The 57671-nt window shown below is 66.0% G+C and carries 54 protein-coding genes (1 of these 54 cut by a window edge); 38 read left to right on the top strand and 16 right to left on the bottom strand.

What is annotated here, in order from left to right:
* Both ACFWO8_RS10910 and ACFWO8_RS10905 read left to right on the top strand, forming a co-directional pair.
* Window positions 1-842 carry the 3' portion of an ABC transporter ATP-binding protein gene (locus ACFWO8_RS10910; RefSeq protein ID WP_378947669.1) on the top strand. Its footprint begins 238 nt before the window's first position, so the window shows 842 of its 1080 coding nt (coding positions 239-1080); the start codon falls outside the window, past its left edge; its stop codon occupies window positions 840-842.
* A gap of 147 nt (window positions 843-989) precedes the next feature.
* The gene (locus ACFWO8_RS10905; RefSeq protein WP_378947664.1) at window positions 990-1637 is read left to right on the top strand and encodes an NADPH-dependent F420 reductase; all 648 of its coding nucleotides are present in this window, start codon (window positions 990-992) and stop codon (window positions 1635-1637) included.
* On the opposite strand, the gene ACFWO8_RS10900 is transcribed toward ACFWO8_RS10905, so the two are convergent.
* Complete coding sequence (locus ACFWO8_RS10900; RefSeq protein WP_378947659.1) at window positions 1634-2164, bottom strand: winged helix-turn-helix transcriptional regulator; 531 nt, start codon at window positions 2162-2164, stop codon at window positions 1634-1636. The genes ACFWO8_RS10905 and ACFWO8_RS10900 overlap by 4 nt on opposite strands.
* An 84-nt stretch (window positions 2165-2248) precedes the next feature.
* On the opposite strand from ACFWO8_RS10900, the gene ACFWO8_RS10895 reads away from it, so the two are divergent.
* Both ACFWO8_RS10895 and ACFWO8_RS10890 read left to right on the top strand, forming a co-directional pair.
* On the top strand, window positions 2249-3418 hold the full coding sequence (locus tag ACFWO8_RS10895; protein ID WP_378947656.1) for a thiolase family protein: 1170 nt from the start codon (window positions 2249-2251) through the stop codon (window positions 3416-3418).
* 141 nt (window positions 3419-3559) lie between these two features.
* On the top strand, window positions 3560-4534 hold the full coding sequence (locus ACFWO8_RS10890) for an o-succinylbenzoate synthase (RefSeq protein WP_378947653.1): 975 nt from the start codon (window positions 3560-3562) through the stop codon (window positions 4532-4534).
* A gap of 175 nt (window positions 4535-4709) precedes the next feature.
* On the opposite strand, the gene ACFWO8_RS10885 is transcribed toward ACFWO8_RS10890, so the two are convergent.
* Window positions 4710-5237 (bottom strand): TIGR04338 family metallohydrolase, encoded by a 528-nt coding sequence (locus ACFWO8_RS10885; protein ID WP_378947650.1) that lies wholly within the window; start codon window positions 5235-5237, stop codon window positions 4710-4712.
* 129 nt (window positions 5238-5366) lie between these two features.
* Window positions 5367-6167 (bottom strand): DUF2786 domain-containing protein, encoded by an 801-nt coding sequence (locus ACFWO8_RS10880; RefSeq protein WP_378948221.1) that lies wholly within the window; start codon window positions 6165-6167, stop codon window positions 5367-5369.
* 272 nt (window positions 6168-6439) lie between these two features.
* On the opposite strand from ACFWO8_RS10880, the gene ACFWO8_RS10875 reads away from it, so the two are divergent.
* The 6 genes from ACFWO8_RS10875 (at window position 6440) to ACFWO8_RS10850 (ending at window position 13125) form a co-directional block, all read left to right on the top strand.
* Window positions 6440-7717, top strand: a complete 1278-nt coding sequence (locus ACFWO8_RS10875; protein WP_378947645.1) for an ABC transporter substrate-binding protein — start codon at window positions 6440-6442, stop codon at window positions 7715-7717.
* A gap of 45 nt (window positions 7718-7762) precedes the next feature.
* Window positions 7763-8740 (top strand): carbohydrate ABC transporter permease, encoded by a 978-nt coding sequence (locus ACFWO8_RS10870; RefSeq protein WP_378947642.1) that lies wholly within the window; start codon window positions 7763-7765, stop codon window positions 8738-8740.
* An 11-nt stretch (window positions 8741-8751) separates the two neighbouring features.
* Window positions 8752-9639 carry a carbohydrate ABC transporter permease gene (locus tag ACFWO8_RS10865; protein WP_378947637.1) on the top strand — a complete coding sequence of 296 codons (888 nt, stop codon included), beginning with the start codon at window positions 8752-8754 and terminating at the stop codon, window positions 9637-9639.
* A 97-nt stretch (window positions 9640-9736) separates the two neighbouring features.
* Window positions 9737-12061 (top strand): transglycosylase domain-containing protein, encoded by a 2325-nt coding sequence (locus ACFWO8_RS10860; protein WP_378947634.1) that lies wholly within the window; start codon window positions 9737-9739, stop codon window positions 12059-12061.
* Window positions 12062-12238: 177 nt separating this feature from the next.
* The gene (locus ACFWO8_RS10855; protein ID WP_378947631.1) at window positions 12239-12694 is read left to right on the top strand and encodes a GyrI-like domain-containing protein; all 456 of its coding nucleotides are present in this window, start codon (window positions 12239-12241) and stop codon (window positions 12692-12694) included.
* Complete coding sequence (locus tag ACFWO8_RS10850) at window positions 12694-13125, top strand: GyrI-like domain-containing protein (RefSeq protein WP_378947628.1); 432 nt, start codon at window positions 12694-12696, stop codon at window positions 13123-13125. The genes ACFWO8_RS10855 and ACFWO8_RS10850 overlap by 1 nt, the downstream gene beginning before the upstream one ends.
* Before the next feature lie 339 nt (window positions 13126-13464).
* Here the strand turns inward: ACFWO8_RS10850 and ACFWO8_RS10845 are convergent, their stop codons facing one another.
* The gene (locus ACFWO8_RS10845; protein ID WP_378947625.1) at window positions 13465-14574 is read right to left on the bottom strand and encodes an inositol-3-phosphate synthase; all 1110 of its coding nucleotides are present in this window, start codon (window positions 14572-14574) and stop codon (window positions 13465-13467) included.
* Window positions 14567-15124 (bottom strand): PadR family transcriptional regulator, encoded by a 558-nt coding sequence (locus tag ACFWO8_RS10840; protein WP_364410910.1) that lies wholly within the window; start codon window positions 15122-15124, stop codon window positions 14567-14569. The genes ACFWO8_RS10845 and ACFWO8_RS10840 overlap by 8 nt, the downstream gene beginning before the upstream one ends.
* A gap of 280 nt (window positions 15125-15404) precedes the next feature.
* Between ACFWO8_RS10840 and ACFWO8_RS10835 the strand changes: the two genes are divergently transcribed.
* From ACFWO8_RS10835 to ACFWO8_RS10825, 3 genes are all read left to right on the top strand, one after another.
* Window positions 15405-15821 carry a DUF5318 domain-containing protein gene (locus ACFWO8_RS10835; protein ID WP_378709354.1) on the top strand — a complete coding sequence of 139 codons (417 nt, stop codon included), beginning with the start codon at window positions 15405-15407 and terminating at the stop codon, window positions 15819-15821.
* A 930-nt stretch (window positions 15822-16751) separates the two neighbouring features.
* On the top strand, window positions 16752-18929 hold the full coding sequence (locus ACFWO8_RS10830) for a transglycosylase domain-containing protein (protein ID WP_378948211.1): 2178 nt from the start codon (window positions 16752-16754) through the stop codon (window positions 18927-18929).
* Between the two features lie 21 nt (window positions 18930-18950).
* Entirely contained in the window at window positions 18951-20690 is a 1740-nt protein-coding gene (locus ACFWO8_RS10825) for a glycosyltransferase family 87 protein (RefSeq protein ID WP_378947622.1), read from the top strand.
* 16 nt (window positions 20691-20706) lie between these two features.
* Here ACFWO8_RS10825 and ACFWO8_RS10820 read toward each other — a convergent pair whose 3' ends face one another.
* Together ACFWO8_RS10820 and ACFWO8_RS10815 are read right to left on the bottom strand one after the other, a co-directional pair.
* Window positions 20707-22260, bottom strand: coding sequence for a TerD family protein (locus ACFWO8_RS10820; RefSeq protein ID WP_378947619.1), 1554 nt, complete (start codon window positions 22258-22260; stop codon window positions 20707-20709).
* A gap of 54 nt (window positions 22261-22314) precedes the next feature.
* Window positions 22315-23682 carry a TerD family protein gene (locus ACFWO8_RS10815; RefSeq protein WP_378947616.1) on the bottom strand — a complete coding sequence of 456 codons (1368 nt, stop codon included), beginning with the start codon at window positions 23680-23682 and terminating at the stop codon, window positions 22315-22317.
* 203 nt (window positions 23683-23885) lie between these two features.
* Here ACFWO8_RS10815 and ACFWO8_RS10810 point away from each other — a divergent pair, with 203 nt between their 5' ends.
* Genes ACFWO8_RS10810 through ACFWO8_RS10800 form a run of 3 tightly spaced genes read left to right on the top strand, consistent with a single transcriptional unit; the run spans window position 23886 to window position 25992 of the window.
* Window positions 23886-24509 carry an AIM24 family protein gene (locus ACFWO8_RS10810; RefSeq protein ID WP_378947611.1) on the top strand — a complete coding sequence of 208 codons (624 nt, stop codon included), beginning with the start codon at window positions 23886-23888 and terminating at the stop codon, window positions 24507-24509.
* Window positions 24510-24518: 9 nt separating this feature from the next.
* Window positions 24519-25223 (top strand): AIM24 family protein, encoded by a 705-nt coding sequence (locus ACFWO8_RS10805; RefSeq protein ID WP_378947606.1) that lies wholly within the window; start codon window positions 24519-24521, stop codon window positions 25221-25223.
* 4 nt (window positions 25224-25227) lie between these two features.
* On the top strand, window positions 25228-25992 hold the full coding sequence (locus tag ACFWO8_RS10800; RefSeq protein WP_378947603.1) for an AIM24 family protein: 765 nt from the start codon (window positions 25228-25230) through the stop codon (window positions 25990-25992).
* A 45-nt stretch (window positions 25993-26037) separates the two neighbouring features.
* Here the strand turns inward: ACFWO8_RS10800 and ACFWO8_RS10795 are convergent, their stop codons facing one another.
* From ACFWO8_RS10795 to ACFWO8_RS10780, 4 genes are read right to left on the bottom strand one after another with little or no spacing between them, the layout of a single operon-like run.
* Window positions 26038-26835 carry an HAD family hydrolase gene (locus tag ACFWO8_RS10795; protein WP_378948208.1) on the bottom strand — a complete coding sequence of 266 codons (798 nt, stop codon included), beginning with the start codon at window positions 26833-26835 and terminating at the stop codon, window positions 26038-26040.
* A gap of 38 nt (window positions 26836-26873) precedes the next feature.
* Entirely contained in the window at window positions 26874-29354 is a 2481-nt protein-coding gene (locus ACFWO8_RS10790; protein WP_378947600.1) for a phosphoribosyltransferase, read from the bottom strand.
* On the bottom strand, window positions 29351-30562 hold the full coding sequence (locus tag ACFWO8_RS10785) for an HpcH/HpaI aldolase/citrate lyase family protein (RefSeq protein ID WP_378947597.1): 1212 nt from the start codon (window positions 30560-30562) through the stop codon (window positions 29351-29353). The genes ACFWO8_RS10790 and ACFWO8_RS10785 overlap by 4 nt, the downstream gene beginning before the upstream one ends.
* A 33-nt stretch (window positions 30563-30595) precedes the next feature.
* Window positions 30596-31714 carry a hypothetical protein gene (locus ACFWO8_RS10780; RefSeq protein WP_378947594.1) on the bottom strand — a complete coding sequence of 373 codons (1119 nt, stop codon included), beginning with the start codon at window positions 31712-31714 and terminating at the stop codon, window positions 30596-30598.
* 288 nt (window positions 31715-32002) lie between these two features.
* On the opposite strand from ACFWO8_RS10780, the gene ACFWO8_RS10775 reads away from it, so the two are divergent.
* Complete coding sequence (locus tag ACFWO8_RS10775) at window positions 32003-32578, top strand: TerD family protein (protein WP_378947591.1); 576 nt, start codon at window positions 32003-32005, stop codon at window positions 32576-32578.
* A gap of 69 nt (window positions 32579-32647) precedes the next feature.
* Entirely contained in the window at window positions 32648-33757 is a 1110-nt protein-coding gene (locus ACFWO8_RS10770) for a DUF475 domain-containing protein (RefSeq protein WP_378947588.1), read from the top strand.
* A 60-nt stretch (window positions 33758-33817) separates the two neighbouring features.
* Here the strand turns inward: ACFWO8_RS10770 and ACFWO8_RS10765 are convergent, their stop codons facing one another.
* Complete coding sequence (locus tag ACFWO8_RS10765) at window positions 33818-35194, bottom strand: hypothetical protein (protein ID WP_378947585.1); 1377 nt, start codon at window positions 35192-35194, stop codon at window positions 33818-33820.
* Between the two features lie 170 nt (window positions 35195-35364).
* On the opposite strand from ACFWO8_RS10765, the gene rpsF reads away from it, so the two are divergent.
* The 5 genes from rpsF (at window position 35365) to ACFWO8_RS10740 (ending at window position 40862) form a co-directional block, all read left to right on the top strand.
* Window positions 35365-35652, top strand: a complete 288-nt coding sequence (gene rpsF, locus ACFWO8_RS10760) for a 30S ribosomal protein S6 (protein WP_056823926.1) — start codon at window positions 35365-35367, stop codon at window positions 35650-35652.
* Window positions 35653-35739: 87 nt separating this feature from the next.
* Window positions 35740-36312: a single-stranded DNA-binding protein gene (locus tag ACFWO8_RS10755; protein WP_378904447.1), complete on the top strand. Its 573-nt coding sequence runs from the start codon at window positions 35740-35742 to the stop codon at window positions 36310-36312.
* A 32-nt stretch (window positions 36313-36344) separates the two neighbouring features.
* On the top strand, window positions 36345-36596 hold the full coding sequence (rpsR, locus tag ACFWO8_RS10750; protein WP_056823934.1) for a 30S ribosomal protein S18: 252 nt from the start codon (window positions 36345-36347) through the stop codon (window positions 36594-36596).
* Window positions 36597-36613: 17 nt separating this feature from the next.
* Window positions 36614-37066, top strand: coding sequence for a 50S ribosomal protein L9 (gene rplI, locus ACFWO8_RS10745; protein WP_378947581.1), 453 nt, complete (start codon window positions 36614-36616; stop codon window positions 37064-37066).
* Between the two features lie 700 nt (window positions 37067-37766).
* Window positions 37767-40862: a replicative DNA helicase gene (locus tag ACFWO8_RS10740; RefSeq protein WP_378947578.1), complete on the top strand. Its 3096-nt coding sequence runs from the start codon at window positions 37767-37769 to the stop codon at window positions 40860-40862.
* Between the two features lie 123 nt (window positions 40863-40985).
* Here ACFWO8_RS10740 and ACFWO8_RS10735 read toward each other — a convergent pair whose 3' ends face one another.
* Entirely contained in the window at window positions 40986-41417 is a 432-nt protein-coding gene (locus ACFWO8_RS10735; RefSeq protein WP_378947573.1) for a hemerythrin domain-containing protein, read from the bottom strand.
* A 304-nt stretch (window positions 41418-41721) separates the two neighbouring features.
* Here ACFWO8_RS10735 and ACFWO8_RS10730 point away from each other — a divergent pair, with 304 nt between their 5' ends.
* Window positions 41722-42651, top strand: coding sequence for a phosphatase PAP2 family protein (locus ACFWO8_RS10730; protein WP_378947568.1), 930 nt, complete (start codon window positions 41722-41724; stop codon window positions 42649-42651).
* On the opposite strand, the gene ACFWO8_RS10725 is transcribed toward ACFWO8_RS10730, so the two are convergent.
* Window positions 42640-43089, bottom strand: coding sequence for an SgcJ/EcaC family oxidoreductase (locus tag ACFWO8_RS10725; RefSeq protein ID WP_378947563.1), 450 nt, complete (start codon window positions 43087-43089; stop codon window positions 42640-42642). The genes ACFWO8_RS10730 and ACFWO8_RS10725 overlap by 12 nt on opposite strands.
* A gap of 331 nt (window positions 43090-43420) precedes the next feature.
* Between ACFWO8_RS10725 and ACFWO8_RS10720 the strand changes: the two genes are divergently transcribed.
* The 5 genes from ACFWO8_RS10720 (at window position 43421) to ACFWO8_RS10700 (ending at window position 48129) form a co-directional block, all read left to right on the top strand.
* The gene (locus ACFWO8_RS10720; protein WP_378947558.1) at window positions 43421-44902 is read left to right on the top strand and encodes a flavin-containing monooxygenase; all 1482 of its coding nucleotides are present in this window, start codon (window positions 43421-43423) and stop codon (window positions 44900-44902) included.
* Between the two features lie 30 nt (window positions 44903-44932).
* Window positions 44933-46075, top strand: a complete 1143-nt coding sequence (locus tag ACFWO8_RS10715; protein WP_378947555.1) for a lipase family protein — start codon at window positions 44933-44935, stop codon at window positions 46073-46075.
* A 110-nt stretch (window positions 46076-46185) separates the two neighbouring features.
* Window positions 46186-46929, top strand: coding sequence for a TetR/AcrR family transcriptional regulator (locus tag ACFWO8_RS10710; protein ID WP_378947552.1), 744 nt, complete (start codon window positions 46186-46188; stop codon window positions 46927-46929).
* Window positions 46930-46957: 28 nt separating this feature from the next.
* Window positions 46958-47491, top strand: coding sequence for a hypothetical protein (locus ACFWO8_RS10705; protein ID WP_378947548.1), 534 nt, complete (start codon window positions 46958-46960; stop codon window positions 47489-47491).
* On the top strand, window positions 47488-48129 hold the full coding sequence (locus ACFWO8_RS10700; protein ID WP_378947545.1) for a hypothetical protein: 642 nt from the start codon (window positions 47488-47490) through the stop codon (window positions 48127-48129). The genes ACFWO8_RS10705 and ACFWO8_RS10700 overlap by 4 nt, the downstream gene beginning before the upstream one ends.
* 40 nt (window positions 48130-48169) lie before the next feature.
* Here ACFWO8_RS10700 and ACFWO8_RS10695 read toward each other — a convergent pair whose 3' ends face one another.
* Entirely contained in the window at window positions 48170-48598 is a 429-nt protein-coding gene (locus ACFWO8_RS10695; RefSeq protein ID WP_378947542.1) for a hypothetical protein, read from the bottom strand.
* Between the two features lie 67 nt (window positions 48599-48665).
* Between ACFWO8_RS10695 and ACFWO8_RS10690 the strand changes: the two genes are divergently transcribed.
* From ACFWO8_RS10690 to ACFWO8_RS10660, 7 genes are all read left to right on the top strand, one after another.
* Window positions 48666-48977 (top strand): WXG100 family type VII secretion target, encoded by a 312-nt coding sequence (locus ACFWO8_RS10690; RefSeq protein WP_378947539.1) that lies wholly within the window; start codon window positions 48666-48668, stop codon window positions 48975-48977.
* A complete protein-coding gene (locus tag ACFWO8_RS10685) occupies window positions 48974-49261 on the top strand; it encodes a WXG100 family type VII secretion target (RefSeq protein WP_378947536.1) in 288 nt (95 codons plus the stop codon). Before ACFWO8_RS10690 ends, ACFWO8_RS10685 begins: the two co-directional genes overlap by 4 nt.
* Before the next feature lie 15 nt (window positions 49262-49276).
* The gene (locus ACFWO8_RS10680; protein WP_378947533.1) at window positions 49277-50617 is read left to right on the top strand and encodes a putative toxin; all 1341 of its coding nucleotides are present in this window, start codon (window positions 49277-49279) and stop codon (window positions 50615-50617) included.
* Window positions 50614-51312: a HEAT repeat domain-containing protein gene (locus ACFWO8_RS10675; RefSeq protein ID WP_378947530.1), complete on the top strand. Its 699-nt coding sequence runs from the start codon at window positions 50614-50616 to the stop codon at window positions 51310-51312. Before ACFWO8_RS10680 ends, ACFWO8_RS10675 begins: the two co-directional genes overlap by 4 nt.
* Before the next feature lie 125 nt (window positions 51313-51437).
* Window positions 51438-51815: a hypothetical protein gene (locus ACFWO8_RS10670; protein ID WP_378948205.1), complete on the top strand. Its 378-nt coding sequence runs from the start codon at window positions 51438-51440 to the stop codon at window positions 51813-51815.
* Entirely contained in the window at window positions 51812-52954 is a 1143-nt protein-coding gene (locus ACFWO8_RS10665) for a cation:proton antiporter (RefSeq protein ID WP_378947527.1), read from the top strand. The genes ACFWO8_RS10670 and ACFWO8_RS10665 overlap by 4 nt, the downstream gene beginning before the upstream one ends.
* 118 nt (window positions 52955-53072) lie before the next feature.
* Window positions 53073-54776 carry a cutinase family protein gene (locus ACFWO8_RS10660; protein WP_378947522.1) on the top strand — a complete coding sequence of 568 codons (1704 nt, stop codon included), beginning with the start codon at window positions 53073-53075 and terminating at the stop codon, window positions 54774-54776.
* A gap of 82 nt (window positions 54777-54858) precedes the next feature.
* Here ACFWO8_RS10660 and ACFWO8_RS10655 read toward each other — a convergent pair whose 3' ends face one another.
* The gene (locus tag ACFWO8_RS10655; RefSeq protein ID WP_378947518.1) at window positions 54859-56037 is read right to left on the bottom strand and encodes an MFS transporter; all 1179 of its coding nucleotides are present in this window, start codon (window positions 56035-56037) and stop codon (window positions 54859-54861) included.
* A 106-nt stretch (window positions 56038-56143) separates the two neighbouring features.
* Between ACFWO8_RS10655 and ACFWO8_RS10650 the strand changes: the two genes are divergently transcribed.
* The gene (locus ACFWO8_RS10650; protein WP_378947513.1) at window positions 56144-56593 is read left to right on the top strand and encodes a MarR family winged helix-turn-helix transcriptional regulator; all 450 of its coding nucleotides are present in this window, start codon (window positions 56144-56146) and stop codon (window positions 56591-56593) included.
* Between the two features lie 67 nt (window positions 56594-56660).
* Window positions 56661-57542: a hypothetical protein gene (locus ACFWO8_RS10645; RefSeq protein ID WP_378947510.1), complete on the top strand. Its 882-nt coding sequence runs from the start codon at window positions 56661-56663 to the stop codon at window positions 57540-57542.
* Window positions 57543-57671 lie beyond the last annotated feature (129 nt).

Genomic DNA, 57671 nt, shown 5'->3' with positions numbered 1-57671 from the left:
CGATGGTGTTCCAGAACTACGCGCTCTACCCGCACATGTCGGTCGCGGAGAACATGGGTTTCGCGCTGAAGCTGGCCAAGGTGTCCAAGGCCGAGCGCGACGAGCGCGTGCTCGAGGCAGCCAAACTGCTCGACCTCGAGCAGTACCTCGATCGCAAGCCGAAGGCGCTGTCCGGCGGTCAGCGTCAGCGGGTGGCGATGGGACGCGCGATCGTGCGGCAGCCGCGGGTGTTCCTGATGGACGAGCCGCTGTCGAACCTCGACGCCAAGCTGCGCGTGCAGACCCGTACCCAGATCGCCCAGCTGCAGCGGCGGCTCGGCACCACCACGGTCTACGTCACCCACGACCAGGTCGAGGCGATGACGATGGGCGACCGCGTCGCGGTCCTCAAGGACGGCCTGCTCCAGCAGTGCGCCTCCCCGCGCGACCTCTACCGCGATCCGGCGAACATGTTCGTCGCCGGGTTCATGGGTTCGCCCGCGATGAATCTGTTCACGCTGCCCGTCAACGACGGAACCGTCACCATCGGTGGGTACCCGGTGCGGGTGCCGCGCGCGGTGGCCGACGCGGGCGAGGGCTCCGTGGTGCTCGGCATCCGCCCCGAACACCTCGAGGTCGGCGACGGCGGCCTCGAAATGGAGGTCGACGTGGTGGAGGAGCTCGGCTCCGACGCCTACGTCTACGGCCGCGCGGTCTCCGCGGGTGCCAGCGGCCAGACCGGGGAAACGATTGTGGCGCGCGTGGATTGGCGTAACCCGCCGTCCAAGGGCGAACGCCTCTGCCTGACGGCCGACCCCGAACACGTGTATTTCTTCAGTGTCGACGGCCAGCGCCTGCGCTGATTCGAATGACGCGGGCGGCTCGTCGATCGAGTCGCCCGCTAACGATTCCGCTGTACGCGTAGACACGCGGCTCGATACCTGGTCCGGCCCTATGCTGATGCACGGCCCGGTGATCGCCGGGCCGGTTCGCCGACATGAGGTAGTGACATGCGCATAGCAGTACTCGGCACCGGTCAGGTCGGCCGACGGCTGGCGAGCAAGCTGGTCGAGGTCGGGCACACCGTGACGATGGGATCGCGCACGGCCGACAATGCCGACGCCGCCGCGTGGGCAGCCGAAACCGGTGGGGCACACGGCACTTTCGCCGATGCGGCGGCTGCGGCGGAGCTGATCGTGAACGCCACGTCGGGCACGGTATCGGTGGCCGCGCTCACCGCGGCCGGGGCGGACAACCTCGCGGACAAGATCATCGTCGACGTTTCCAACGCACTCGACTTCTCACAGGGCTTTCCACCCACACTCGTTGTCCCCGAGGCGGGCAGCGTCGCCGAGGAAATCCAGCAGGCCTTCCCCGGCACCCGCGTGGTGAAGACGCTCAACACCACCAACAATCAGGTGATGGTGGACCCGACCCGAATCCCCGGCCAGCACAACATCTTTCTCAGCGGCGATGACGCCGACGCCAAGAAGCAGGTGGCACAGCTGCTGAACTCCTTCGGCTGGGCCGACGAACAACTGATCGACCTCGGCGCCCTGAACACCGCCCGCAGTACCGAACCGGTGGTGCTGTTGTGGGTCAGCCTGTTCCAGGCTCTCGGCACCGAAGATGTGACCATCGGCGTGTTCAGCGCCTAGCTGTCCAGCTTCTTCTTTCGGCGCTCGTCGCGGTCGCGGAGGTAGTCCTGGTTGACCCGGACGGCCAGGCGTTCGAGGGGGATCTCGGTGCCGTCGGGGGTGCGCAGGTCGGCGCGGACCGGGGCGCCGGTTTCGGCGTCTACCCGCAGCAGGGGTGGGGGGCCCGGCTGGAGGTAGGCGTCGCCCCATTGCCAGAGGGCCACTACCGCGGGGAGTAGGTCTCGGCCCATGTGGGTGAGGGCGTACTCGTGCCGGGTGCGTTTGCCTTCTTCCTGGTAGGGGCGTTTTTCCAGGAGGCCCGCGGCGGTGAGTTTGCGGAGTTGGGCCGCGGCGGCGGCGTCGGTGATGCCCACTCGGCTGGCGAAGCCGTCGAAGCGGCTGGTGCCGTAGTAGGCCTCGCGCAGGATGAGCATCGCGGAGCGGGTGCCGATGAGGTCCATGGCTCTGGCGATGGAGCAGCCTGCCGTGTCCCATCTACTGAGATCGGCCAGAGGTCCTTCCATCACGGCTGCCATGAGAGACATCATAGCCAATCTGACTTGAGTCGATGATAGTTAGGATCTAAGCTGGCTATTGTCAACTAGAGTCAGTGTTGTCGAAAGAGGACTTCCATGCGAGACGCGGTCATCGTCGAAGCGGCACGCACCCCGATCGGGCGGGGCAAGCCGAACGGCGCACTTCACGACGTTCATCCTGTTGATCTACTGGCGCACAGCCTGCGGGCGGTCGTCGAGCGCAGCGGGATCGATCCGGTGCTGATCGACGATGTGATCGGCGGCATCGTCACCCAGGTCGGGGAACAAGGGTCGAATATGACTCGGCGGGCCGCGCTGGCCGCCGGGTATCCGGAATCCGTGCCTGCCACGACGGTGGATCGGCAGTGCGGTAGCAGTCAGCAGGCGATTCACTTCGCGGCGCAAGGGGTTATCGCGGGGGCCTACGACATCGTGGTCGCCGCGGGCGTGGAATCGATGGGGCGAGTTCCCATGGGCGCCAACATGGTCGGGGCCACCGACTTGTCGGGCATCGGGTTCGCCGAGCGATATCCCGACGACCTCGTCCCGCAGGGGATCAGCGCCGAACTCATTGCCGCGAAGTGGGGTCTGACGCGGACCCAGCTCGACGAATTCGCGCTCGCGAGTCACGAAAAGGCCGCGCGGGCAACCAAGGACGGGCTCTTCGCGAACGAACTCGCGTCGATCAACGGGCTGAACACCGATGAGGGAATCAGGGTCGGCAGCACCATCGAGACCCTTGCGAAACTGAAGCCCGCCTACTACGACCCCACGATGGCGGCCCGCTTCCCCCAGATCGGCTGGGAGATCACCGCCGCCTCGGCCAGCCAGGTCAGCGACGGTAGCTCCGCGGTGCTGATCATGTCCGGCGAACGCGCCGAACAGCTCGGCCTGCGTCCGTTGGCCCGGCTGCATAGCTTCTCCGTCGCGGGCGACGACCCGCTGCTCATGCTCACCGCGGTCATCCCGGCTACCGAGAAGGTGCTGCGGCGGGCGGGGCTCGAGCTCGGTGATATCGACCTGTTCGAGATCAACGAGGCGTTCTCGCCGGTTGTGCTGGCGTGGGCGAAGGAGACCGGCGTGGATATGAGCCGGGTCAACGTCAACGGTGGGGCGATCGCCCTCGGGCATCCGCTGGGCGCCTCCGGAGCACGATTGATGACCACACTGGTACACGCGATGCAGCAGCGCGGAGCGCGCTACGGACTGCAAACCATGTGCGAAGCCGGCGGTCTCGCCAACGCCACCATCATCGAACGCTTATGAACCGGAACGGCGGCGCTCACCACGAGCGCCGCCGTTTCACCTCGGCTGTCAACACGCCGTCACCACCGAGAAGGTCTGCCGACCAGCGGTGCAGCCGACCGCGGAATCACGCACGCGCAGGCGAGTTCTACGATCGGTCGGGTGAGCGCCGACCTGTTTGTTTATGCGATTCCGTTGCGGACACGGTTTCGGGGGATCACTGTGCGCGAGGGGATGTTGATTCGAGGGGAATTGGGCTGGGGAGAGTTCTGCGCGTTTCCCGAGTATGACGATCGAGAAGCAGCCGGGTGGTTGGCTACCGCTGTCGAACAGGTGACAGTCGGCTGGCCGGCGCCGGTGCGTGATCGAATTCCGGTGAATTGCACTGTGCCCGCTGTTGATCCCGTGCGCGCGAGAAAGATTGTTCGGGACTCCGGTTGCGCGACAGCCAAAGTGAAAGTGGCCGACCACCCTGATTCGCTTGCCGAGGATCTGGCTCGAGTGGCGGCGGTGCGCGAGGCGATCGGGGACTCGGGAGCCATTCGAGTCGATGCGAACGCGGTGTGGGATGTGGAGACGGCCGTTCGCAATATCGGTGAACTCGACAGGGCCGCCGGGGGTTTGGAATATGTCGAGCAGCCGTGTTCGACGATCGAGGAATTGGCCGAGGTTCGGCGGCGGGTTTCGGTGCCGATCGCTGCCGACGAATCGATTCGGCGGGCGGAGGATCCGATGCGGGTAGCGGTGGCGGGGGCTGCTGATGTGGCGGTGCTGAAGTGCACGCCTTTGGGCGGGGTTCGGCGGTCGTTGGCGGTTGCCAGCGCGGCTGGGCTGCCGACCGTTGTCTCGTCGGCGCTCGAGACCAGCGTCGGACTGTCCGCACAACTGGCATTGGCAGGCGCGCTGCCCGACCTCGAATTCGCCTGCGGCCTGGGCACTCTCGCACTATTCGAGGGCGATCTGGTCGCGGAGTCGCTGCTACCGGTAAACGGATGGTTGCCCGTCCCCACCACACCACCCGAGCCCGATCCCGCATTGCTCGACAAGTACCGCCACCCCGATCCCGACCGAGTCGACTGGTGGCTGCGCCGCTACGAGCGAGTCACCGCACTACTCGAAACGGGTAAGCCCCTGTAAGTCCCTACCCAAAGGGGCCCGCCCCGATCTGGACTGACCGAAGGGTGCGACGAAGGAGTGCCCGTAGGGAGGGAAGATCGGGGCCTCAGGGGCCCCGCTCGAGCGCGCCAGCGCTCCAAAAATACAGCCATGTAAACCACCCCCGAACCACTAACCCCGGTGTGCCCCCACCTCCTCAGCCGAACCGAACACCACATCCGGCAAAGGTCGCACGGATGAGCAAAGCAGCCTCCGGACCGATCACACCGTCGACCAATTCGACATAGCGGGTGCAGAATTCGGGACCGTGGGGGGCCTCTTCTGAATCGGACGATAGGTGATGGGCGAGTTCGTGGAGAACCACGAGTTCGCGCAGGGCCCAAGCGGTGGAGCCGGTGTGTAGCGGAACGGCCAGGACGGCGGTTTCGGGCTCGTAGTGGGCTGCTGCGGCACCACCACGGGCGCGGACACGGACCGATACCGCGGCCCGTTCCCATTGCGCACGAACCCAATTCAGTGCCAACACTTTGTCGACATAGGTCTGCACCGAATCAACCGAGGCAAAGCGTCGCTCCACCGGCAGGGTCAGCTGGGAGCCGTAGACCTCCACCGTCCGATGCCCGAACTCGTCGGCCCGGTCGAACACCCCACGCACCAACTGCTCACCGTCATAGACCCTGGCGCGCTGACCGTCGCGCTGCCGACCCGACTCAGCCTCGGACACAAACTGTTCCGACCCGACTGGCCGATTCGGGCCGGAGCCGAATCGATATCGACCGCCTGCCCGCACCGCACGGCCCCTTTGCCGCTGTGCGCGACTGCCTGGTCGCTACCTGATCGCGGCGCGCGGCCATCATCTGCCGGTGAGCTTTCCGCGAGCGGCGGGGAGCTCGGGCGAGGTGCCCAAGCGTGCGGTGCGACCCGCCCGGTCGCCCGCTCGTCGAGCCGCGGCGGAATGACCCGTGGAGGTTTGGGGGCCTCGCCACGTTCCGCGCGCTTCGGAGGTAGCGGTGTAGAAGTCGGTGAGCGCGACCTCCTTGTCGCGCAGAGCCAGGGCGGTGCCGGTCGATTCGACGACGGATTCCTCGGCGACCACTTCGGCTTTCACCGCGGCGAGGCGAGCGCCGATTCGGGCGGCGAAGGCCATCTGGAAGTTCAGCCGCGCTGTCACCCCCGCCACCGGCACCTCGACTCGTCGGCGAACGGTACGGCCGAGCCGCTTCTCGGCGACAACTTTGACGACCGTGGCCTCGCGGTAGGCACCGGATTTGATGTAGTGGTCGGAGGCTCGGACCATCTGGATGAGCAGGCTCGCATACAGCGCTTCACAGGTATCGATGTCGGCGGCGAAGCCGTAGGCGTAGACCTGGGCGGAAGTGCGGGCGACATCGCAGCGAACATCGTTGGCACCCGCGATCGCGACGAACAGCTGGACATAGGTGCGCAGGCCTTTTCGGCCCGGTTCACCGATCGGGATGATCCGCTGCACCGGCACCGACCTGCGCTCACGTGAGGCCACATGCGAGCGCGCCACGGCGAGATCGATCGAGGATTTCGTCGCCAGCCGCTGGGCCGCGGCGAGGAAGGCCTCGGCCTCGTGCGCGTTGTCGGTCGACTCGGCCTTGCGCAGCAAACCACCGATGCGGGTGAGCATCCGATCGGGCATACCAGCGGTCGAAGGACTTGTCACAAGCATTGACCCTAAGCCACCCCGCCGACAGAAAAACTGTGTAAGTCTGTGCCCGTTCTCGGCCGCCTCGATCTGGACTGACCGAAGGGTGCGACGAAGGAGTGCCCGTAGGGAGGGAAGATCGAGGCCCACAGGGCCGAGAACACGCGGGCCCCGGCCCGCCGCGAATACTGTATGTTGCCTGTTGCACCGCACGGGTGTGCTGCTGCTCACGTCTTGACCCTGGAGTGTCTGCGATGGCCTTGAAGTTTGTCCCCAGAGCGACGATGGCTGCTGCCTCGATCGCGTTGCTCACCGCGACGTTCGCCAGTGGTTGCGCCAGTGACGACGGTGGCAACGCGCTCGACCAGAACCTGACGGGCCGCGGCCCGATCACCTACGTCGAAGGTAAGGACACCACCGAAACCGGTGTGGTCAAACAGCTCATCGACCGCTGGAACGCCGCGCACCCGAACGAGCAGGTGACGTTCAAGGAGCAGTCCGCCGACGGCACCCAGCAGCACGACGACCTCGCCGAGCACTTCCGTGCCAAGCAGGACGGCTACGACGTGGTCGCCCTCGACGTGCCGAACACCGCCGAGTTCGCGGCCAAGGGCTGGATCCAGCCGCTCGAGGACACTTTCGCGATCGACACCGCGCCCCTGCTCCCGCCGACCGTGGCCAGCGCCACCTACAACGGCAAGCTGTACGCGGCACCGAAGAACACCAACGGCGGCCTGCTGTACTACCGCAAGGACCTGGTGCCCAACCCGCCGAAGACCTGGACCGAGATGCTCGGTCAGTGCCAGGTGGCCCGCGACAACAACATCGGCTGCTACGCCGGTCAGCTCGCCCCCTACGAGGGCCTGACCGTGAACACCTCCGAGATCATCAACGCCTACGGCGGCAGCTTCGTCGGCGCCGACGGCAAGACCCCCACCGTGAACAGCCCGGAGTCGAAGGCGGGCCTGAAGGTCCTCGTCGACGCCTACAAGAACGGTGACATCCCCAAGGAAGCCATCACCTTCAAGGAAGGTGAGAGCGCCGCCGCGTTCGAGTCGGGCAAGCTGCTGTTCCTGCGTAACTGGCCCTACCTGTACGGCCAGGCCAACGCCGACGGCTCCGCGGTGAAGGACAAGTTCGGCGTCGCCCCGCTGCCGGGCAACACCGGCGTCGGCGCCTCGACCCTCGGCGGCTACAACGCCGCGATCAGCGCGTTCTCCAAGAACAAGGCCACCGCCGCCGACTTCGTGCGCTACCTGATCAGCGAAGAGGCGCAGCAGATCATCGCCTCGGGCTCGCTGCCCTCGGTGCGCTCCTCGCTCTACGACGACCCGGCCCTGATCGCGAAGATGCCGTACCTGCCCGCGCTGAAGGAGTCCATCGCCAGCGCGGTGCCGCGTCCGGTGACCCCGTTCTATCCCGCGGTGTCGAAGGCCATCCAGGACAACGCTTATGCTGCACTCACCGGTGCCAAGTCTGTCGACGATGCAGTCGCGGGCATGCAAAAGGGCATCGAGACCGCCGGTTCGTAGCGGTACGCGCAGCGGACCCGACCAGACCGTAGGAGAGTAGTAACGGTGTCGGATCCTTCGGGAGCCAAGCAGCGCGGGCTAGCGCTGGAACTGCGACAATCCGGCAAGGCGTGGCTGTTCGTCGCGCCTGTGCTCGTCGCGCTGGCCGTTGTCATCGGATATCCGGTGGTCGAGGCGATCTGGATGTCCTTCTCGAAGGACTCCGGCATCGACCCGGCCACCGGGATGTTCGTCGAGGGTGGCAGCGCCGGATTCAGCAACTACACGCACTGGCTGATGCAGCAGTGCGCGTCGCTGAACGGCACGGTGCCGTGCCCCACCGGCACGCTCGGCTCGCAGTTCTGGTCGGCGGTCGGGATCACCCTGTTCTTCACCGTGGTGATGGTCTCGATCGAGGCCCTGCTCGGGCTCGGCATGGCCATGGTGATGGGCAAGACCTTCCGCGGTCGGGCGCTGTTGCGCGCCGCCGTGCTGATTCCGTGGGCGATTCCCACCGCGGTCACAGCACGACTGTGGGAGTTCATGTTCCAGTACGACGGCGTGGTGAACCGGGTGCTCGGCACGAACATCCTGTGGACCTCGGACATGTGGGCGTCGCGGTTCGCGGTGATCGCGGCCGACGTGTGGAAGACGACGCCGTTCATGGCGCTGCTGATTCTGGCTGGGCTGCAAGTGATTCCGGCCGACGTGTACGAGGCGGCCAAAGTCGACGGCGCGACTGCCTGGCAGCGGTTCGTCCACATCACGCTGCCGCTACTCAAGCCCGCACTGCTGGTCGCGGTCCTGTTCCGCACCATGGACACGCTGCGCATCTACGACCTGCCCGCGATCATGACGCTCGGTAACCCGTCGACGAACACCCTGTCGATCCTGGTGGTCGACCAGGTGCGCCAAGGTCCCAACAGCGCCGCGGCACTGTCGGTGATCACCTTCCTGCTCGTCTTCGCCGTTGCGTTCGTACTGGTGAAGGTGCTCGGCGCCAACGCTGTTCGCACGCAGGAAGAACAGCGGAAGGCGAACTGATGAGCATGTCGATGACGAAAGAACCCGCCGCCGAGTCGAAGACGGTGCCGGTGCAGCCGGTGTCGTGGCGCAAGCGGTTCGGCACGGTGCGGCTCTACCTCGGTGTCGCCATCGTGCTGGTGTGGGGACTCGGGCCGTTCTACTGGATGGCCGTGGTGGCGTTCCGCGACCCGGCCCACACCTTCGACAGCACGCCGTGGCCGACCCACGTGACGCTGGAGAACTTCCGCAACGCCTTCGACACCAGCCGCGGCAACGACTTCGGCAAGGCGCTGCTCAACAGTGTGATCATCGGTTCGGCGACCACGGCCATCGCGCTGCTGCTCGGTGTGCTCGCGGCCTACGCGCTGGCCCGGATGACGTTCGCGGGCAAGTACCTGGTCTCGGGGCTGATCCTGTCGGCGTCGATGTTCCCGGCCGTCGTGCTGGTGACGCCGCTGTTCCAGCTGTTCACCGATCTGGGCTGGATCGGCCAGTACCAGGCGATGATCATCCCGAACATCTCGTTCGTACTGCCGATGACGGTCTACATCCTGGCCTCGTTCTTCGCCGAACTGCCGTGGGAGCTCGAAGAGGCCGCGCGCATCGACGGCGCGAGCAAGTTCCAGGCCTTCCGGTTGATCATGCTGCCGCTGGCCGCGCCCGCGGTGTTCACCACCGCGATCCTGGCGTTCATCGCAGCGATCAACGAGTATCTGCTGGCCCGGCTGCTGTCGGGTGATGACACCAAGCCGGTGACGGTCGCCATCGCGAGTTTCTCGGGCAACGACCCGCTGGTGCAGCCGTACGCGGCGATCATGGCGGCGGGCGTGATCGTCACCGTGCCGCTGGTGATCATGGTGCTGATATTCCAGCGTCGCATCATCTCCGGTCTCACCGCGGGTGGCGTCAAGAGCTGACCTGCCGGGAACTGCGGCCACCGCCGGGTAGAGTCGCCTGCACCGATATCGACGTCGGTGCAGGTGAGTTCTTCTGCTCCCTCCGAAAGGAGATGGTGTGGCCTCCCAGCGCGGGCGCGGCCGTTCCGATCCGGACGCGCCGTACACCTCGATTGCCGGGTTCCGCGATCCACTGGCGAATGAGCAGAAGCCGAGTAAAGGCGCGGCGCGACGGGCACAAGCGGCGCGACTGGCCGCCACCGACGGGCCCCGGGACAAGGGAGCCGCGCGGCGGGAACAGGCCGCACGGCTCGGCACCGACGAACCGCCCGCCGAACGTAAGCCGCGCACCAGGGGTCAGCGCATCCGGCGGCTGCTGCTCGCGTTGTTCGTGATCTTCGTGTGTGTGCCCGCGCTGCTGTTCGTCGCGGTGTATTGGAGTTCGGAGATCCCCGAACCGGCCGAGGTCGCGGTCGAGCAGCCCGCCACCGTGCTGGCCGCCGACGGCACCACGGTGCTGACGAAATTCATTCCGCCACAGGGTAATCGGATTCCCATTCCGCTCACCGAGGTGCCGTATCCGGTGCGTGACGCCGTGCTGGCGGCCGAAGACCGCACCTTCTATACCAACGCCGGTTACTCGACCAGCGGCTTCCTGCGCGCCGCCCGCGACAATATGACCGGTCAGGACAATGCGGGCGGCGGCTCGACGATCACCCAGCAGTACGTGAAGAACGCCTTCCTCAGCTCCGAACGCACCGTCACCCGCAAGATGCGGGAGCTGATCATCGCGGCCAAGATGGCACGGCAGTGGAGCAAGGACGAGATCCTGGCCGCCTACCTCAACACCATCTACTACGGGCGCGGGGCGTACGGGATCGCGGCCGCTTCGAAGGCCTATTTCGACAAGCCGGTGCCTGCGTTGACCCTCGCCGAGGGCGCGGTGCTGGCGGCCGTGATCCGCTCGCCCTCGGTGCTCGACCCGGAGAACCATTTCGACCAGTTGCGGGCGCGCTGGCAATACGTGCTCGACGGGATGGTCGAGATGAGCGTGCTCGCGCCCGGCGACCGTGACGCGACGGTGTTCCCGCCGATCATCCCGCTCGACGATGTGCCCGTGGAGGCGGCCACGCTCGGACCGGAAGGGCATATCCGCACCCAGGTGCTGCGCGAATTGCGTGCCGCGGGCCTCGACGACGCCGACATCAACACGGGCGCATTGCAGATCACCACCACCATCGACGCCGCAGCGCAGGCGGGCGCGGTCGATTCGGTGCGTGAACGGTTGTCGTGGCAGCCACCGGAACTGCGCTCGGCGGTGGTGTCGATCGATCCGCGCAGCGGGGCGGTGCGCGCCTATTACGGCGGTGAGGACGGGGCCGGGTTCGATTTCGCGCAGGCGCCGCTCCAAACAGGTTCCGCGTTCAAGGTTTTCGCGCTCGTGGCCGCGCAACGGCAAGGCATTCCGGTAACGCGGGCGATGGACAGCTCGCCCATCACCGACCGCGGTACCGAGATCACCAATGTCGAGGGCGACTCGTGCGGGCGCTGCTCGCTCGCCGAGGCGCTCAAACGCTCACTGAACACCAGCTTCTACCGGCTCACCATGACGATGGCCGACGGCCCGCGCTCGATCGCCGAGGCCGCGCACCTGGCGGGCATCCCCGAGTACATTCCCGGCGTCGACGGCGTCACCCTCGCCGAACCGGACGGTTACCCGCTCAACGGGATCGTGCTCGGGCAGTATCTGGTTCGCCCCATCGACATGGCGTCGGCGTACGCGACGCTGGCCGCCTCCGGTGTCTATCACCAGCCGTACTTCGTGCAGAAGGTGAGCACCGGTGACGGGCGGGTGCTGCTCGACCGCAGCTGGGAAACCGCGACGGGCAAGCGACATTCAGAGCCCGAGCGGCGGATCTCCGCCGAGATCGCCGATGCGACTACGTCGGCGATGCTGCCGATCGCCAACTACTCCAACGGCCACGGGCTCGCCGACGGCAGGCAGTCGGCGAGCAAGACCGGAACCACCCAGCTCGGCGAGACCAAGGACAACAAGGACGCGTGGATGGTCGGGTACACGCCCTCGCTGTCCACCGCGGTGTGGGTGGGCACCGAGCAGCCCCAGGCGCTGCGCACCGGTCGCGGTGGGGCCGTGTGGGGTTCGGGACTGCCCGCCGACATCTGGAAGCAGTCGATGGACGCCGCGCTGGCGGGGACACCGGTCGAACAGTTCGACGCACCACCGTTGCCGAGCCCGCCACTGGTTCCGGTGCCGGGTACCGGGCCTGCGCCGACGCAGGGCCGTGGCTTCGACATCTTCGGTCCGCCGACGAACGCGCCGAACACTCCGGCGCCACCGCCGTTGATCATCATCCCGCCCGCACCGAACCCACCGGTCCCCGGTGAGTTGTTCCCCGGACTCGGTGGTGAAGGGCCGCGATAGATCACGAGTTGGCGCACCCACACCCGGCTACCCTAGGGACATGGCAACATCGTTGCCCAGAGCGCGAACCGCCCGACCAGGGGTCGAATGATCCCGGCGCGGAACCTGTCGGACCGATACGGGAGGATGTGCGGTCGGTACCGACATGCGACGACACTAGACATAGGGGCTACGCAGGTGGATTTCAATGTCGTTGACCGTCCCGAGACGCTGATCGCGGGCACGGTGCTTCGCAGCCCAGCGCTCGCCGTCGAGGGGCCGCGCCGCGCCAAGGTGGTCGAGGCGTGGGCGAACCTGCGGACGAGGACGTTACCGGGCCCGGTCGCGACGGGCTATGTCGATTTCGCGCCGGAGATCAACTCCTACCTCACTCACATCGTCGGCTACGAGTGCAAAACTCTCGCCGACCTGCAGGCGGGCGACGTGCTCGGCCGGATCCCGGCGGGCCGCTACGCGCGATTCGTGGCCAGTGGCGACAATCTCGGCGACACCATCGTCGGGCTGTGGCGCCAGGTGTGGGACGCGGAGGCAGCGGACGAATTCGTGCGCGCCTATACCGGCGATTGCGAGCAGTATCCCGACGAGCGCACGGTCGAGATCTTCGTTTCGCTGATCGATGAGAAGGACAGCTGATGGCCGTGGATTTCGAAATCGTCACCCTCGACGACGGTTTGATCGCCGGTCTCACGGTGCCGCTGGCCGGGCGTGAGGTGACCGCACGCGATCTTGATCTGGTGAATTTCACCTGGGATCGGTATTTGTCGCGGGAGAAGCCGGTTCCCCGCGCGGCTGCCTATATCGGCCAGAACGATCACGCGGTGGCCGTGCTCGGCTACGAGGTCGCCGGGCTGGACGACATCGACGAAGGCGACGTGCTCACCCGCATTCCCGCGGGGCGCTACGCCAAGTTCGTGGTCTCGGACAAGCCCTACGATCTGCTGCGCACCGCCTGGGCCCAGGTGATCAAGGCCGAGAACGCGGGCACCATCACCCGCTCGCACACGGCGGAGCTGGAGCGCTACACCGGCCCGACCAGCGTCGAGGTATACGTCTCCCTGGACTGAGAGCGACGAAAGAGGCCGGGCCCCAGGGCAATACCCTGAGTCCCGGCCTTCGTCGATAAATCAGCCACAACGACCCGACCTCGAGGAGGGTCCGCCGCGCAGCGGCGTAGCGGCCCGGCCGCGAGTTAGCCGCCGTTGCGTCCGAGGCGCAGCCTCTAGCAACGGTGGCTAACTCGCGGCCCCCCAGGGGCCGCGCTCGAGCGCGCCAGCGCTCCAATAAACACAGCCAGCGCCTCCCGGACTACTCAAACCTGGGGCTCCGCCAGCCAACCCACACTGGTACACCGAACAAAAAGGCCGGGTACGCAATTCGCGCACCCGGCCTTCTGCTTCGACTGATTAATCAGCGCCGATGATGAACGCTTCCAACTGAGTGCGCGCGACATCGTCAGCGATCTGCTCCGGCGGGGACTTCATCAGGTAGGCCGAGGCCGGGATGACCGGTCCGCCGATGCCGCGGTCCTTGGCGATCTTCGCCGCGCGGACGGCGTCGATGATGATGCCGGCCGAGTTCGGCGAGTCCCACACCTCGAGCTTGTACTCCAGGTTCAGCGGGGCGTCACCGAAGGCGCGGCCCTCGAGGCGCACGTAGGCCCACTTGCGGTCGTCGAGCCACTCCACGTAGTCCGAGGGACCGATGTGGACGTTGCGGTCGTGAACCTTGCCCGCGAGCGAACCGGTGAGGTTCGACGTGACGGCCTGGGTCTTGGAGACCTTCTTCGACTCCAGACGCTCACGCTCGAGCATGTTCTTGAAGTCCATGTTGCCGCCGACATTGAGCTGGTAGGTGCGGTCGAGCACCACGCCGCGGTCTTCGAACAGCTTGGCCATCACGCGGTGGGTGATGGTCGCGCCGACCTGGGACTTGATGTCGTCACCGACGATCGGGACACCGGCGTCGGTGAACTTCTTCGCCCAGACCGGGTCGGAGGCGATGAAGACCGGCAGCGCGTTGACGAAGGCGACGTCCGCGTCGATCGCGCACTGCGCGTAGAACTTGTCGGCCTCTTCCGAACCCACCGGCAGGTAGGAAACGAGCACGTCGACCTTGGCGTCCTTGAGCGCCTTGACGACGTCGACCGCGGGGGCCTCGGACTGCTCGATGGTCATCGCGTAGTACTTGCCGATGCCGTCGAGGGTCGGGCCACGCAGGACCGTCACATCGGTCGGCGGCACATCGGAGATCTTGATGGTGTTGTTCTCGCTGGCGAAGATGGCCTCGGCCAGGTCGAAGCCGACCTTCTTGGCGTCGACATCGAACGCGGCCACGAACTTCACGTCGCGCACGTGATAGGAACCGAACTTGACGTGCATGAGGCCGGGAACGACCTGGTTCTCGTCGGCATCCTTGTAGTACTGCACGCCCTGCACCAGCGACGACGCGCAGTTGCCCACACCGACGATCGCGACGCGGACTTCGCCGGATCCAACCTTGTTGACATCACTCATGGCCGCTCTTTCCCTCTTTCTGTGGTGCCGCCTTCGTCGATTGCTCCGCCGCAATCAACTCGTTGAGCCAGCGCACTTCGCGCTCGCTTGATTCCAATCCGAGCTGGTGGAGCTGCTTGGTGTAGCGATCCAGTGACCCGCTGGCCTTCTTGATCGCTTCCCGCAGTCCCTCTCGGCGCTCCTCGACCTGACGTCGCCTGCCTTCCAGAATCCGCATCCTCGCCTCGGCGGGAGTGCGGCTGAAGAAGGCCAGGTGAACGCCGAAGCCGTCATCGGTGTAGTTCTGCGGACCGGTGTCGGCAAGGAGTTCGGAGAACCGTTCCCGGCCGACCGGTGTGAGCCGGTAGACGCGGCGCGCACGACGCGCGAGCGCGCCGACCGGTTGCTCCTCGGCGATCAGCCCGTCGGCCTGCATCCTGCGCAGCGTCGGGTAGAGCGAACCGTAGGAGAAGGCCCGGAACGCTCCGAGCAGGCCCGTCAACCGCTTGCGCAGCTCGTAACCGTGCATGGGCGCGTCGAGGAGCAGGCCGAGAATCGCCAATTCGAGCACTGCCGACCTCACTCCCTGACTATGACGACCTGATCGGCCGAACGGACCTAACCGTGGATGCGACTTCCAACTATATCGGAGCGATACATCTACGCACAGTCGAATGTGACGCAGGCGTCATCGGCGCAGGTCAGTGCAGTGGGGTGCGCAGGAGCTTTTCGGGGGCGCACCCCACCTGCGAAAACACCCGAATTGGCCCGAAAATAGCCGGGGTGGTCGGGGAGATCGGATCAAACGATGCCATGGGCACGGGTATACGAACCCCGCTACTCTGGTGATCGTGCGAATTCAGCGGCAGGTGGTGGACTATGCGCTCAGGCGCAGGTCCCTGCTGGCCGATGTCTACGCGGGGCGGGTCGGCGTCGCCGAGGTGTGCGACGCGAATCCGTACCTGCTCCGGGCCGCCAAGTTCCATGGCCGGGGCAGCGAGGCGACCTGCCCGATCTGTCGGAAAGAGCAGCTGACGTTGGTTTCGTGGGTGTTCGGCGATGGGCTCGGCCAAGCGGCCGGGTCGGCGCGGACGCCCGAGGAACTGATTCGGATGGCCGAGGCGAACGAAGAATTCTCGGTGCATGTCGTCGAGGTATGTCGCTCGTGCAGCTGGAACCATCTGGTGCAGTCGTATGTGCTCGGCACGGCTCCCGCCCCCGCCCGGCGACGGACGAGTTCGCGAGCCCGGCGCTCTGCTGCCGAATGATGGCTTGCCGAGCAACGGGGCTGCGCAGTGACGGGCGGCCCGCACAAGTGATGGTGGCCACCGCGTGATGCGCCACTGTTCGGGGTGCACCTTCTCCGCGCCGGTTCTCCGGCGCGGATGTTGTGTGCCCGAACCTTACAAGTTATGGAGATCTGGTCAGTGAGTTCGCCCTACGAGTCCTCCCCCCACGGCGATGATCCGCGCGGCGGCCGTCCGGCGCGGGGCGCACAACCGGGTCTCCCCCCACAGTCGGGTGATCGACCCGGCGGTCCCCCGCCGCGTCGGCCGATGCCGCCCCAGGGTGCGCCCGGTGGTCCCGCGCAGGGTGGGCGTCCGCAGGGTGGTCCGATGCCTGGCGGACGTGGCCCGCAGGGGCCGCCGCCGAATCGTCAGCAGGGGCCGCCGCCGGGTGGGATGCCGCCGCGTCGGCCGGGTCAGCCCCCGCAGCGTCCGGGTGGACCGCAGGGTGGACCGGCTCCGCAAGGTGCGCCCGGTCAGGGCAGGCCGCCGCAGGGTAGGCCCGCTCAGCCGGGTCGTCCCGGCACGCCCGCTGCCGGTGCCACGCAGAAGTTGCCGCGTCCCGGCGGCCTCGACGAGTCGACTGTGCGTTCGGGGCAGACCGGTGCGGGCCGAACCGTGCGTGGTTCGAACGATGACGTAGCCAGGACCGCCCGCGCGGGCGGTGCCGCCGCGGCCGCACGGGCCGGCGCGGGGCGACGCCCCGGTGGCCCCACGTCCGGTGAACGTCGTGCCACCGCCGCGGGTGGCCCGACCACCGGCGAACGGCGCGCCACGGGCGCGGGCGGCACACCGCCGCCGACCGGTCCGCGCAACCGCCGCGGTGGTGGCGGGGGCGACGACGGCTCGGGTAGTGATGGTGCGGTGAAGAAATCGCCGTGGCGGATCGTTCGCCGGACGCTCTATGTCCTGATGGCTCTGGCCATCGTCGTGCCGAGCGCGGTGTTCCTGGTCGCCTACACGGCGGTGTCGGTGCCCAAGCCGGGCGATCTGGAGACCAACCAGGTAGCGACGATCTTCGCCAGCGATGGCACCACCGAGATCAGCAGAGTGGTCCCGCCGCAGGGCAACCGCACCGAGGTCTCGATCGATCAGATCCCGCCGCACGTGCGCAATGCCGTGATCGCCGCCGAGGACCGCGACTTCTACACCAACCCCGGCTTCTCGGTCTCGGGCTTCGCCCGCGCCGCCCGCGACAACATCCTCGGCAAGGAAAGCGCCGGTGGTGGTTCCACGATCACCCAGCAGTACGTGAAGAACGCGCTGGTCGGTGACGAGCGGTCGATGACACGCAAGATGCACGAGCTGGTGATCTCGGCCAAGATGGCGCGGCAGTGGAGCAAGGAAGACATCCTCGCCGCCTACCTGAACACGATCTACTTCGGTCGTGGCGCGTACGGCATCGATGCCGCGTCCAAGTCCTACTTCGGCAAGCCGGTGCAGGAGCTGACCGTGGCCGAGGGCGCTGTCCTCGCCGCGACGATCCAGCTGCCCTCCATGCTGGATCCGGAGAAGAACCCCGACGGCGCCAGGACGCGCTGGAACTACGTGCTCGACGGCATGGTCGCGGAGAACAACCTGCCCGCGACGGAGCGTCAGGGAATGCAGTACCCGCAGGTGGTCTCGCTGGACTCGTTGGGCGACAAGAACAACGACGAGGGCCCGTCCGGCTTGGTGAAGAACCAGGTGCTCCAGGAACTCTCGACCGCGGGCATCAGCGAGCAGCAGTTGAACACCGAAGGCCTGCAGATCACCACCACGATCGACCCGCAGGCACAGGACGCCGCGATCAAGGCCGCGCAGGGCAAGCTCGAAGGCGAGCCGGAGAACCTGCGCACCGCGGTGGTCTCGGTCGACCCACGCACCGGCGCGGTCCGCGCCTACTACGGCGGCAACGACGGTCAGGGCTTCGACTTCGCCAGTGCCGGCCTGCCGACGGGCTCCTCGTTCAAGGTGTTCGGTCTTGCCGCGAATCTCGAACAGGGCATTCCGCTTTCGCAGCTCTACGACAGCTCGCCGATCACCGTCAACGGCATCAAGATCGGCAATGTCGAGGGCGAGGGCTGTGGCATGTGCACCATCGCCGAGGCGCTCAAGCGTTCGCTGAACACCAGCTTCTACCGCATGCAGCTGGATATGCAGAACGGTCCGCAGAAGGTCGCCGATATGGCCCACAAACTCGGTGTCGCGGAGGAATTGCCCGGAATCGGCGAGACACTGACCGAGCCCGGCGGCGTCGGCCCCAACAATGGCGTCATCCTCGGCCAGTACCAGTCACGACCGCTCGATATGGCCTCGGCCTATGCCACCCTGGCGGCGTCGGGCGTCTACCACGCGCCGCACTTCGTGCAGAAGGTCGTGACCGCCGACGGGCAAGTGCTGCTCGATCGCGGCGAGCCCGCCGGTGAGCAGCGGGTGAGCGCGGCCGTGGCCGACAACGTCACCGCGGCGATGAAGCCGATCGCGGCGTACTCGCGCAACCACAACCTGGCCGGTGGCCGGGACTCCGCGTCCAAGACCGGTACCCACCAGCTCGGCGACACCGGCAACAACCGCGACGCGTGGATGGTCGGTTACACCCCGTCGCTGTCGACCGCGGTGTGGGTCGGCACCGAGCAGGGCGACCCGCTCAAGAACTACGGCGGCGGCAGCATCTACGGTTCCGGTCTGCCTTCCGACATCTGGAAGGCGACGATGGACGGCGCGCTGTCCGGCACGTCGAACGAGTCGTTCCCCAAGCCCGCCCCGATCAAGGGTCAGGCCGGTGTGCCGGAATGGTCGGCGCCCTACACCGCACCGTCCACCACCGCTCCGGCACTCGTGCCGCCGGTGATCGTGCCCTCGCAGGTCGAGATCCTGCCCGGCATCCGGATTCCGGTGCCGGGGGTGCAGCAGCCCGCGGTGCCGCAGTCGCAGCAGGCGCCCGAGACCGGTGCGGGCCCGCTGCCCGGCCAGCCGACGGCGGGACCGGACGGCTCGCCGTCGACGCCCGGAAATGGCAACGGCGGGTCGACCAGACCGAACAACGGCGCCGGCGGCAACGACGACGAGAGCAGCGGCGCGGGAACCACGCCGACCCGATCCCGGTAGCCACCGGTAGCCTCGGATGTCGTGACCGATCAGCAACTCGCGGACCAGCCGGCGTCGAGTAGTACCCGGCCGGGCCGCGAGGTGGGGTACGTGGCGCCGGCCAGGCTGGCGCCCGACCTCCGCTCGATCGACGCGCGCGACCGGCCCAGCCGCAACGATGCACTGACCGCGCAGCTCTCCTCCGTGATCGGCGGCCCGGTCGGCGATCACGCGCTGATCGGGCGGGTGCGGTTCTGGACGCCGCTGCGGGTGCTGTTCGCCTTCACGGTGATCTTCCTGGCGCTGGGCTGGACAGCCAAGGCCGGCTGCATCCAGCAGACCAGCGACGGCGAGGGCGGCCTGATGCTGGACTGGAACAACGGCCGCCAGTACGTGGCCATGTGCTACTCCGACACGGTGCCGCTCTACGGCGCGGAACGGCTCAACGAGGGCGCGTTCCCGTACAAGAAATCCTGGACCGAATCGACGCCCGACGGTGGTACCGAGACCAGATACATGGAGTATCCGGTGCTTTCGGGTCTGTACCAGTACGCGGCGATGCAGATCGGCAATGTCTGGGATCACCTGCCGCTACCGGGCGCGATGTCGGTGGTGGTGTATTTCAACGTTGTCGCGCTCGGCCTTTCGGTCGGCTGGCTGATCACGGTGTGGGCCTCGTCTCGATTAGCCGGGCGACGGGTGTGGGATGCCGCGTTGATCGCGGTGTCGCCGTTGGTGATCGTGCATATGTTCACCAATTTCGATGCTCTCGCAACGGCTTTCGCGGCCACCGGCCTGCTGGCGTGGGCGCGACGTAAGCCTGTTCTGGCCGGGGTGCTGCTCGGACTCGGCGGGGCGGCGAAGCTGTATCCGCTGTTGCTGCTCGGGCCGATTGTGGTGCTGTGCATGCGGATCGATCCGATGCGGCGTCAGCCCGCCGCACGGGCCGGGCTGCGGTTGCGTGATGTCGACAGTCTCGATACCGCGCGCACCTGGTTGCGCGAAACACCCGCAAGGACCCATCTTTTCGCGTTGCGCCCGCTCGGCGCGGCCACCCTCACCGTGCTCGCCGCTGCGGGAACATGGGTGGCGGTGAATCTGCCGATCGCGGCGCTGTACCCGGAGGGCTGGCGAGAGTTCTTCCGGCTCAACACCACTCGGCACGCCGACCCCGACTCGATCTACAACGTGATCACCTCGTTCACCGGCTGGGCCGGCTTCGACGGGCCGATCGGGCACGGCGAGCCGCCGACCATCCTGAACACGGTCTCGCTGCTGGCCTTCGTGGCCGCCTGTGCCGGCATCGCCTACCTGGCGCTCACCGCGCCACGGCGCCCGCGCCTGACCCAGTTGTGCTTCCTCGTCGTCGCGGCCTTCCTGCTGACGAACAAGGTGTGGAGCCCGCAGTATTCGCTGTGGCTGGTGCCGCTGGCGGTACTCGCGCTGCCACATCGGCGAATCCTGCTGGCCTGGATGACGATCGACGCGCTGGTCTGGGTACCGCGGATGTACTACTACCTCGGTGAGGACAACAAGGGCCTGCCGGAACAGTGGTTCACCGGCACCGTCGTCCTGCGCGACCTCGCGGTGCTCGGCTTGTGCGCACTGATCGTCTACGAGATCCTGCGCCCCCAGAACGACGTGGTCCGCCGCGACTTCGTCGACGACCCCGCGGGCGGTGTCCTCGACCGCGCCCTCGACCCGCTACTCCCCTGGCTCCCGGAATTCCTGCGCCCGAAGCAGGCGAAGGTCAGCGCACGGCCCGTGTCGGTGCTGGACTGACCGGACCACCCCGGTTCTACATTCGCAAGTAGCGGGCTTGGAGTTCGGGTTCGGCGGGGAGCATGTCGAGATCGAGTTCCCAGGCGTTGCCTGTCCATGGGTCGAACAGGGGGGTGCCGGGCATCGTCGGCAGGTGCCTGCACGACTGGGCGAGGAAATCTACTGGGCCGTCACCGAATTCGCCGCTGCCGCTGCCGACGATGACCAGGGACAGGCCGATCAGGTCGCCGCGCACCATCAGCTGGCCGAGGCGCACCACGTCGCTGCCCTGATAGCCGTGCGGGAAGTCGGCGGCGACCAGGATGCGGTGTTCGGTTGGGGGTACGGCTTGTCCACTGTTGTAAGCGATTTCGGCGAGCTCGGCCGCGTGGGCGAGCTCGGCGAGGCGGGCGGAGATGTCGCCGTGGTCGGCGATCACCGGGCCTGCCAACAATGGCGCGAGGGGGGCGGCGAGGGTGCGCAAGCCGCCGGTGAGGTCGATCAGGTCGACCTTGGTCGGCTTGTCGGGGATCGCGGCGACGAGGCGGGCCACCACCGCGCCGATCACGCGCGCGGCCGCGCCGGTGGATTCGGTGTCGACCCACAGCGGCCGATTCAGCGGCACCGGAACGCAATACGGCACGCGCAGGCCGCCGCGGTCGAGTGCGTAGAGCTCGCCGAGCCGGATGCCGTCGCTGCGGGCGGCGCGGGTGGTCCATGCGGGAGCGAGCCAGGAGGCCAGCGCGGCGGGCATGGCGGCGTCGGCCTCGGCGATCTCGTTGCCGAGTTGGTCGCTGTCGCGACGGTGGTCGGCGTCGGCGAGGGCGACGAGTTCGTCGTGGCGACGCTGAGCTTCGGTGCGGGCCGCGTCGGCGGCGGGGGTATTACGGGTAGCCGGATTCGACACCGCTTCGGAGAGTTCTTGATCGAGGCGTCTGGTCGCGTAGTCGCGGGCCGAGACGAGCGCGGCGGCCGAGCGCGCGGCGTCTTCGAAGATCATCCACATGCGTTGCAGGCCGTGGTCGACTTCGAGCGGAATGCCTGATGCGGGTCCGGGTCTCGCGACCGTCTCGGTGGGGGCGCTCGGCGGTGCCAGTGGTGCGGCCTGCCATGCCTGCGCCGGTGCGGGCTCGGGCGCGGTCACGCCGTGCGCGGCGAGCAGTTGTGCCGCGCCGCCCGCGTAACCCTGGCCGAGCGCCCGCAACTTCCAGCCACCACCGCGCCGATACACCTCGAGGCAGATCAGCGCGCTCTCACCGGCAGTCGGCGCGATCACGAATTCAGCCGCCGGACTGCCCTTTTCGAACAGCGCGGCGGTGACGGTGCCGAGCGTCTGCCCGCCGACGACGTACAGCAGCACAGCGTGCGCGTCGGGCCTGATCTGCGACAGCGTGAGATCCACCGCCGCCCCGGCGAAGCTCACGCCAGGTGCCGCGGGCCGCGACGCGCACACATGATCGTGCACGTCGCGAACCCGCAGATCCTCGCCGACCACCAGCGCCCCGAGTTCGACGGTGCCTGCGGTCTGCGCGGTGAAGCGCACGGAATCAGCGGTCAGAGCAGTGTTCTGCCCCGCCTTCAGGTGAATCACGGTGTCTGCCCTGCTCTGTCGCTATCTGATTGTGTCTCGGTCAGTCCGCTCGGTTCAATTGCCGCCGAGGAATCGGCCCAGTTGCGGCACCGCTTCACCGGGGTGCTTGGCATTGAAGCCCTCGCCGAGCGCCTGCATCTTCCAGTCGGCGCCGACGCGGTACACCTTCGCCATCGCCATCGCGGTGAACGGCATGCCACCCGCGAGGGTGTAGCGCGCCAGCTCGGCGTTGGTGGTGCCGTCGATCAGGCGGCTGAACGCGTTCTGCACCTGTTCGAAGGAGTGACCCTTGTACGAGGTGACGATGAACAGCAGCGTGGTGATGTGCGCCGGGATCCTGGTCAGGTCGACGAGGATCATCTCGTCGTCGCCTTCGCCCTCGCCGGTGAGGTTGTCGCCCTGGTGGCGCACCGAACCGTCCTTCGACGACAGCTGGCCGTAGTAGGCCACGTCGACGAGGTTCTGGTCGGCGAACAGGCAGACCGAGGCGTCGAGGTCGATGTCGACGGTGCGGTTGCCGAACATTCCGCGCGTGCGCACCGGGTCCCAACCCAGGCCCATCTTCACGAAGGTCAGCGCGGCGCCGCCTTCCTTGCGCAGCGTGACCCGCTGGCCCTTTTGCAGACTGACCGGCCGATCCTTGCTCAAACTGATCTCGCCAGGGGGCTGCTGCTGCTGCACCGGCGGCGCACCCTGTGCGGGCGGCGGGTAGCCCTGTCCGGGCGGCGGCGGGTAGCCACCACCGGGCGGCTGCTGGGCCGGGCCGGGCGGGGGCGGATAGCCACCACCGGGCGGGGCGTAGGCAGGGGCGGGCTGCTGCGGGTAGCCGGGCGCGGATTGCGCCGGGTACGCGGGCGGGGCCTGCTGCTGCGGCGGCGGCGGGGGCGCGGCCTGCTGCGGAGCCGCCTGGGCGGGCGAATCATCAACCTGCACACCATGATCAGTGACAAGTGCCGCGAAACCACCGGCGTAGCCCTGACCGACAGCGCGCACCTTCCAGCTGCCCTGACGGCGGTACAACTCGAGCGCGATCACAATCGACTCGGCGTTCAGACCGTCGATCTGGTAGCTGAACAGCTGATTGCCCGACGCGTCGGAAACGATGGCGGTGGGCGGGGCGAAGCGGCCGAAGTTGCTGTTCGCGTCGTCGAGGGTGATCACCGCGCGGATCTGATCGATGTCGGCGGGCACCGCGGGCAGCGAAACAGCAAGTGAGGCAGGCTGACCCGCCGGTCCGGGACGTAGATCGACACCCGGTCCGCTCGGCTGGTTGTAGAAGACGAAATCAGCGTCGGTGCGGACCTTGCCCTGCTCGGTCACGAGCAGCGCGGACAGGTCGGCCGGTGCGGTGACCTGGAGCGAGATCACCACGTCACTGACGGCCACCGGGCCGTTCTGGCCCTTGGCGAGTGTTGCAGACAAGTTCGACCCTTCGCTTGTCGTTGGTTGGTGTCGACGGAACTCGCCTGCCACTCTACGAGAAACCGGGCGCACGCGTCCGTGCTCTTCGCCGTGGGTACCCATTGTTCGGCGGCGCGGGCGGAGTTTCACCTGATCGGTTAGGGTGACGACGCAGTCGGACGACGGCGGTTCGCCCGCCTATTCAGAGGGGACAGCGGCCTGTCATGGCGCAATTGTTCGAAAAGTCGAAGAGGGTGATCGAGGCGCAGCTCGCGGGGACGAGTATCCGCGCGATCGCCGGCTCGATGGTGGCCTACGAAGGCAATGTGGGATTCAAATCGGCCGGGTTCGGCGGCGGCGAGGGCGTGCTCAACGGCCTCAAGCGCCGCGCCACCGGCGAGAAACTGTCACTGATGGAGTGCAACGGCAACGGGCGCGTGTTCTTGGCGGTGAACGGCCAGAACGTCACCGTGGTGAACCTGAACAACGAGACGTTGCAGGTGGAGTCGCAGCAGCTACTGGCCTTCGCGGGCAATCTGCGCACCGATGTGCGGTTCGCCGGGGTCGGCGGGATGTCGGCGGGCAGCGGGCTGTTCACCACCTCGGTCAGTGGTCAGGGCCAGGTGGCGCTGCTGTCGGCCGGTGGGCCGCTGATTCACCTCGAGGTGTCGCCGCAGTATCCGCTGATCGTGGATCCCGATGCGTTCGTCGCTTCGCGCGGCAATCTCAACCAGTCGTTCGTCACCGATGTTTCCTGGCGGACGATGGTCGGTCAAGATGCGGGCGAGGCGTTCTCGCTGCGGTTCGACGGCCAGGGTGTCGTGCTGATCCAGCCGGCGGAACGGTAGGGGCAGGCTATGTTCGAGATGGTCAACAGCAAGGTCGTCAAGGTCGATGTCGGGCAGGCGGGCGGAGTAGTCGCTCGCTCCGGCGCGATGCTGTTCTACACGGGTCAGGTGGCGTTCGCGCCGCACCAGATTCCCGGTGCCGGTCAGGGCATGGGCGGCGGCGGTGGTTTGATGCGGATGGCCGGGCAGATGATGGCCGGTGAGCACGAGCGGACCATGCTGGCGCAGGGAAACGGTGTTGTCCATTACGGATTCGCCGGGCTCGAGGTGCACGTGGTGCAGATGCAGCCGGGCGCGGTGATGCGGGCCGAGGCTTCCCGGCTGCTCGCGCAGTCGGCCGGTTTGCAGGCTTCCGTTGTGTCCGTGGCCAGTTCGGGTGGCGGCGGCGGTGGCGGCGGTGGCCTGATGGGCGCGCTGCGTGGTGCCGCTGCGGGCGTCGCGACCGGCACGGGCATGTTCACCACGCAGCTGAGTGGACAGGGCTCAGCGGTGCTGCTCGCGCACGGTGGATTCCTGGAACTTCAGGTGGGCGGACCGAATCCGATCGTTGTCGACCCGCAAGCGTTCGTCGCCGCGTACGGCAATGTGCAAACCGAGTTGAAATCCGCGATGAGCTGGCGCGACGCGGTGGGACGCGGCGCGGGCGAGGCGATGCAATTGCATTGCCACGGACAGGGTGTGGTGTACGTGCAGGCCTCCGAAGAGAAGTTGTGAACCGATGAGCGAAATCCTCTCGCCGATGAATCTCGGTGCCAGCGACAACATTCCGGGCAACAGCTACGCCTACAGCATCGACCTGACCGGTCCGTGGTTCATGCGCAAGGGCGCGATGATCGCCTACTACGGCCAGATCGAGTTCCAGATGCTCACGCACGGGCTACAGGGCGGCCTGATGCACATGGTGAGCAGCCAGTTCTCGGCGCCGCTGTTCGCGGGCGACTACGTGGTGGCGCAGGGTCACGGCAAGCTGATCATCGGCGACCGCGGTTACGACATCAATTCCTATGACCTCGAAGAAGGCAACCTCACCATCCGTGGTGCGAATCTGCTGGCCTTCGAGCCGGGACTGGCGCTCAAGCAGTCGATCGTGCCCGGCTTCCTCACGCTGATCGGCACCGGCAAGTTCCTCGCGTCGTCCAACGGGCCGGTGATGTTCGCCGAGCCGCCCCTGCGCGTCGACCCCGAATCCCTGGTCGGCTGGGCTGATTGCCCGTCGCCCAGTCACCACTATGACCAGGGCTGGATCGGCAGCTTCCTCGCGGCGGGCGCGGCCAGGATGGGCGCCAACTCCGGCGAGGAGCGTCAGTTCGACTTCACCGGCGCGGGCACTGTGCTGATTCAGTCGACCGAGAAGATCATGAGCGACAACGCGCTGGTCCGCACCATCGAGGGGCAGCTCCAGAGCGGTGTCACGGTCGGTGGTCTGCAGCGCATTCAAGGTGTGATCGCTCAGCAGCTGGCTGGTCAGCCGCAGCAGTACTGATCGCGTCGAACCCGGGTGCCGTTGCGGCACCCGGGTTTTCGCTGGTTAACCGACCGGCACGGTGGCGCGCTGCGCTGCGGCGTGGAACCAGTCGAGGATCTCCTCGCCTGCCAGGATCCCCGCTGCCGTGGTGACCGTGAGGTTGGGCGCGGTGAAGTTCAGTTCTTCCAGTTCGCCGTGGCGCGGGCGGATCGCGGCATCGGCCGCCTTCAGCATCTCGGCGTCCAGAGCGCCGTCGCCTGCGGTGAACAATGTTGCTCCGGTTGCCAATTCACCGGACTCCGTCAGCCTCCGGCGAACTTCGGCGACGGCGAGACTCTTGCAGACGGCGTCGGGCATGGTGTAGATCTTGCGGCCCTGCTGCGACGCCGACCAGCCGTTGGCGCGGCACCAGGTATCCCATTCGGCGAGGAAACCGGCGGGGACCTCGTCGGGGAGGACCACCAGGTAGCAGAACAGCTCGTCGGCCTCGCGGTACTTGGTGACCCAGGAATCGTCTATGCGCGAACGTAATTCGGCGCCGACATCGGCGAGGGTGGCCCCAGACGCGTTGACTTGGTCGTCGATGGCGACGCGCCACGCGGGGTCGGGAATGCCGTCGACGAGGATGTTGCCACCGTTGCTGGTGATGGCGTAGCGCCACGGGGCACCGGGGAGGGTGATGCGCTGGAACTGTTCGATCGTGCGGGTGGTCGTGGGGATCACCGGGGCGATGCCAGCGAGTTCGCGCAGGGCGGCGATGGCGGTGGTGGTCATGTAGGAGAGGGGCTCGCCCTCGTAGTACTCCACACACTCCTTCGCGACGGCTTCGGCACCACCGAAGCCGTTGCGGGAGAAGATCATCGTGCGATCCAGATCGGTCGCGAAGAGGGACTCGGCGGTCACCGGGATAGCTCCTTGATCAGGCCCATACAGGAGTAGGCCAGGTCGGGGACCACTTCCACCGGGACATTGCGCGCCGCGGCGAGCAGGCGGATGTGGGCGTGCTCCGGTGCGTCTGCCTCGCGGACCAGCACCCGCCACGGTACCCGGCGCAACAGCACGCGGGTGGTCTCACCGACGCCGGGTTTGACGTAATTGACTGTGCTGATGCCGTATTCGGCGCGCACCTTATCCACCGACGCCCAACCGGACCAATCCGGCGTGCGGTCGGAATCTCTGATCGCGGCGACGGCGGCCGGTACCTTGTCGCCGATCGCGTCGAAAGCCTCTGTGACGGTGTTGATCAGCTGATTCGAGACATCGGCGCCCATCAGGTCGCGGTAGAACTTGGCACCGTGGAACTCGCCGGGGCCGATCAAGGTGTCGTTGAGGACCGTTCGTGAAACTAGCCCTGACACTGTCGAATTCAGGCAAGCCGAAGCGATGAGAAAGTCATCGCGGGTGCCGTAGGTTCGCACACAGTTGGCGGGATCGGCCAGAACGACGAGCTCGTCGTTGAACCTGGCGCCACCCGCGGCGTGATACGCGTCGAGAGCGGCGGTGAGTTCGTGGGTGATCGCGCCCTTGCCGGTCCAGCCATCGACGAAGACGATCGAGGACGGGTCGTGGTGGTGGGCGAGGTAGTCCAGTGCCACCGCGTCGATCCCGCGGTCACGCACGATGGAGACCGCGTAGTGCGGGACAACCAAAGGCGCGCGGCCGATTCCGCTCGTGAGCCAACGGCGCATGAGTACACCGACCGGGGTTCCCGCCCTCGCCAACGAAACGAGCACGACGTTCTCGCCGCGTTCCGCGACCACTAGTTCGGCCACGGTCGCCACCGCCAGCGCGAGTCGCTCGGCACTGTCGGCCAGCACGCGATCGAAGAGGTCGCGGTACTGGGCGTCGGGCTGGAACTCCACCGGCAACGACTCGGCGTAATGGGCCACACCGGCCTGGATGCGCCGTTCACGCTCCGTCACATCGGCTTCCAGATCCGCGTCCGAGAGATCCTTCAGCAGCCACGAAACATCCTCGGGCGCATAAGAACCGAACTCAGGGCCGTGCAGGGCCACGGGGAGCCGACCAGCACCCGGCTCAGCGGACCGGCCTGCGTGCAACGCACGTGGATCCGCGCCGGGGAGCACTGCGATCAGGACGTCGGCACCTGACGCGGTGAGGACGTCGACCAGGCCGCCGGGGGCGACCAGTTCTGGGGTGTCGGCGGGGGGATCGATGACGACCAGGAGGACGGGGTCGGCATCGGGCCACTGGGCGTTGTACACGTAGCGGTGTGCGGTGGGGTCGGGTTCCGGGGCAGTGAAGCGGAAGCCACGGCGGAGGGGATAGCCGGGTTCGTCGAGGACGTATGCCGGTGAGCGGGTGGTGGTTTGGAAGCGCGTGGGGGTGCCCGCGTCGGCCAGTTCGGCGGCTAGGCGGAGGGGGAGGTACATGAGTTCTTCGTGGCCGATGACGATGACCGGGCGGCCGGCGAATTCGGCATCGAGGCGGGTGTTCACCTCGTCGGCGACCGATTTCACCGCGACGTCGAAGGCCGCGCTGTCCGAGCGAAGGATGCCGTGTCTGCCGCCCTCTGGAACATCCGCGGGCCAGGTCAATTCGATGCGACCGGATGAACCCGGCTGGGTTGCCATCGGATTCAGCTGCGGATCGGGCAGTGCGGTGACGGTGTCGATCAGTCCCGATGGTAGCTCCGCGCGACCGGATGCCAGGCAGACCGTGTCGATCCGCGCACCGAGTTCGGCTGCGGCAGCTTCGAATTTGATCCGATCGGCGGGGGTACGCATATCCACCAGCGAGGCGAGCACGTAATGCGAACGCGGCGCGAACGCGTGCAGCGCGCGCACCGCGTCGATGGCGGTGTCGCCGGTGGAGATCTCGTCGTCGACCAGCACCAGCGGGAGATCGTTGGTGAAGATCGCCGCGGGCGCGGGCTGCAGCAGGTGTGAGGTGGCGTGCGAATGGCCTTCTTCGAAACCGGTCAGCGTGGTGGCTCGCGACTCGTGCCTGCGAGTGGAGTGCAGGTAGCAGCCCGCGTCGATCCGCGCGGCCACGCAGTGACCCAAACCTGTAGCGGTCTCGGCGAATCCGAGCACCACAGCTTCACGATCGCCCAGCACCTCGCGCACCAGATCGGCCAGGCGGTTACCCGCACCGATCACAATGCGCGGATCGGTCGGCAGGTGCTTGCCCAACACCGTGGACACCAGCAGATGCGCCCGACGCGGATTGCGACGCAGGCCCGGCTGCACCAGCGCGCCGATCGAAAGCGCACCCGTCAGCACGCTTTCAGCGGACAACGCGACAAACCCGCTGTCAGCCGGGATGGCATCCTCGACCGAGCGCGCGGCGAAGGACGCACCGTGATGCAGCTCGATACCGAGATTCACCGTCGCCCATGGTGTTTCGAACGCACTCATTCGGCGATCATCGCTGTCAGCAGATCCACGAAAGACACTCCCTTGTTCGCGACCCCGAACGCACGGGCCCGAACCAGCGTCTGGCGGGCCCAACTGCGGTGCGGGCGCATCTCATTCATCTTGTTGCGGTATTCCGAGGCCGCGACGCCACCCGCATCGGCCTCCATGATGTCGAGCGCGTCGGCGTACTCCTCGTGCGTCACCACCTGCAGCGCGTGCACGACAGGCACGTGCGAGGGGTGGATCACCGTCTTGCCCTGGATGCCGTTGGCACGGTCCAGGGTGATCTCGCGCAGCAGGCCGTCGAGGTCGCGGCTCACCAGGTACTGCCGGAAGGTCACCGCGTCGGATTCCTCGAACGGCGCACTGCGCAGCAGCGGCCGGAACATCCGCTCGTGATCGGCGAAGTACTCCCACACCGGTCCGGTGATGATGAAGCCGGTGCCGTCGACGCGCCCGAGGTAGTTGACGATGTCGGCGATCACGTCGGCGACCACCCGCACGTCGTAGATCGTGAGGTCGCGGTCGCGGCGGATGCCGAAGGTCGAGCACATGTCGGTGGCGCCGACCCGCACCGCCAGCAACTGCTCACGGTGTCCACCGAGCAGTTCGGCGATGGTCGAGAGCTGCTCGTCGCGGGTCTGCCGGTGCACCAGGTTCGCCGATTCGAGCACCGGCATCGCGTAAACGGGACGGCCGAGCTCGCGGTTGGCGTCGTCGAGGGCGGCCAGGTAGGCGGGCCCGCTGACAGCGTCGAACTTGGGGAAGACGAACCCGGTGAGCACGTCGGCGCCCGGCCCGAGCGCGGCGACCAGCTCGCCGACCGACGCCGCGTCGCGGACCCGGATGAACAGCATCGGATTGGCGGATTCGCTGCGTGCGAGCAGATCCAGGGTGTCCACCGCGTGCTGTTTAGCGGCCTCGACCTGGTGATCGGCGACGGCGTCCTCGAGGTCGATCACCATCGAGCACACCCCGCGCGCGGCACGTCGACGGATCGTCGCGGCGAGATCGGGGCGGGTCGCGGGCACATACAGGGTGGCGCCGAGCGCGGTCGCCAACAGCTCCCGGTCGTCGTGGCCCTGAATCGGCTGCGGTTCGACCAGGAACAACTCCCGGCTGCGGGGACCCTGCAACTGCTGGAAATGGCGCAGCGGTACCTGCTTACGCAAGCAAACTTCCGGTGCGATGGCGTAGCCCGCGGTCATTCCCCCCACCTCTTCTGTCGACCCATGTCATTTCTACTGTTCGGCAACGTGTTTTCTGATGCGCTCGACCACTCCGGCGATGAACTCTGCGACGGTACCCAGCTCAGTCACATACGCCCAATAGTCTGGATGACGACCCGTCAGTCCAGCAGTGATGCGGTCGAGGCGTTCTGCTTGTGCATCGAGAACCGAGCCCCACTCGGCGACCAGTCCTCGGTCGACCGCGAGCATCTGCGCGTCCCGCAGCCGGAATCGTACGGTGCGGGCCTGAGCCTCGGGGTCGGTACGTACCTCGCGCAACAATTCGAGGCGCCGGGTAACGGCGTCGACCAACTGCTCGGCCTCGGCGAGGTACTCGCGTGCGGTGGCGGTCACATCAAGGGCGGTCTCCGGATCACGATCGGCTGCCGCGACGCGCGCGCCGACCAGCGCCTCGTCGGCGGCGTCCATGCCACGACGGCTTTCCCGCTCATTGTTGGTCAAGTCCGCCGAACTCGCAGCACTGAACTCACGTAACAGCGCGGAGTAGGCCGGGCCGAGCGCGCCCGCGCGATTGCGGACGGCGGCCAGCCGGGTGGTCACCGAGGCGATCGCGTTCGCCGCGGCCGAGGCACGAGAAGGGGCCTGCGCCAACACATTCGACAATTCCGCGGTGGCCTGTTGCACGGCGTTGGCGGCCTCGCGCGCGCCCGCGACCGCCGTGCCGGGATCGACCGAAGAGGCTGTGATCAGAGCCTCATTCAGCCTCCTTACACCCGCGGAGATCGAGGGGTAGTTCGTGAATCCGGACGACGCGGCTGCGGCCAATACTTGCTCGCCCTCGGCACGCACATGCGTGAGCAGCTGCGGCACCGACGCCCGCACGTTCGCGGCTTCGGCCAGGCCCGCACGGTGCGCGTTGTAGAAATCGTCGACCCCACGTGCGGCGTCGTTCAGCTGCCTGACCAACCCGTCTGCTCTGGCCTGGCCGTCGGCGATCGGGGTGCCCGCGGCTTCGGCGGCGTCGAGCTCATCGGTGAAGCTCAGATACGCGCCCGCCGCGGCGTAGCACCGCGCGCGCACCGGCTCCCAGCTCGCGCCGATCCGGCGCTCGGGGAAGACCTGCTCACTGGCCACCACGCCCGCCTCCGCCGCCGTTTGCCTGCGATCCATATCCAGAAAGGCGGCCGATGTCGCGGCCCGCGCCCCGCTGATCCACTCATGATCCGCCCCAGATCTGAACCATCCGCGTCTGCGAGGTGTCACCGGCACATCCCCTTTCCGAACCGCGCATGCGGACCTCGTCGATCACTGCCGTCGATGGTAGGAGATTCCCCCCGTTAACCTGGGCTGCAGACGGTTCCTACGCAAGATCCGCGAAACCTATTACTGTCGTAGCGGTACCCGGCGATTCGGACATGCTGGGAAACGACACACCGGACTAACCGAAGGGATTCCCGCATGGGTGTCAGTCTGTCCAAGGGCGGCAACGTTTCGCTGACCAAAGAGGCTCCGAACTTGACCGCGGTGGCGGTCGGCCTCGGCTGGGACGTGCGCACCACCACCGGCACCGACTTCGACCTCGACGCCAGCGCCATCGCGACCGGCGCCGACAAGAAGGTCGTCTCCGACAAGCACTTCGTCTTCTTCAACAACCTGAAGTCTCCCGAAGGTGCCATCGAGCACAAGGGCGACAACACCACGGGTGAAGGCGAAGGTGACGACGAGGTCATCGACGTCAACCTCGCCAACACCCCGCCGACCATCGAGAGCATCTTCTTCCCGGTCTCGATCTACGATGCCGAGTCCCGCTCGCAGTCGTTCGGCCAGGTGCGCAACGCGTACATTCGCGTGGTCGACAAGGCCAACGGCACCGAGCTCGCCCGCTACGACCTGTCCGAGGACGCCTCGACCGAGACCGCGATGGTCTTCGGCGAGCTGTACCGCAACGGTGCCGAATGGAAGTTCCGCGCTGTTGGACAGGGTTACGCCTCCGGCCTGTCCGGTATCGCCCGCGACTACGGCGTCAACGTCTAGTCATCCTCGCGAACAGGGGGCTCGACTCATCGGGCCCCCTGTTCGCGCGAAACAGAAAGGTCCCTCCGCGTGATTACGCGCATCTTCGGCCTGTCCATCGCCATCACGGTGGTCTCGCTGGTCGTGGCTTACCTCTACGGTGGCTTGACCGCTCTCGCACTGTGCGCCATCCTCGGCATTCTCGAGGTGTCGCTGTCGTTCGACAACGCCGTCATCAACGCCACCGTCCTGGAACGGATGAGCGAGTTCTGGCAGCGGATCTTCCTGACCATCGGCGTGCTCATCGCCGTGTTCGGTATGCGTCTGGTGTTCCCGCTGGCCATCGTGTGGGTCACCGCGGGCCTGAACCCGGTCCAGGCCTTCGATCTGGCCCTCAACCCGCCGGCGAACGACGCAGCCACCTTCCCCGACGGCAGCCCGAGCTACGAGACCTTGCTCACCGACGCGCACCCGCAGATCGCGGCGTTCGGTGGCATGTTCCTGGCGCTGCTGTTCCTGAACTTCATCTTCGAGGAACGCGAGCACACCTGGCTGAGCTGGATCGAGAAGCCGCTGGCCAAAGCGGGCAAGCTCGACATGCTCTCGGTGGTCGTGTCCGGTACCGGCCTGGTGCTGGTCGCGGAGTTCCTCGCCGACGCCGACGACCGCTCGACCGTGCTGGTCGCCGGTCTGCTCGGCATGATCGTCTACATCCTGGTCGACGGACTCGGTTCGATGTTCCACACCGAGGAATTCGAAGAGGGCCCGCAGGGCGGACCGTCCACGCTGGTCAAGGCGACCGGTAAGGCCGCGTTCTTCCTGTTCCTCTACCTGGAAGTGCTCGACGCGTCGTTCTCCTTCGACGGCGTCATCGGCGCGTTCGCCATCACCTCCGACCCGATCATCATCGCGCTCGGCCTCGGCCTGATCGGTGCGATGTTCGTCCGGTCGATCACGGTGTACCTGGTTCGCCAGGGCACGCTGGCGGACTACGTGTACCTCGAGCACGGCGCCCACTGGGCGATCGGTGCGCTGGCGGCGATCCTGCTCGTCTCGATCGGCGTGCACGTCAACGAGCTCATCACGGGCTTGGTCGGCGTGGCGTTCATCGGCGCGGCGCTCATCTCCAGCATCCTGCGCAACCGCAAGGCCGAGCCCGACGCTGTGGAGGACGCCAAGGAATCCACTTCGGTCAGCTGATCCACGGCTGAAGATGCACAGCGGCGGCGAGTCCCTTCCGGGATTCGCCGCCGTTGTCGTTCACGCGGGTTGCAGTTGGCGGCCCAGCGCTGTGCTCGGTTCGATGCGCGGGCCGCGTACCCTCGCCCGCAGGAAGAGGAAGAACAGGGTGATCAACAGGGCGGTGCGCAACCACACGCCGAACTGGACGATCCCTTCCATCAGCTCGACGCCCTCGCCCTCGCCCAGCGCGGCGAAGTACCGGAACACCCCGACACCCACCGCCGCGTCGGCCACCAGATAGGCCGCGACCAGCGACCACGGCACCTCCAGCAACACCAGGAACGGAATTATCCACAGGGTGTACTGGGGTGAATGCACCTTGTGGAAAAGCATGAAGGCGGCCAGCATCGCCGCGCTCACGCCCACCCACGGGTACGCCGAACTCGGGGTCCAGCGCCGCCAGCCCAACCACATGGCCAGCGCGAACCCGCCGAAGATCAAGGCGGGCGAGGCAATCGCGACAGCGTCGTGCCAGGTCTGTGTCGTTTCCGCGGCGCGGCCGAAGAGGAGCTGGTGACCCCAGTACCAGATCGAGTTGGTGGTGATATCGGCCTGGCGCAACTGCTGGAACGTGATCGAGGCGCGCCAGCCCTCCACCCCGGCCAGCACGAACGGCAGGTTCACCGCCACGACCGTGGCCATCGCGGCCAGCAGGGTCTGCGCGGCCCCAGCCACGTCGAGCTCGCTGACCCGGCGCCGACCGCGCGGGGCGCCCTCGGTGAGCACGAACACCGCGAGCGGGAGCACAAAGATTCCCGGATAGAGCTTGAGACAGAAACCCAGCGCGAGCAGCACCGCGGCGATGATTCCGCGGGTGCGCACGGACAGGCCGGTCAGCATTGTCATCACGTAGACCGCCGCCACCGCCGTGCACACCACCGGCAGTTCCCAGTTGTGGAAGGCATAGAACACCAGCGGCGGGCCGATCGCCCACAGCAGTGCCGCCGGGCCTGCGAGCCTGGCCAGCATCCAGGCTGTGAGCAGGGCGAACGGTGCGAGCAACAGCGCCGAGTGCCACAGGAAATCGGCGTCGTTGTCCACCCCGATGGCACCCGCCCACATCAGCACGCCGCTGAGCACCGGGTATTCCACCGCGCCGCCGGTCAGCGCGCCGTCGTCGGTGATCGCGCCGTCGACGTACGGGAAGACGTGATTGTCGATATCGCGGCCGAGCCACAGGAATTGGATGTCGGAATAGCAGACATCCGAATCCTTGCGCTCCTCGAATACCAGACTGCGACCGGATTCATCGATCGCGCCGCCCGCGCACCGGGCCTTGTTGGCATAGGCCAGCGCCAGGGTGAGTCCACACAGCAGCATCACCAGGATGCTCAAGGCCGCGGCCCGCGTCGCGCCGCGTCGTGCTGCGCGCTGTCGCGGGCCGACTGTGGTCATGGCGACCACATTATGCGGCGGCGCCGCGATCACCGGCGTTCACCCGCGGCAGGCATCGATTTCGCTGGTCACCACCCGCTCATGTAGCCTTGTCGGGTTGCTGACGCAACGAACCCTCCTGCCATGGAAAGTCCATGGCCGTTTCCTAGTCCACAGGAGGTGATTGGTCCGTGCGTCAATATGAAGTAATGGTCATCCTCGACCCGAGCCTGGACGAGCGCATCGTCGGGCAGTCCCTGGATACTCTGCTCACGGTCGTCAAGACCGAGGGCGGCAACGTCGACAAGGTCGACATCTGGGGCCGCCGCCGGCTCGCCTACGAAATCGCCAAGCAGGCCGAAGGCATTTACGCGATCGTCAACCTGACCGCGACCCCGGCCACCGTGAGCGAACTCGACCGCCAGCTGGGCCTGAACGAGACGGTGCTGCGCACCAAGGTTCTGCGCAACGACAAGTAGTCCGCACCTCGAATTTGTCGGAGCCTGGCTTTAGGCTCGAGCGCAAATCCCGAGATTGCGGACTGCACCCCGAGCAGGAGGAACCCCATGGCAGGCGACACGGTCATTACCGTCATCGGAAACTTGACGGCAGACCCGGAGCTTCGTTTCACGCCCGCAGGCGCAGCGGTGGCGAATTTCACCGTCGCGTCGACTCCCCGTGTGTTCGATCGCAATTCGAACGAATGGAAAGACGGCGAGGCTCTGTTCCTGCGCTGCAACATCTGGCGTGAAGCAGCGGAGAACGTCGCCGAGAGTCTGACCCGAGGCGCTCGCGTCATCGTGAGCGGACGGCTCAAGCAGCGCTCCTACGAAACCCGCGAGGGTGAGAAGCGCACTGTGGTCGAGCTCGAGGTCGACGAGGTCGGTCCCTCGCTGCGATACGCGACTGCGAAGGTCTCCAAGGCCGGTCGCGGTGGCGGAGGCGGCGGTGGCGGCTTCAGTGGTGGTTCCGGCAATGCCGGTGGTGGATCTAGCGCAGGCGGCTACAACGCCAACAATGGCGGCGGACGTCCGGCCGGCGGCAGCAATGCCGGTGGCGAAGACGATCCGTGGGGTAGCGCGCCCGCGGCCGGCTCCTTCGGGGGCGGCGGCCGCATGGATGACGAACCGCCGTTCTGATCGAACGGCACTCATAGTACGGAGAGAAAACCATGCCTAAAGCGCCCGCGCGCGAAAAGGTACTGAAGAAGAAGGCCTGTGCTTTCTGCAAGGAAGCAAAGTCCGGAATCGTCAATATCGATTACAAGGACACCACGCTGCTGCGTAAGTACGTCAGCGATCGCGGCAAGATCCGCGCTCGCCGCGTCACCGGCAACTGCGTCCAGCACCAGCGTGACATCGCTGTCGCCGTCAAGAACTCGCGTGAGGTGGCTCTGCTTCCTTACGTGTCGACCGCTCGCTGAGAAAGGGAGTCACACAGATGAAGCTCATCCTCACCGCTGATGTCGACAACCTCGGCGCCCCCGGCGACCTTGTCGAGGTCAAGGACGGCTACGGCCGCAACTTCCTGCTGCCCCGCGGTCTGGCCATCCAGGCCACCCGTGGCGCCCAGAAGCAGGTCGACGGAATCCGTCGCGCCCAGGACGCCCGCAAGGTGCGCGACCTGGATCACGCCAACGAGCTGAAGCAGGCCATCGAGGGCCTCGCCGAGGTCAAGCTGGCCGTGAAGACCGCCGACAGCGGCAAGCTGTTCGGTTCGGTCACCAACACCGACGTGGCTTCGGCCATCAAGGCCGCTGGTGGCCCCGTGGTCGACAAGCGCAGCATCGAGCTGCCGAAGTCGCACATCAAGGCGACCGGCAAGCACGGCATCGTGGTGCACCTGCACCCCGATGTGGCCGCGAAGTTCAACCTCGAGGTTGCTGCGAACTAGTTCTCGGCCGCCTCGACTCTGGACTGACCGAAGGGTGCGACGAAGGAGTACCCGTAGGGAGGGAAGAGTCGAGGCCCACAGGGCCGAGAACTGCGGCGCCAGCCGCCGATGACACAGTTCGCCGGAAACCACCCCTGTGCTTGCATAGGGGTGGTTTCTGCTTGCCTTTTTCGGGCCGATTTCGCGATAACTGATGGGTAGCCCATATCGCGGTCGGCGCACGTCGTGTTGCGCGGCTCACGGTCGGTAACTGGTTGACCTCCGGTTATTCACCCTGTGGATGACCGAGGAAACCGACCGGCAGATTTGTGACTCCAGTCATAGCCTGCACCATCGCTGTTTACCCAACACGCCCGGCTGTTCACCTTTACCGACACGCCGGAACTTCTTTCATCCACAGGGCCGAAGTTGGACAAACTAGGTCCTAGCAGGGTGTTTTACCGTATTGACCTGGGTTTTCCCCATGTTTTCCACAGGCGCTGCACAACAACGGGTGAACTACCCCCAAGTTATCCACAGTTGTGTGCACATGCTGGGTTGGCGAGTCCCGAAAACGTCGCCTAGGTTCGTCGCATCGCCCTGCGCGGCGCCCCGGGAATCACGCAGGCAACCGATTGCTGACATCGGTGTCGGTGTCCGGGAGTACAACGAGTACATCGATGTGTAACCCCCGGTTCTGCGGGCAGAGAGGACTCCCCTGGTGACAACCACCGGTGACCGCGCGCAAACCGAGTTCACGCCTGAACCCCCCGGCGAGGACTTCGGCCGTCAGCCTCCGCACGACATGGCCGCCGAACAGTCCGTCCTCGGCGGCATGCTGCTGAGCAAGGACGCCATCGCCGACGTGATCGAGGTGCTGCGCCCCGGCGACTTCTACCGCCCCGCGCACCAGGCCGTCTACGACACCATCCTCGACCTCTACAGCCGCGGCGAACCCGCCGACCCCGTCACCGTCTCGGCCGGTCTCGACCGCCGCGGCGAACTCAAGCGCATCGGCGGCCCGCCCTACCTGGTCACCCTCACCCAGACCGTCCCCACCGCGGCCAATGCCGGCTTCTACGCTGAGATCGTGGCCGAGAAGGCCATCCTGCGCCGCCTCGTCGAAGCGGGCACCCGCATCGTCCAGTTCGGCTACGCGGGTGCCGACGGCCAGGACGTCGCCGAAGTGGTCGACCGCGCCCAAGCCGAAATCTACGAAGTCACCGAACGCCGCACCACCGAGGACTTCACCCCGCTGGAAGAACTCCTCCAGCCCACCATGGACGAAATCGACTCCATCGCCTCCCGCGGCGGCATCTCCCTCGGCGTCCCCACCGGCTTCACCGAACTCGACGAGCTCACCAACGGTCTGCACCCGGGTCAGATGATCATCGTGGCGGCCCGACCCGGTGTCGGTAAAGCGCTGGCGCTCGACACTCCGCTGCCGACGCCTGGCGGCTGGACCACGATGGGTGAGGTTCGCGTCGGTGACGAGCTGCTCGGGGCCGATGGCAGGCCAACCACGGTGCTCGCGGCCACCGAGGAGATGGCCGACCGGCCCTGCTACGAGGTCGAATTCTCGGACGGCACCGTGATCACCGCTGACGAAGAACACCAGTGGACCACGATCGCCCCCACCTTGGCACCGCATCCGGCGGTCCGGACGACCGGCGAGATCGCGCACACCCTGCGCACCCCGAGGGACAATTTCGCCCACATGGTGCCCCGAACCCCGCGTTCGGCGGCCCGGCAGATCGTCGATGTCCGCAAGGTCGACCCGGTACTCGTCCGCTGCGTCGAGGTCGACAACACCGATCACATGTACCTGGCCGGCCGCACCATGGTGCCAACGCACAACTCCACGCTCGGCATGGACTTCATGCGCAGTTGCTCGATCAAGCACGGGATGGCCAGCGTCATCTTCTCGCTCGAGATGAGCCGCACCGAGATCGTCATGCGTCTGCTCTCGGCCGAGGCGAAGATCAAGCTGGGCGACATGCGCTCCGGCCGGATGAGCGATGACGACTGGACCAAACTGGCTCGCCGCATGAGCGAGATCAGCGAGGCACCGTTGTTCGTCGATGATTCGCCGAACCTGACGATGATGGAGATCCGGGCGAAGGCGCGGCGACTCAAGCAACGCCACGACCTGAAACTCGTTGTGGTGGACTACCTACAGCTGATGAGCTCGGGCAAGAAGGTCGAGTCCCGCCAGCAGGAAGTCTCGGAATTCTCGCGCCACCTCAAGCTGCTCGCCAAGGAACTCGAGGTTCCGGTGATCGCGATCTCGCAGCTGAACCGTGGCCCGGAACAGCGAACCGACAAGCGGCCGATGGTCTCCGACCTCCGCGAGTCGGGCTGCATGCCCGCATCGACGCGAATCCTGCGCGCTGACAACGGTGCCGAGGTCACCTTGGGCGAACTCCTCGCGAGTGGGGAGCAACCGCTCGTGTGGTCGCTCGACGAGCGGATGCGAATGGTCGCCCGTCCGATGGTGAAAGTCTTCCCGAGCGGACACAAGGAAGTATTCCGGCTCAAACTCGCCTCCGGCCGCGAGGTGGAAGCCACCGGCAACCACCCGTTCCTGACGGTCGACGGCTGGATCGCCCTCGACAAGCTCGCGATCGGCGACCGCCTCGCTACCCCGCGACTCGTTCCGGAACCCGTGCACACGACACGACTGCCCGACGCCGAGATCGTGATGCTCGCGCACATGATCGGCGACGGCTCATGCGTGAAGCGCCAGCCGATCCGCTACGCCAGTATCGACGAGGAGAACCTCGCCGCCGTCACCACAGCCGCCGAGCACTTCGGTGTCAGTGCGGTACGCGACGAATACGCCGCAGCGCGCGTCACCACCCTGCGCCTGCCCGCGCCGTTCCATCTCACCCACGGCAAGCGCAACCCGATCGCCGCATGGTTGGACACTCTGGGCCTGTTCGGACTGCGTAGCTACGAAAAGTTCATCCCCGAACCTATTTTCGCGCTACCCAACGATCAGATCGCGCTGTTCCTGCGACACCTGTGGGCAACCGACGGATCCGTACGCTGGGATGCCAAGGCTCGACAGGCCCGCGTGTACTACGCCTCGACCAGCCGTCGCCTTGTCGACGATGTGAACCAGTTGCTGTTACGCCTCGGCGTACACGGCCGCATCAAAACCGTCCGTAAGGCGAACTACCGCGACTGCTACCACCTGACAATCGACGGCGGCGAGAACCAGACGACGTTCCTGCGCGACGTCGGCGTCCACGGCGCCCGCGGCAAGTCCGCAGAAGCTGCTCTGGTCGAGCTTGCCCCCCTGGCCCGAAACACGAACGTCGACACAGTCCCCGCCGAAGTCTGGAACCGCGTTCGAACGCTGCTTGCCGATAAGCAGATGACGCACCGAGAGTTCTCCGCCGCCATGGGTTCTCGCTTCTGCGGCAGCACCATGTGGAAGCACTCCCCGAGCCGCTCACGCCTTGCTCGGGTTGCCGCCGTCCTCGACAACGCTGACATCGACATGCTCGCCACCAACGATGTCTTCTGGGACAAGATCGTCGAAATCACCAGCCTCGGCGAACAAGATGTCTACGACGGAACCGTCCCAGGAACACATAATTTTGTCGCACAAGGCATTTCAGCGCACAACTCGCTCGAGCAGGACGCGGACATGGTCATCCTGCTGCACCGCCCCGATGCGATCGAACGCGACGACCCGCGTGGCGGCGAGGCCGACCTGATCGTCGGCAAGCACCGTAACGGCCCAACCGCGACCATCACCGTTGCCCACCAGCTGCATCTGAGCCGCTTCGTGGACATGGCTCGCGGCTGATTCTCTGCCGGGTAGTTGGCGTGCTCGAGCTCCTACAAATAACAGGAGGTCAGCCGCAAGGGAAGAAGTGGAACAGGCAGCGGTATCCGTCGCCCCGCTCGGCGTTTCTTGGAGCGGTTGGCCTCAAGGGCGGACCGGGCGGTGGTGGACGTGTTCCCATGCCGCGATGGCGGCGTCCCATTGTTCGCCGGACAGAGTAGTGAGCGACATGGGAAACAGGCCGTCCTCTTCCTTTTCGATATGCGGCCACAGCGTCGCCAACGACGCCAAAACCTGTTCCCGCCCATCCGGATCGGCTAGGTCGGCGGTGGCCAGCACGACCGTCATCTCCCGATGCTCGGCCTCCAATGCCTCGATGTAGGTGACGCACTCCGGGTCGTCCCGCATCACCGCGAAGAACCCCTGTTCTTCCCCGGCCCAGTGGTCAACGAGTTGGTGCTGGAGCTGCACCAGATCTCGCTTCGCGTCGGTGAGTTCGCCACGTTCGAGCGCACGGCGGATGTCGCCCGAGAGGTTGTAGACGGCTTCGTGCTCGGCGATGAATTCCTTGATCAACGGAATCTCCCGGCAGCCGCAGTAATGGCACACGTCCGTCAGTCCTTCACCTGGCCGAAGCCCAGAAATTTGATGGCAGGAACCCAGATGGCCAGGGCGAGATTCAGGGTCTGCGACCCGGTGCGTACCGCTGCCCGAAGCGAGGTCACCCGCCCAGGAAACCACACCCGAAAGCGGGCACGGCATCGGACACGCAACAATCCAGCAATCTGACCCGGTCTCGAATAGAACGCCGACGACCGACGACGCCACCGCCCGGCGTGGCGAATCGCCGCCGGTTTCTCATCCGGCATACCGTGACGCGATGTCCGATTCGCTGACGCTGCCACGATGGCGGTGGCCGATCATCGCCGGTATCGGGGTCGTCGTCGCCGCGGCGGCCTATCTTCTCGCGGTGCGTACCGGCACCGGTCAAGCCATCGAGAACGCCGCGTTGCGTGGCGCGGACCAGGCGTCCGAGCGGGACGCGAACAGAGCCTCGAGCAGCCTGCACCAGATCACGATGTACTCACTCGGGCTCGCGGTGCTCGTCGTGGCCGTGATCGCGGTGGTGCGTCGGCGATTCGATCTGCTGATCGCCGCGGTGGGGGTGATCGTGGCTGGGCAGGTGGTCGTGCAGACGCTCAAACGGTATGTGTTGCCGCGACCCGAACTGGTCGAGCTCACTGGGCATTTCGCGCAGAACAGCCTGCCGAGCGGGCATACGACAATCGCGATGACGGTGTTGTTCGCGACCGTCATCGTCGTGCCGTATCGCTGGCGCGGACTCGCCATGATCGTCGTGCTCACCTGGGCGGTCGGGATCGGCCAGTACACCTTGACCGCGAAATGGCATCGCCTGAGCGACACCATCGCCGCCGACGCCATCTCGCTGGCACTGGCCTGCCTCGCGTCATGGTGGCTGGTCGCGCGCGGCGGTGTCGGGCGCTATACCGGGCGCGCCAAGGTTATTCCGGTGCTCGTCACGGTGCTGGCGGCAGCATCGGCGCTGATCATCCTGTTGCTCGGGGCCGTGCTGTGGGGTGCGCCGCTGCGCGAGGAAGGCGTCGCCGGCGCCACCCGCGACGACGAATGGAACATCTACCTCGGCGCCACAGCGTTCGCGTCCGCCGGTTCCGTTATTACCGCCCTGGTTTTTCTCGCCGCCTGGCACCGCCTCGACACGGCGAAAATCTCTACCGACGGCGGTCTGGGTGGCGCCTGGAATCGGCAGCGGTCCGGATCACCCCGCTGACGGGACCAGGGTGTTCTGCCGGGCCGCGGTCCACCACTGCCCGTCCTGCTTGACCAGTACGTAGAGCGCGACCATCGCCGGTTCGGTGTCGATCAGGGTGCCGTCGGCGGTGGTGGCGCGTGCTGTTTTGTGGGCTATGGCCATGTCCGGGCGCAAGAAGGTGACGTCGACGACGTCGTAGCGGACGTATTCGTCTTTCAGGAATCCGGCCAGCCCGCGCCGGTTCGCGTCGAGCAGCGTGTCGTGGCCGGTGATCAGCATGCCTGCCGCGTTGCCGACCACGGCGTTCGCGGTGAACTGCGCGGTCATGAGTTCCGCGTCGTTGGTGTTGTACGCGGTCTGCGTGTCGGCGATGATCTGGCGGATCGCGGCGATGTCGGCCGTGTGGTCCACGGTGGTGTCTTCGACGATCGGGGGCTGAATCATGTTGGTGCTCATGAGAGAACCCTCGACCCTCAACAGTGGTTTAGGTCAAGAGGGTATGGGCTGCGACTCATCTGGTTGAGTCCTGCTTGAATTCGATTCAGCATCTTGGCCGGTGGGCGACTGCGCGCGCCGGATTCGTCGACAATTCTCCGTAGGTTCTTGAATTCGATTCAATACATGTGGCAGTCTGAGGCTGTCGATGCGATCACCCGTCGAGACATCCACGCCGCGGAGGGAGCGGCGCGTACCCCTGACGGGCCCGGCATCGTGGAATCTCAGTGCTGTGCGGAAGGACCTTCTCCATGAGCAAGACGCCATCCCGTGACCCCAGGGTTGTGATCAGATGACGACACGCTATGTCGACGTATTGATCATCGGTGCCGGTCTGTCCGGGATCGGCACGGCCTGCCAGCTCACCAGGGAGAAAACCGGTCGTAGCTTCGCGATCATCGAACGCCGCGGCAATGTCGGTGGAACGTGGGACCTGTTCAAATACCCCGGAATCCGGTCGGATTCGGACATGTTGACCTTCGGTTTCGGATTCCGCCCATGGATCGGCACCAAGGTCTTGGCCGACGGGCCCAATATTCGTCGCTACATCGAGGACACCGCCCGCGAATACGGCGTCTTCGACGATATTCACTTCGGCCGCAAGGCGATTCGCGCCTCCTACGACAGCACCACTGGACTGTGGACGAGCGAGGTCGTCGACGAACGCTCCGGCGAGACCGAGATCTGGACGTCGAAATTTCTCGTCGGCGCCACCGGCTACTACGACTACGACCAGGGATTCCAGCCCGACTTCCCCGGTGCCGAGGACTTCACCGGCCAGATCGTGCACCCCCAGCATTGGCCCGAAGACCTTGACTACCAAGGCAAGAAGGTCGTGGTAGTCGGTTCGGGTGCCACCGCGATCACGCTGATTCCGGCGATGGCCGACGACGTCGAACACATCACCATGCTCCAGCGCTCACCCACCTACATCATGGCGCTGCCCTCGGACGACCCAGCCGCGATCGCGATGCGCGCGGCCCGCGTGCCCGACAAGATCGCCTATCGCATCGGGCGCGCCCGCAATATCGCGTTGCAGCGCGCCAGTTTCCAGCTCTCGCGGACCAGCCCGGAGTTGGCCAAGAAGGCGTTGCTGAAGCAGATCAAGCTGCAGGTGGGCGACAAGATCGATATGAAGCACTTCACGCCGTCCTATAACCCGTGGGATCAACGGCTGTGTGTGGTGCCCAACGGCGATCTGTTCAAAGTCCTCCAGAGCGGCAAGGCCGACATCGTCACCGACCGCATCGCGAAGTTCACCGAGAAGGGCATTCTGCTCGAATCGGGGCAGGAGCTCGAGGCCGACATCATCGTCACCGCGACCGGCCTGAACGTCCAGATCGCGGGCGGCGCCGAACTGGTTGTCGACGGTGTGCCGGTCAACACCCGCGAGTCGGTGCTCTACAAGGGGGTGCTGATGTCCGGCGTGCCCAACGCCATGATCGTCCTCGGCTACACCAACGCTTCGTGGACGCTCAAGGCCGACCTCGCCGCGCAGTACTTCTGTCGATTACTCAACGCCATGCGCGACGGTGGATATTCACAATTCTCGGTGCGGGCGAGCGCCGACGACTTCGCTGAAACGTCCGTCATGGGTGACGACCTGACCGCCGGATACATCAAACGCGGTGACGGGGTCATGCCACGGCAGGGACGGCGCGCTCCCTGGAAGGTCGTCAACAACTATTACCGCGACCGCGTATCGCTGGGCAAAGACGAACTTCTCGACGGTGTCTTGCGGTTCGACACAATCACCGCGCCGGCGCGGCGCTGATCTCACCTGATGCGAAACCGAAAGATGACAATGATGTCGACCGGGCGCGGGCGCCGCACACAGTTCTACCGAGATCTCCCTGACGTGACCGTCGGCCGGGCCGAGTGCGGGGAGGTACTGCGCGTCAGCACGATGACGGCGCGGATCGCCCCTGGCATCAGGATGCGTGCCGACGCGTATCGCGTGCTGTACCGCTCAACCGACCTGGCGGGGAACCCGATCACGGTGTCGGGCGCGATATTGATTCCCCGGCAGAGTTCCGGGTCTGTTCCGCTGGTCGGGTTCGCTCCCGGTACACAGGGAATGTCGCGTTCGGCGTCGGTGTCACGGCTGCTCGAGCAGGGACTGGAATACGAAGGCGTGTTCATCGCACTCGCGCTTGCTCGCGGCTGGGCGGTCGCGGTCACCGACTACCCCGGACTCGGCACGCAGGGCACCCATCCCTATGTGATCGGTTCGACCAACGGACGCGCGCTGCTCGATGTCATGCGGGCCGCGCGCTTTCTGCTCGGAACCCGATCCACGCAGGTGAGCCGGTACGGGATCTACGGTTACTCCGAAGGCGGCAACGCGGCCGCCTGGGCCGCGCAGCTCAACGCCGCCTACTCCCCGGATCTGCCGTTGGCCGGTGTCGCCGTCGGCGCTCCGCCCGCCGACCTCGCGGAGATGGGTAGAAGCCTCGATCGCACTGCGGGCGTGTTCCTGCTCATGTACTCGGCGTTGGGTCTGGCAGCCAGCTTCGATGACTTGGACCTCGAGCGATGCCTCAACACCGCGGGCAAGTCCATGATGCCGTTCGTCCGTCGACTACACCCCTTGTTGCTCGCCGCGGCCGGGTTCATGCTGCCCAAATCTCGCACCTTCTACCTCCGCACCGACCCGTTCGAGGATCCGGCGTGGATCGAGCGGATGCGGGAGGTCAGCCTCGGGTATCTGGCGCCGACCGCGCCCGTGCTCGTCGGGCACGGCGAGCGCGACCGAGTGGTCGCCTATCGGCAGACCGAGCTGCTCACACAGCGTTGGCGCGAACTCGGTGTCGAGATCAGCGCTCACCGGATTCCATTCGGCGGCCACTTCACCTCGGCACCGCGATTCGCCCGCGCCGGGTTCGCCTTCCTTGCCGATCGGTTCGCCGAAGCGGACCGAAAGCCGAGCTCAGAGCTCGCATCTTGATGCCGTGGCGGGGGGTGTCACGCTGCGCGGAGCTGGTTTGACGTGTCGACGGGACGGGACATATCTTCAACTCGACCAGTCTTCAACGGCTGTTCCAGGGCGGAGGTTCAGTGGCAGGCAACCGACGCGGGGAGGCGGCGCGAGCGGCGCTGCTCGACGCGGGCAGGGATGCGTTCAGCCACCAACGGTACGAGGAAGTCTCGATCGTCGACCTCGCGCGCACCCTCGGTGTCGCCGCCGGCTCGATCAGCTACCACTTCGGTGGCAAGCGCGGCTTCTATCTCGCCGTTATCGAGCAAGCCTTCGACGAGTTCCGCGCCGACATCCTGGCAACGCGGGGACCGGCACTGGAGTGGCTCAACCGCGTCATCGATAGCCTGCTCGACCGGGCCGAGCAGCACCCTGGCGGGTACGAGCTGATGGTCGCCGATGTCGCCGACACCCAGGTTCGCCAGATCAGGGACCGGAGCTTCGACCAGATCACCGAGCAACTCGCGCTCGAGCTCACCGGCGCCGAACCCGGCCCCGTTCTTCGCGCGGCGATCACCGGCTGTATCGCGTCGATCGAAGGCTTGGTCCTGCACTGGCTGCACACCGACGCCCTCACCCGCGACCAAGTCCGCGAACTCATCGTGACCAACTACATCGGGGCGGTGATCAGCGCGATCCGCGTCGACCCGACCATCCGGATCCGCGATGAGATGATGGACTCGATCCTCGCCGACCCGCAGGCACTCGCCGAGTTCGTTCCGCCGGAACTGCGCTACAAGCTGATGGAGATCGTCATGGCCAACCCCACGATCCTGTCGATGTTCCTGCCCGTGGACCCGCCGGTATCGGCCGAAACCACCTGAACACAACGCGACAGAGATCGGGATCAGGGTGGGGAAGACGAAGCTGTTGTTCAGTCCGATGGTGTTCGCGTACTGGATCGTGTCGGCCGTGGCAGCGGTGCTGTATTACTTCTGGTCGATCCGTGCGGCGACCTTCGTGGCTTCCTGGTCCTGGTCCGATGAGTCCGTGGCGGTTGTGGTCGGCCTGCTGGGTGGACTGCTGTTCGCAATGATCACGTGGCCGTTCGTTCTCATGGTGGTGTGGTGGGGCAGGCGGGCGTACCTGCAAAAAGTCGCAATGCCGGTCACCGGGACAGTGACCGAGTCCGGGCATCGCGTGACGCACACCAGCAACAATCCGTTCGCCACTCATCGGGTGCGCCTGAAGGTGGCGTTCACACACCCGACCACCGGGGTCGAGTGCTGGACGAAGAAAGAATTCGCGATGGCCGAGTTCCGGCGATCCACGGCGAAAGCGCTGCTGCACCGATTCCCGGCCGGCACCGAGCTACCGATGCTGGTACGCGGACGAACCACCGGCTTCGACCTCCAACATCGACCACAGTGGGTCGACCTCTGGTGAAAACAACGCTGCTCCGGGCACCGATGGTTCTGATGACGTTGGCGGTCGTCACCTCCTGCGCAACCCCATCGACCGAACCACAACTGACCACAACCTCGCAGCCAGCCAAATACATGCCCCGAGCCGACTACTCGTGCGATGCTGACGCACCGACCGGCCGAGTCTTCGCCCTCGAACGCTCCGACGAACACCCGTTCGATGTGCAGGTTCCCGAACTGCGTGGATGGGTGCGCAACGAGGTCCCCGGAGCGCGGACCGGAGGCCTATCGCTCTGGCGCCGTGACCAGCTTCCGAACGATTTCCGCAGCCCAGCCGCGATGATCACCGTCACCATTTCCAGTCGGCAACTTTCGGAGGCAGAAGCATTGGAAAGCATGCGTCGTGCTCGGCACGCCATGCCCGATTGGCAATCCCACGTCGATGAACAGCTGGCCGCCTGCGGCCGGAGCAGTCGGCACGTCGTCGGCACTTTCACCAGCTCATCGGAGGAATGGTGGGAAGACCGCCGACTAGTCGTGTGCGTCTGCGGTGGAGCTGTTCATACGATCCATTTGGCAGGGCGAGCCAAGATGACCGACTTGGACAGGTTCGGGCCCGACCTAATCTCCGTCCTCAACGGGCTTCAGATCCTTGTGTGACAACTGTCAGGCGTCACACTGAGGCCCTACTCACACGCAGTCAACCCCATAGCCGACTGACACCCACCGCGCCGTCCGCTCGGGTGAAGTCGATCCGCAGATCATCGCGGGTTGCCACATAGGGCACCAGCACATCGATGGCGGGCCCTTCCCTATGCTCGAGTAAGGCCTTGACCGCAGTGCCGAAGAACGGCGCTGAGACAGTGACATCGAACACAATTACGCGGGCTCGCAGCGTGACGCGATCACCCGGGAGTTCGATCGTCGCTGTCACAGCATGTTCTTCGCCGATCACAGACTGCCCAGCAAATCTGCGCATACCTTTCCGTCCGGCGCGGTCGATGACCAGCATGAACGGTTGAAATGACTCTGCCTCGGCCAAGACCTGAGCCGCCGCCTCGACACCGTCTCGCAGAAGGGTGTCGTAATCGTCCTGTACATGCTGCGGGGCTACGGTTCGCCAGTCCATTGGGATACACCTTGCTCGAGCGAACGATGTGTCAATAAGCTTGTCCCCGTTATACGGGGGTGTGTTCATGAACCTACAGGTCGATCCCGAAGCGCTCCGACTAGGAGCATCAGAGCTGCGGGTCCAACGCGGACTATTCGACGATGTACTTTCCGGCATCAGATTCGAGTACGCAAACCTTACCGATGTCTGGACCGGCTCGACCGCAGACTACGTGACCGCCCTGTGGGATCAGCTGTTACCGCAGGTGAGTATCCACATCGATGCGTTGAATCGCTTAGCCACGGCCTTGACCACCGCCGCTGATTCGTTCGTTGCCCAGGATCAACAGTTCGCCGAACGGGTCTCGGCTGTCGCATCGAGTCTGGACCTACCGTGACGTCCCGCAAGTACGACTTGGAAGCGATGCAAACGTTCATCGACCTACTCGACCAGGCGATAACGGCCATCGGTCAGCGCACCGAAGCGACCAAGAACGTTGCCGACGGTGTGCTCTCCCAGTTCAGCGGCACTGCCGCCCAGGCCTTCTCCGACAGCCAAACCGACTGGCTCACCGGCACCAAGTCCTACACCGACGAGCTCCGCATGGTGCGAGACAAAATTGCGTTAGCCCATCGCAACTACTCGCAGGCCGAGCAAGCGAATCGCGAGATGCGTGCGTGACCAACAGGACTCGTGATGACCACCGTTAACCCCGGCACCTACTACAACGTCGGCGGTGGACTGATCAAGGTGAGCGCCATCCTCGAAGGTCAGCTCCGCGCATTAGACCGCGGGCTGGATGTTTCCCGGTCCGCAGGCCGATATCCCTACGGCGGCTCGAAGTGGGGGCGCAGTTTTGATCAGTCGGCTTCAGATCTCTTCGAGGCTGGTTCGACCGCAGCGATGGCATGCAACGCCCTCGGCATTCAGATCCATATGGCTGGCGAGAACCTCGCACGTAGTGAAAATATCTCGCATCCTGGAACTCAGACTGTAATCCCAGTCATTCCGACGGGAACAAGCCTCACGATGAATCTGCACCCAACACAACTGTCAGTCGGTGGCACCGAGACCAACCCGAATCTCTGGGAGTTGGTCGAGGCGGAGGTGACCCGGAAATGGGCCGACTGCGACGAAACCAGGATCGGCACGGCGGGCGAGCTTCTGAAATCCCATGGCACAACGACATCGGATTACGCCACTCAGCTGTACGTCAGCATCAACACGCTATTCCCCGAAGACGCACAACGCGACGATACGATCCTTGCCGAGTACGTCCAAGACACCGCGTTCGTCTGCAAGGCGATTCAGGCGCACTCGGATGCCGCGAACTACCTTGGCATCGCATGCGACACCGTCGCACAGACCGCCAAATCAGCAAAGGAAGACTGCCGAAAGTCGCTGAAACTGCTCTCAGCCATCATCACCTCGTACGAGTTGGACAAGATCGCGGTCGAGCGATTGCCAGCAAGCGATGGCGGGCAAGAGTATCTCGACTGGATGATCGCATCCAACAAGACCGAATACGCGAAGGCCATCTCCGACCGGCTCGGAAACATCGAAACAACGGTCGGCGAAGCCGTTGAGTCGAATGAGGGTATCTATGTGATGGTGACGGCCGAGATGGCTGATTTGAAGGCCATCTTGGGTCGGACACCGCGAAGCACCAAATATATCTCTCGGGAAGCGGGGCAGAACAGCAAGGCAGGCAAGGACGGGGAGGCTCGCGCTGGCATCGACCCGACCACCCGGAAGCGGCAAATCGCTATCATTGACCGCGATGGCGAGAAGCACACGTCTTTCCCGGACCGCATCGATGACGAGAACAGGCAGATCACCGAGGTCAAGAACACAAACGAAATCGCCCCGTCGAAGCAGCAAATTCTCATACAGGAGCAATATGCAAGGGACAATGGCTACACCATGACCCTGATTGTCGATCACCGCACACAGATCAATGATCCAGACATCCAGGGCATGATCGATACGGGACAGATCGAACTGATTCGGATGGAACTGGACGACGGGCCATCATGAACATCGAATACGCCCGGATGCCGTTCGGGAGCGAAAACGGCGGCACCGCGTGGATGGCCGATCTTCCTGTTCGCTACAGGCACGGAGAGAACGGGTTCGACCGGCGGATCATGGAGGATCTCGCCGCAGTGGGGGTTCCTTGCTACACGCTAGGTGACCTCGCCAATGGGCCCCGGACGATTCCGCGGGGAATTCCGGTCTTCATCGACTGGCTGGGGAACCTCGATGCGCGGATTCCTGGGCCCGAAACCGAGCATCGCTCGGCGATCCGCTCGGGGTTGATTCGCAACCTCATCGATCCGGCAGCGAGGGGCAATCAGGAAGCCATCGATCTTCTCATCGCTCAGGTCCGTCGGAACCCCCCGATCCCTGAGCGGATGCAGACCTGGGCATGCGACGGACTGCGGCTCATCGGGCGGCCGGAGCACTTCAGCCAGATTGTCGAGCTACTCGACGCATTGCCAGACGGGACGGCGATGTACCCGCTGATCGAGTACCTCGGGAAGGTGAAGACCTCGGACTCGCGCGATGTAGCCGTGCGGTACCTGGACAGCATCGCACGTGGCAGTGCGATCAAGGCATTGGTTCAGATGAAGGCGGCCGGAGTTCGCGACCTCGTCGAACCATTCGTTCGAGACCGGGTGCCCTCCGTGCGCAAGGCGGCTGCGCGGGCGTTGGAGAAGCTGCCTGAGTGAGGACGAGCCGCAAGCTTCGCTCGCCGACCACGGCCCGGTACCGATCGCGCAACCGATCGACAACAGATAGCGACCTCTCGGCAAACCGGGTGGATGCGGCGGATGATGGTTCGATGACCGACCCGATCCTGCAGGTGAAGTGGAAGTCTGCGCCCGAAGACCATGATTATTCCGCTGCCGCCGACTATCTCGAGTTATTGGGTGACAAGGCGATGGTCGACGCGATCGTGGCCGGGCTCATGGCCGCGCCGGTGGTTGTCAAGAAGGCCAAGGATATTCTGCGGGCCTCTCAGCTCGATGCCCTCACCCCCGACAACCCGCATGTCCGCAAGGACCTGCTCAAGGTGAACGAGGGCAAGAAGCTCTCGCCGATTCTGCTGGTGCGCGGTGACTGCCGCCGGAACGTGCCGATGCTGATCGCCGACGGGTATCACCGCGTGTGCGCGCTGTACTGGGCCGACGAGAACATCGAGATTCCCGCCAAGATCGCCACGATGCCATGACATTCGCGACCCTGGCGCTGGTGGTCGCGCTCGGGTTGATCGGGCCGCTGCTCGCCTTGCCGAAGCAGCTGTATCTGCCGGTACTGCTCGGCGAACTGATCGCGGGAATCATCTTCGGCACCACCGGTTTTCGTATTCTCGACCCCACCGACCCGATCTTCGTGTTCCTCGCCGACATGGGGTTCGCGCTGGTGATGTTCGCCGCGGGGACCCACGTGCCCGTGCGTGATCCGCGGGTCCGGACCGCACTCGGCAGCGGGGCGGCGCGGGCCGTGCTCGTCGGCGTGGTCGCGGCGGTCGCGGGCTGGGCGGTGGCGCAGGCGTTCGATCTCGGGCACGCGGCCGTGTACGCGGTGCTGATGGCGTCGTCGTCCGCGGCGATGGCGTTGCCGATCATCGACTCGATGCGGTTGAGCGGGCCACCGGTGCTCGCGCTCACCGCACAGGTGGCCATCGCCGACACCGCGTGCATCGTCGCGCTGCCGTTGGTGATCGATCCGGCGAACGCTGCGAGAGCCGCGCTCGGCGCGGTGGTCGTCGCGCTCTGTGCCGTCGTGATGTTCTTCGTCCTGCGATTTCTGCAGAAGACGGGTGCGCAGCGTCAGGTGCACGAGGTGTCCGAGGACCGGAAGTTCACGCTCGAACTGCGGGTGAGCCTGGTCCTGGTGTTCGCGCTGTGTGGGGTGGCGAGCACGATGGGAGTCTCGATCATGCTCGGCGGGTTCGCGGCGGGGTTGGCGGTGGCCGGGGTCGGCGAGCCACGGCGGGTGGCCAAGCAGGTGTTCGCGATCAGCGACGGACTGCTCGCTCCGCTGTTCTTCGTGTGGCTGGGCGCCCGGCTCGATCTGCGGGAATTCGGGGAGCATCCGCGGTTCATCCTGCTCGGCCTCGCCCTCGGCTTCGGTGCTGTCGCAGTGCACTGCGCGGCGCGCCTGCTCGGCCAGCCGGTGGCCTACGGCGCGCTGGCCGCGGCACAGATCGGGGTGCCGGTCGCGGCGGTGACCGTCGGGAGTCAATTGGGGGTGCTCGTGCCGGGTGAGGGCTCGGCGATCATGCTGGCGACGCTGTGCACCATCGCGGTGGCGGCGCTGGCGGCCGGGCGACTCGCGGCGAAGATGCCTGCCACTGCGCTCGGGTGAGCCGATCGGGTTCCTGTTCGCGTCAGTAACGATCTTGCTGGTGGTCACGACATTGTTCGTGACATGCGGCCCGTCGGGGGGCCTGCCCACCTGTAGGTCATTCGAACGGGATCAACATATGAATCTGCGTGAGTTTCTTGCGAAACATCGCATTGCTTCGGCTGTTGCCGCGCCTGCGGCGTTGGGCGTCGCGGCGATCGTGGCCGCTTCGTTCGCGGTGACGTCGCAGCCGGCTTCGCCGAGCTACGAGCTGACCACGTCGGTGACCGAGTGCCGCGAGATGGTGACCATCTCGGTGGCCGGGCGCAACGACACCCCGGTCGATGGCACGACGGCGATGCTGCTCGATGCCAATGGGAATCCGCTGCCCGCCGCGCTGTCGGGTGACCACAGCAGTGTGTGGGTGGATCCGGTGGTGAACGCCCCGCGCGATGCTGTGGCCGAGGGTGATTACGCGGCGGTGTACATCGCCTACCCGGCCGATCTGGCGAGTTATGAGGACGCGGTCAACCGCGGTGTGGAGAACACCCAGCAGGTGATGCGGGAGATCTCGGCGGCCTGCCCGGACACCAAGTTCTCGATCGTCGGCTACAGCGAGGGCGCCGATGTGGTGCGTCGCGTGGCCGAGGGCATCGGCAACGACGACCCCGCCGACGGCTACGCGACCGTGAACCCGGACGACGTGCTCGGTGTGGTGATGTTCGCCGATCCGGGCCGCAAGTCCGGCGACGGCACCTTCCTCGGTGCGGACGACCCGTTCGCGCGCCCCGACAACTTCGACCAGAAATACCAGGACGGCAAGACGCCGGTCTCGGGCCAGGGCGTAACCACGGGCGCTGATTTCGGCGCGCTCAACGGCAAGATCGCCTCGTTCTGCTCCGAGGGCGACCTCACCTGCGCGGCACCGGACAACATCTCCCTGCTGCAGCTGGCCGCGAATGTGGGTCGTCAGATCAATATCGACGAACTGCAGCGCGCCGACCTGGAGCGCAACGGCATCACCGCGATCACCCCGGCGATGGGCCAGGACATGGCCTTCACGCTGGGCCGGATCGCGATGGCCGCGTTCTCCGATATCGGCTCGAACCCGAACTGGATGGCCAGCGACGAAACCTTCCTCGACGTGCTGCTGAAGGTGTCGGACCCGGATTACAAGCCGGGCCAGACCACCACTGCGGTCAAGGCCGACACGATCTCCGGCGAGCAGATCTCGCCGCTGGCGTACCTGCCGCAGAAGATCTTCAACGAGATCGTCGGACTGATCGTGACGAACCAGAACACGATCCCGGTGGCGATGAACGATCCGTACCAGCTCACCCTTGGCCCGAACGGCACCGGTCACCACTTCGACTACTGGCGTGACTCCGACGCCACGAACGGCAAGCCGCTGACCTCGGCGGAGTACGCCGCGGCGTGGCTGACGCACCTGGCCAAGCAGGCGCAGGCGGGCGAGACGGTGGACACCAAGGCCGCGCCGGACGATGCCTCGGTGACGGCCGCGCTGGCAGCTCCGACCAAGCCTGCGACGACGACCACCGCGGCGCCGACCAGCACATCGAAGAAGTCGACGACGACCAGCGCCAAGTCGACTACTACGTCGAAGGAACCGACCACGACCCCGTCCACCACCGTCGCCCCGTCGACCACCACCCCGGAACCGGCAACCAACCAGGCGGTCGCCCCCGCGCCGACCACCGAGGTCGAACCGACCACCACCGTGGCTCCCACCACGACGGTCGCCCCGACCACCACCGTGGCCCCCACCACGACGGTCGCTCCGACGACCACTGTTGCCCCGACCACTACCCCGTCGGCCAACTAGTCACCGACCACGAATCCCCGGCGAGGCAGCAAGCTGCTACCTCGCCGGGGATTGTGCTTTGTCCGGCAGGAGACTCGCGTAATCACACCGCGACGGGTTCCGCGACCACCGGGCGCTCGGCACGCTCACCGCGGGTAGCGACGATCAAAACCAGCAGCCCGGTCACCGCGAATCCCATCCCGACCCACAGTGGCGACACCCAGCCGAACCCGGCACTGATCGCCAGCCCCGACAGCCACACGCCGAGGAAGTTGCCCACGTTGAAGGCTGCGATATTGGCCGAGGAGGCGAGAGTCGGTGCGGCACCGGCATTGTCGAGCACCCGCATCTGCAGGCCGGGGGTGGCGCCGAAGCCGAAGAATCCCATGGCAGGCAGCAGGAGCAGTGCCGCGATCTTGTAGTCGGCGAGCAATGCGAACGCCGCCAGCGAGAGCGCAAGGGCCAGCGTGAGGGCGACCAGGGTGCGGGTGAGGGCGCGGTCGGCCCAGCGGCCGCCGAGCAGATTGCCGAAGAACAGGCCGACACCGAACAACACCAGTAACCAGGGCACCACGCCCTCGGAGAATCCGGTGACGCGGGTGAGCAGCGGTTCGATGTACATGAACGCACCGAACATGCCACCGAACACCAGCACGGTCATGACCAGCGAATACCAGACCTGGGTGTTGCGGAATACCGATAGTTCGGCCCGCAGGTCCGGCCGTTCGCGGGTGGCTGGTGCGTCGGGGACGAGCGCGGTGATGCCTGCCAGCGCGACCAGCCCGACGACGGTGATCACCACGAACGTGGCTCGCCAGCCCCACTGCTGCCCGATGAACGTGCCGAGCGGAACACCGAGAACGTTGGCGACGGTGAGCCCGCCGAACATGATCGAGATGGCCCCCGCCTTCTTCTCCGGTGCGACGAGCGAGGAAGCGAGCACGGCCCCGATGCCGAAGAACGCACCGTGCGCGAGTGCCGCGATGACCCGCCCGCTGAGCAGCGCCGCGTAGCCAGGAGCCAGCGCCGAGGCCGCGTTGCCGACGGTGAACAGCACCATGAGCAGCTGCAACGCGCGCTTGGGCGGCCAGCGGTTGACGAGCGGAGTGAGCGCGAGTGCCCCGATGACGACGGCGAGCGCGTAACCGGAGATCAGGTAGCCGGCCGTGGGCACCGAGACGCCGAGGTCGGCCGCCACCGGGGAGAGCAGCCCCGCGATGACGAATTCGGTGAGCCCGATGCCGAAGCCCCCGAGCGCGAGAGCGATGAGACCGAGTGGCATGTGAACGCTTCCTTCCATCAAGAGCCGATTACCCGCGTGTGCAACTAACTCCACACGAAGATAGTTGCACACGCTCTATATTGCAACCGCCAGCTATACTCGTCACATGGGCATTGCTGATGACGCCATCGAGGTGCGGGCGACCGGCTGGCGTACCCTGGCCGCGCTGCACGGGCACATCGAGACCGCGCTCGAACGCGAACTGGTGCGCGAGCACGAGCTGTCGATCGTCGAGTTCACCGTGCTCGACGCACTGGCCCGCCAGGACGGCTGGCACATGCGGATCTCCCAACTGGCCCGCGCCGCCGCTTTGTCGGCGAGCGCGACGACCCGACTGGTCAATCGGCTGGAAGCCCGCGGCTTCCTGGTGCGCGTGCTGTGCGCCGACGACCGCCGCGGCATCTACACCGAACTCACCGATACCGGCCGCGCCGCCTACGAGAAGGCGAAACCGACCCACGATCGAGCGCTCGAGAAAGCGCTCGCCGACGCCGAACAGATCCCGGAACTGGCACCTCTCATCGGTTTCCTGCACCGGGTTCCGGCGCCGAACTGACACGCGACATCGATACCAACGCGCCGATCATGGTGACTGTTGCGAGCACCGGTGCAATGATCGCCTGGTGACTCAGTGGCTCCCCCTCCTCGGCTCGCTCCCCGTCGCCGGCGCAGTTCTGGTCGGCGTCATGGCCAACAACCGAACCCACCGTGCCGGAATCACGGCCGCCGACGAGCGCGGCAGGCAGGCACTCGACGCCGCGCAGCGCAATGTCGAGCTGTCGAACATGGTGGGCGACCAGCGCGATCACGAGGCGTGGCGCCGCGAGGCGGTGCTCGCCGCGGTCGCCTCGATCCTGGAGACCTCGGCCTCGGTGCGCGCCGATCTGACCACCTGCGGTGAATGGGATCTGGTGACCGCCGACGAGATCGACAGCGTCGGCGCGCAGATTCACAAGGTGATCTGGGATCGCCCCGGCGGCATGCTGACTCGCTTGCGGGTGGTGGCCCATCGCCGGATTCCCAACAAGTGCGAAGACCTGTTGCGCACCCTCACCGCTGCTCAGCACATCACGATGCAGCGGCTGAAACTGCACATCGACGTGGAGGCGACCGTCGAGGAGCTCGAAGAGATGGCCTCGCTGTGGCAGAAGGCGATGCGCCATGCCGCCGAGCAGGAGCGGGCACTGGTCGAGACGACGCGCATCGAACTCGGTATCGAGATCGCCACGAAAGGCCTTGCTGTAGAGCCTGTTCCGGAACCTCAGCCGGTGGTCGCCGAATCTCGGTTGCAGGAAGCCGAATTCGAGGCAGCTACCGAGGAACGGCCAACCGTGCCTGAGCAGTCGGCCGAGCCGCAGCAGTCGGCCGAGCCCGAGCAGTCGGAGCCGCAGCAGTCGGCCGACCCACAGTCCTCCGCCGAGCCACAGCGCGCGACCGAAGCACCGCAGCAAGACGATCCGCGCGACGCCGTCGACCCGCGCGAAGCACAGACCGTCAAGGTCTGACCCCCTCGACAAGAAGCGGGGCGCCCCCCCGGGGGGGGGGGCCCCCGGGGGGGGTTTAACCCCCCCCAACCCAAAAGGTTCGCCCCAATTAAAAAAGGGGGAGACCAAAGCAGTGGGGGTGTTGTGGGG

It is taken from the genome of Nocardia sp. NPDC058480, from assembly GCF_042720495.1.
Classification (GTDB): domain Bacteria; phylum Actinomycetota; class Actinomycetes; order Mycobacteriales; family Mycobacteriaceae; genus Nocardia.
The sequence above is the reverse complement of the archived record's forward strand: the minus strand, read 5'-3'. Positions and strand labels throughout refer to the sequence as shown.

Excerpts from the sequence above, each read along its gene's own strand:
- ACFWO8_RS10865 (WP_378947637.1), top strand. The coding sequence starts at position 8,752 with ATGACGAAAGAACCCGCCGCCGAGTCGAAGACGGTGCCGGTGCAGCCG.
- ACFWO8_RS10665 (WP_378947527.1), top strand. The coding sequence starts at position 51,812 with ATGACATTCGCGACCCTGGCGCTGGTGGTCGCGCTCGGGTTGATCGGG.
- ACFWO8_RS10900 (WP_378947659.1), bottom strand. The coding sequence starts at position 2,164 with ATGATGTCTCTCATGGCAGCCGTGATGGAAGGACCTCTGGCCGATCTC.
- rplI (WP_378947581.1), top strand. The coding sequence starts at position 36,614 with ATGAAGCTCATCCTCACCGCTGATGTCGACAACCTCGGCGCCCCCGGC.
- ACFWO8_RS10810 (WP_378947611.1), top strand. The coding sequence starts at position 23,886 with ATGGCGCAATTGTTCGAAAAGTCGAAGAGGGTGATCGAGGCGCAGCTC.
- ACFWO8_RS10800 (WP_378947603.1), top strand. The coding sequence starts at position 25,228 with ATGAGCGAAATCCTCTCGCCGATGAATCTCGGTGCCAGCGACAACATT.
- ACFWO8_RS10655 (WP_378947518.1), bottom strand. The coding sequence starts at position 56,037 with ATGCCACTCGGTCTCATCGCTCTCGCGCTCGGGGGCTTCGGCATCGGG.
- ACFWO8_RS10725 (WP_378947563.1), bottom strand. The coding sequence starts at position 43,089 with ATGAGCACCAACATGATTCAGCCCCCGATCGTCGAAGACACCACCGTG.
- ACFWO8_RS10790 (WP_378947600.1), bottom strand. The coding sequence starts at position 29,354 with ATGAGTGCGTTCGAAACACCATGGGCGACGGTGAATCTCGGTATCGAG.
- ACFWO8_RS10715 (WP_378947555.1), top strand. The coding sequence starts at position 44,933 with ATGATGTCGACCGGGCGCGGGCGCCGCACACAGTTCTACCGAGATCTC.
- ACFWO8_RS10660 (WP_378947522.1), top strand. The coding sequence starts at position 53,073 with ATGAATCTGCGTGAGTTTCTTGCGAAACATCGCATTGCTTCGGCTGTT.
- ACFWO8_RS10680 (WP_378947533.1), top strand. The coding sequence starts at position 49,277 with ATGACCACCGTTAACCCCGGCACCTACTACAACGTCGGCGGTGGACTG.
- ACFWO8_RS10780 (WP_378947594.1), bottom strand. The coding sequence starts at position 31,714 with ATGGATCGCAGGCAAACGGCGGCGGAGGCGGGCGTGGTGGCCAGTGAG.
- ACFWO8_RS10720 (WP_378947558.1), top strand. The coding sequence starts at position 43,421 with ATGACGACACGCTATGTCGACGTATTGATCATCGGTGCCGGTCTGTCC.
- ACFWO8_RS10905 (WP_378947664.1), top strand. The coding sequence starts at position 990 with ATGCGCATAGCAGTACTCGGCACCGGTCAGGTCGGCCGACGGCTGGCG.
- ACFWO8_RS10795 (WP_378948208.1), bottom strand. The coding sequence starts at position 26,835 with ATGATCTTCTCCCGCAACGGCTTCGGTGGTGCCGAAGCCGTCGCGAAG.
- rpsR (WP_056823934.1), top strand. The coding sequence starts at position 36,345 with ATGCCTAAAGCGCCCGCGCGCGAAAAGGTACTGAAGAAGAAGGCCTGT.
- ACFWO8_RS10690 (WP_378947539.1), top strand. The coding sequence starts at position 48,666 with ATGAACCTACAGGTCGATCCCGAAGCGCTCCGACTAGGAGCATCAGAG.
- ACFWO8_RS10850 (WP_378947628.1), top strand. The coding sequence starts at position 12,694 with ATGGCCGTGGATTTCGAAATCGTCACCCTCGACGACGGTTTGATCGCC.
- ACFWO8_RS10875 (WP_378947645.1), top strand. The coding sequence starts at position 6,440 with ATGGCCTTGAAGTTTGTCCCCAGAGCGACGATGGCTGCTGCCTCGATC.
- ACFWO8_RS10895 (WP_378947656.1), top strand. The coding sequence starts at position 2,249 with ATGCGAGACGCGGTCATCGTCGAAGCGGCACGCACCCCGATCGGGCGG.
- ACFWO8_RS10785 (WP_378947597.1), bottom strand. The coding sequence starts at position 30,562 with ATGACCGCGGGCTACGCCATCGCACCGGAAGTTTGCTTGCGTAAGCAG.
- ACFWO8_RS10675 (WP_378947530.1), top strand. The coding sequence starts at position 50,614 with ATGAACATCGAATACGCCCGGATGCCGTTCGGGAGCGAAAACGGCGGC.
- ACFWO8_RS10775 (WP_378947591.1), top strand. The coding sequence starts at position 32,003 with ATGGGTGTCAGTCTGTCCAAGGGCGGCAACGTTTCGCTGACCAAAGAG.
- ACFWO8_RS10845 (WP_378947625.1), bottom strand. The coding sequence starts at position 14,574 with ATGAGTGATGTCAACAAGGTTGGATCCGGCGAAGTCCGCGTCGCGATC.
- ACFWO8_RS10650 (WP_378947513.1), top strand. The coding sequence starts at position 56,144 with ATGGGCATTGCTGATGACGCCATCGAGGTGCGGGCGACCGGCTGGCGT.
- ACFWO8_RS10765 (WP_378947585.1), bottom strand. The coding sequence starts at position 35,194 with ATGACCACAGTCGGCCCGCGACAGCGCGCAGCACGACGCGGCGCGACG.
- ACFWO8_RS10830 (WP_378948211.1), top strand. The coding sequence starts at position 16,752 with ATGGCTCTGGCCATCGTCGTGCCGAGCGCGGTGTTCCTGGTCGCCTAC.
- ACFWO8_RS10755 (WP_378904447.1), top strand. The coding sequence starts at position 35,740 with ATGGCAGGCGACACGGTCATTACCGTCATCGGAAACTTGACGGCAGAC.
- ACFWO8_RS10805 (WP_378947606.1), top strand. The coding sequence starts at position 24,519 with ATGTTCGAGATGGTCAACAGCAAGGTCGTCAAGGTCGATGTCGGGCAG.
- ACFWO8_RS10695 (WP_378947542.1), bottom strand. The coding sequence starts at position 48,598 with ATGGACTGGCGAACCGTAGCCCCGCAGCATGTACAGGACGATTACGAC.
- ACFWO8_RS10880 (WP_378948221.1), bottom strand. The coding sequence starts at position 6,167 with ATGCTCACCCGCATCGGTGGTTTGCTGCGCAAGGCCGAGTCGACCGAC.
- ACFWO8_RS10730 (WP_378947568.1), top strand. The coding sequence starts at position 41,722 with ATGTCCGATTCGCTGACGCTGCCACGATGGCGGTGGCCGATCATCGCC.